The sequence below is a fragment of the Streptomyces gottesmaniae genome, assembly GCF_031845845.1.
Taxonomy (GTDB): Bacteria; Actinomycetota; Actinomycetes; order Streptomycetales; family Streptomycetaceae; genus Streptomyces; species Streptomyces akebiae.
On sequence record NZ_JAVRFJ010000035.1, the window covers coordinates 57,672 to 115,342 of the forward strand.

Consider the following 57,671-nt stretch of genomic DNA (forward strand, 5'->3'; position numbering starts at 1 on the left):
AGGCCCTGCGGGCCGGTGCCTCCGGGTTCCTCGTCAAGGACACGCGGCCGGCGGAACTCCTCGACGCCATCCGTACGGTGGCTGCCGGTGAGGCCCTCCTGTCCCCGGGCCCCACGGCCCGGCTGATCGCCCGGCTGCTCCGGGGCCCCACCGCGCCGACCGCCCTGCCCGACGGCGGCCCCGACCGTCTCTCCGACCGGGAGAAGGAGGTCCTCACGCTCGTGGCGCGCGGTCTCAACAACACCGAGATCGCCGACACCCTGGGCCTCAGCCCGCTGACCGCCAAGACCCACGTCAGCCGCATCATGGGCAAGCTGGGCGCCCGGGACCGCGCCCAGCTGGTGATCGTGGCGTACGAGTCGGGGATGGTGACCCCGGGAGCGATCTGAGCCCCCGCCGCGGTCCCGCCGCGGTCCCGCTCCGGTCCTGTCACGGTCCCGGCGCGGGCTTCCGACGCTGACTGGGACGTCAGAGCAGACCCGCCGCCGCCAGGTACTTGCCGACCTGCTCGGTCTCCGCCTCCGACAGGGGGACCTGGGGTTCCGCCGTGGCCGGGCAGGCGATGACGCCGCGCAGGTGCAGGGCGGCCTTGAAGGCGCCGAGCGCGGCGGAGCCGCCGCCCATGCGGGCCGGGTCCCCGGCGCCGACCATGGCGAAGAGGGCGCACAGGCGCTCCTGTTCGGCGCGGGCCCGGTCCAGGTCACCGGCACGGAAGAGACGGACGAGGCGGACGTAGCCGGCGGGATCGACGTTCGCCAGCCCCGGCACCGCACCGTCGGCGCCCAGGGCGAGCGCGGAGTCGACGAGGAGTTCGGAGCCGGTGAGCACACTGAAGCCGGTGACTGCGGCGTCGGTGCGGGCGCCCGTGACGACCCTGCGGAACGCGGCCAGGTCGCCGCTGGAGTCCTTCAGGCCGGCCAGGACCCCGTCCGCCGCCAGCTCCAGGACCACGTCGGCGGGCAGCCCGGAGTGGACGGCGACCGGGATGTCGTAGGCGAGGACCGGGACGGGGGAGCCCGCGGCGAGCAGCCGGTAGTGGCGGGAGATCTCCGCCGGGTGGGTGCGCGTGTAGAAGGGGGCGGTCGCCACGACGGCCTCCGCTCCGGCGGCGGTCACTGCCCGGACGTGGTCCAGGACGCGTGGCGTGGTCATGTCGATCACCCCGGCGAGGACGGGCAGTTGGCCGCCGACGTGGCCGACCACTGTCTCCACGACCCGGCGCCGCTGCGCGTCCGTCAGGAAGGCCGCCTCCGACGACGAACCGAGCACGAACAGCGCGTCCACCCCACCCGCCACGAGATGGTCGACCAGCCGGACCAGTGAGGGGACGTCCACCTCGCGCTCCGGTGTCAGGGGCGTGCAGACGGGCGGGATGACACCGGTCAGCGGGGTGGGGATGGTCATGACGGCTCCCTGGTGCTGGACATCGCTGGGCATCGCTACGCATCGCGTACGGAGTCCGGCGTGGGCGCGGCCGCCGCCTGGGCGACCAGGTCACGCGTCGACTCCGTCTCCTGCACAGGATGGTGGCAGCGGAAGCGGTGTCCGGGCGCCGACGCGGCCGCGAAGTCCGGCATGATCTCCGCGCAGACGTCGTCCGCCTTCCAGCAGCGGGTACGGAACGGGCAGCCGCTCGGCGGCCGGGTCGCCGACGGGACGGGGCCCACCAGGGGGATCGGGTCGATCGGGTCCAGCAGGCCGGGCGTCGCCGAGAACAGCGCGCGGGTGTACGGGTGCCGGGCGCGGCCGGTGACCAGGGCCGCCGGGGTCTCCTCCACGATCCGGCCCAGATACATGGTGATCACCCGGTCGCTCATCCGCCGTACGGTCTGGATGTCGTGCGAGACGAAGACCAGCGCCAGGCCGAGGCGTTCCCTGAGGTCGAGGAGCAGGTTGAGGATCTGGGCGCGGACCGAGACGTCCAGCGCGCTCGTCGGCTCGTCCGCCACCACCAGCTCGGGATCGAGCGCCAACGCCCGTGCGATCGCCACGCGTTGCCGCTGGCCGCCGGAGAGCTGGCCGGGCAGACCGTCCGCGAGCGCCGGGGGCAGACCGACCAGGGACATCAACTCCCGTACCCGGTCCTCCCGTTCGGCCGGGGTGCCGCGCCGGTGCACATCCAGCGGGTCCCGGAGGATCCGGCGGACCGTCAGCCGGCGGTTCAGGGCCGTCGACGGGTCCTGGAAGATCATGCCCGTGCCGCCGCCGACGGTCGCCCGGCGCTCGCCCGGCGCCATGGACCACAGGTCCCGCCCCCGGAACGCCACCGTGCCGGACGTCGGCCGGTCCACGCCCACCAGCAGCTTCGCCAGCGTCGACTTGCCGCACCCGGACTCGCCCACCACGCCCACCGTCTCACCGGGCGCGATCACCAGATCGGCACCGGTCAGGGCGTACACCCGGTCGCGGGTGAACACCCCGCCACTGCGCGCCCGGTGGACGACATGGGCCCCCGAGACCTCCACGAGCGCGGTCACCCGGTCACCTCCGTACCGTCCATCAGGTCCACCGCCGGGTGGTGGCAGGCCGCCGTGTGCGTGCGGGTGCCCAGCAGGGCGGGCGCCGTCGCACGGCAGACCTCGCTCGCCCGGGGGCAGCGGTCGGCGAAGCGGCAGCCGGCCGGGAAGTCGGCGGGGGAGGGCACGGCACCCCGGATCTGGGTCATCCGCTCGGCCGCCGACTCCAGGGACAGGACGCTGCCCAGCAGCCCGCGCGTGTAGGGGTGGGAGGGCCGCTCCACCAGGTCCGCCGTGACACCCGTCTCGACGATCTGCCCGCCGTACATCACCACCACCCGGTCGGTCACGTCCGCCACCAGGGCCAGGTCGTGCGAGACGAGGACCAGGGCGAAGCCGAGCTCCTCGCGCAGCCGCAGCAGCAGTTCGATGATCTGCGCCTGGACGGTCACGTCCAGCGCGGTGGTGGGCTCGTCGGCCACGATCAGCCGGGGCGCCCGGGACAGGGCCATCGCGATGAGGACGCGTTGGCGCTGGCCGCCGGAGAGTTCGTGCGGATAGCTGCGCAGGGTGCGGTCGGGGTCCAGGCCGACCAGGCGCAGCAGTTCGGGCGCCGTGCGCCTGCCGCCCCGGCGCACCACCTGCTTCAGCTGGGCGCGGATCGTCATCGCCGGGTTCAGGGAGGACAGGGCGTCCTGGTAGACCATCGCCATCTCGTGGCCGAGCAGCCGACGCCGCGCCCGCATCGGCTCGCCCACCAACTGCCGCTCGCCGAAGAGGACCTGGCCGCGCACGCGGGCGCCCCTCGGTTGCAGGCCCATCACCGTCAGCGCGGTCAGCGACTTGCCGCAGCCCGACTCGCCCACCAGGCCCAGGACCTCACCGGGGCGGACGTCGAAGCTGATGCCGTCGACGATGTCCACGCCCCGGTGCCGTGCGTCGAAGCCGATCGCCAGGTTCCGTACGGACAGCACCGGCCGGCCCTCGGGGAGGGGACGGGCCCGGGAGCGCAGACGTACGGCCGCCTCGGCCAGGCCGGGCAGCTCCTCCATGACCTCGCCGCCGCCCGAGTCCGGGTCGCCCGCCATGGGGCCCTCCAGGCGGCCCGCCCGCTCCCGTGACTCCACCGCTCCCGGCTCTCCCGGCTCCGCCTCCGCTCCCGGCTCCGTCTCCCGGGCGACCGGCGCTGCCCACGCGTCGGAGACGCCCTCGGAGAGGACGTTCAGGGAGAGCACCGTGACCAGCATCAGCAGACCGGGGAAGACGGTCGCCCACCAGCCGCCGGTCAGCACCATGTTCTTGCCGTCGGCGATGACACTGCCCCACGACGGGTCCGGCGGCCGTACCCCCGCGCCGATGAAGGAGAGCGACGCCTCGAAGACGATGGCCTCGGCGACCTGCACGGTGCAGAACACGAGCACCGGGGCGGCACAGTTGATCGCCACGTGCCGGATCACGATGTGCGGGGTGCGGGCCCCTATCACCCGCTCGGCGGTCACATAGTCCTCGCCGTACTGGTCGAGGACGTTGGCCCTGACGACCCGGGCGACCGGCGGGGTGAAAAGGAACGCGATCGCGCAGATCAGCACGGTGATCCCGCCGCCGAAGACGGCCACCAGGACGGCGGCCAGCGCGATGCCGGGGAACGCCATGACCACGTCCAGGCAGCGCATCAGGGTCTCGTCGACCGCCTTGCGCGAGGTCGCGGCCACGGCCCCGACGAGGGCCCCCACGACCAGCGCCAGCCCGGTGGCGCCGAGCCCGATCGCCAGCGACCAGCGGGCCCCGTACATCAGCCGGCTCAGGATGTCCCGGCCGAGGCTGTCCTGGCCCATCCAGTGGTCGGCGGAGGGTGCGCCGGTGCCGCCGACCAGGGCCTGCTGGTCGAGCGGGTCGTGCGGTGCGAGCCACGGGGCGAGGAGCGCGGTGAGGACCACGACCGCCAGGAAGCAGACCGCGATCCGGGTCAGCGGCGGCAGCCCGCGCCAGGGGCGTGGCCGGACACCGGGCCGGGAGAGGGCCTCGGTCAGGCGCCTGCGCGTGGTCACGATCAGACCGAACATCGGGCATCAGCTCCCGTCCGGGCGTCGGGACAGCGGCCCGCATCGCTCGATGGGCGTCAACTCGCCTCCCTGAGGCGGGGGTTCACCAGCAGATAGAGGACGTCGATGACGAGGTTCACGACCACGAAGCCGGCGGCCGTGGTCAGGACGACCCCCTGGACGACCGCCGGATCGCCGTTCTTCACGGCGTCGATCATCAGCTTGCCCATGCCCGGCAGCGAGAAGATCGTCTCGATGACGACCGCGCCGCCGAGCAGATAGCCGACGCGCAGCCCCAGCACGGTCAGCGGATTGATCAGCGCGTTCCGCAGGACGTTCCGGCCCACCACCACCCGGGGCGGCAGACCGCTCCCGATCGCCGTCCGCACGTAGTCCTTGTCCAGCTCCTCGACGACCGCGGTCCGCACGATCCGGGTGAGCTGCGCCGCCACCGGCAGCGACAGCGCGAGCGCCGGCAGGGTCATCGTCCTCAGCCACCCGGTGAGGGAGTCCGCCGGATTGACGTACCCGCCCGTCGGGAACCAGCCGAGGTCCACCGCCAGGTACTGGATCATCAGCAGCGCCAGCCAGAACCCGGGCGCGGCCACCCCGGTCAGCGACACCACCCGGATGAGCTGGTCCGGCAGCCGGTCCCGGTGGATCGCCGCCGTCACCCCGCCGAGCAGCGCCAGCACGACCGCGATGCCCAGCCCGAGGAAGGTCAGCTGGAGCGTGAGCGGCAGCGCGGTCGTCACCTGGTCGACCACGGGCGCCCGGGTGAGCGCGCTGATCCCCATGTCCCCGTGCAGCAGATCGCCGACGAAGCCGGCGTACCGGACCGGCAGGGGATCCAGCAGCCCGTTCTCCTCCCGGAACTCGTGCAGCTGTTCCGGCGTGGGATTGGCCCCCTGGAAGAACGCGGACGCCGGGTCGACGTCCGAGAACCGCATGACGACGAAGACGAACAGGACGATCCCGAGCAGCAGCGGGACGAGGAGGGCGATCCGCCGCAGCAGGATGCGCAGGACGGCGACCACGTTAGACCCACTTGGCCTGGAGCAGGTTGATCCCCGGATACGGCTGTGCCCTTATCCCCGACAGCCGCCTCGGGTTCCACGCGGTCATCAGCTCGTTGTGCACCACCGGATAGAGCACGGCCTGTTCGGCGACGACGTCGATGTAGTCCTGGACCATCGCCCTCTTCCGGTCGGCGTCCGGTTCCCGGGTCGCCCGGTCCATGTCCGTGAAGAGCGCCTTGGCCACCGGATCGCCGGCCCACCGCGCGTACCGCATCCACAGGTTCTGCGGGCCGTAGTTGTAACGCATGATCAGATCAGCGTCGAGGCCGAACTGGTTGGGGTTCGAGGCGGCGGCGACCACCTGGTAGTCCTGCTTCTGGTCCATCTTCGTGAAGACGGCGGTGGTCTCCTGCGGCGAGAGCGTCGTCTCGACCCCGATCGCGTCCCAGGACGCCTTGACGGTCGGCAGACAGTCCACGATCCAGCTGACGTTCACCGCCAGGATCTCGATCCGCAGCCCCTTCACCCCGGCCTCCGCGAGCAGGGCCTTCGCCCGGTCGGGGTCGTACGCGTACACGTTCTTGGCCGGCCGGTAGCTCGAATTGCCCTCGTCGAGGAAGGAACTCGCCGGTTTCCCGTGGCCCTTCAGCGCCACCTCGATCATCTTGTCCCGGTCGATCGCGTAGTGCAGCGCCTGCCGCACCCGCACGTCGTCGAAGGGCTTCCGCCCGGTGTTGAACATCAGGAAGAGGTTGTTCATCCCGGAGCCGCCCTGGACGGACATGCCGCCCTTCTCCAGCTGGCCGATGTTGGCGTACGGGATGTTGTCGGCGATCTGCGCGCCCGCGCTCGCCCCGGAGATCTTCGCCACGCGCGGGGCCGCGTCCACGATGGTCAGCCAGTTCATCTTCTTGAAGGCGGCCGGGCGGGGGCCGTTGTAGTCGCCGTACGCCTCGAACGTGGTGTTGGACTTCGGGTGGTGCGCGGTCTGCCGGTACGGCCCCGAACCGATCGCCTTGCCCTTGATGGCGTCCTCCCACGCGCCCGGCCGGGAGAAGACGTGCTTCGGCATGATCTTCGCCAGGGTCAGCCGCGCGATGCCGTCCGGGAAGGGAAACCTGAGCACCAGCTCGACGTTCCGCGCGTCGATCTTCCTGACCTCCTTCAGCCAGCTGGCGAAGAAGCCCTTGGCGAGGGTCTGGGTGCCGGGGTCGAGGATGCGGTCGTACACGAAGACGACGTCGTCGGCCGTGACCGGCCTGCCGTCGTGGAACGTGGCGCCGGGCCGCAGCTCGAACCTCCAGGACGTGCCGTCGACGTCGCCCGGCACGGCCGTCGCGAGCGCCGCGTACGGCTCGCGCGAGATGGGGTCCGTGTCGAGGAGGCCCTCGTAGATGTGGTTGTTGGCGGCCATGCAGAAGGCGGAGGCGGTCTGGGTCGGGTCCCAGCTGCCGTCGTTGCCGTAGCCGATGACGGCCGTCAGGGTGCTGTTCGCGCCGCCCGCGTCACCGGTGTCGTTGGTGGACTCCGGCCCGGCCGAACAGGCGGCCAGCGACGAGGAGACGGCGGCGGCCGCACCCAGCGCGCCGGAGTGCTTCAGGAGCGATCGGCGGCTCGGCGCCGGGGCGTCACGGATCACGTCGCGCACGGTTCCTCCAGGGAAGGAGAGGAGATACGACGTCCTACGTCCTACAGGGAGCAGCGTGACCTTAGGAGCGCCCGTGGGGGCGGTCAAGAGATCGCACACGAATGGCGTACGTGCCAAAGGTGCGCCCAATGGCGGATCAACCCCGGTGTGAAATAACGACAGTTGAGGGTCCGTTAGGAGAGGGTTTCCCAGGGTGATCACGGGGCGTTAACCTGACGTTCCCCTGGTCAGTCCACGCGGTTTCCGTCCGGAGGTGGGACGTCGGATGTCCGGCGAGCGTACGATGCGGCGCATGTCTCAGGAGAGCGGGAGCCGGCGCCGGCCCGAGCGACGGGTGAGCAGCCAGATCCAGCGCGAGGTCATGCAGCTGATCCTCGACCGCAGGCTCCAGGCGGGCGCCCCGCTGCCCACCGAGACGGAGCTGATGGAGGACCTCGGCGTCAGCCGCAACTCCGTCCGCGAGGCCCTCAAAGCCCTTCAGGCCCTCGACATAGTCGACATCCGGCACGGCTACGGCACCTACGTCGGCGAGGCCTCCCTCACCCCCCTCGTAGACGGCCTGACCTTCCGCACCCTGGCCCGGCCCGACGGCGACACCGCCGCGCTCGCCGAGATCCTCCAGATCCGCGAGATCCTGGAGGACGGCCTCGTACGACGGGTCGCCGGCACCGTCACGGACGACGAACTGGACGCCCTCGCGGCCGTCGTCGACCGGATGGAGGCGGCCGGGAAGGCGGGCGAACCCGTCGCCGAACTCGACCGCGACTTCCACGAACTCCTCTACGCCTCCCTCGGCAACGCCCTCGTCCCCCAGCTCCTCGGCGCCTTCTGGACCGTCTTCCTGCGGGTCGCGGGCGCCCGCGGCTGGACCGACGACCCCACCCCCGAGCTGACGGTCCGCCGCCACCGGGACATCGTGGCCGCCCTCCGCGCCCGCGACGTCGAGGGTGCCCAGCGGGCCATGTCCGATCACTTCAGAGGCATCGAGGCGAGGGCGGCGCAGGCCTCGCGGGGGGTGGGCTGAACCATGGGGAAGTCTCCGACCGAGCCGTGGGACCCCGCCGACGCCGGTGTGCTGCGGCTGCCCTCCGGGCGGCTGGTGCGCGGCCGGGGCCTGCGCCGACCGCTCCCGGACGGCAGCGTCCCCACCTACGCCGTGTACCTCCTCGGCAAGGAACCGCCCGAAGTCCCCTGGGAGTCCCGCTGGTTGCGCTGGCCCGACTTCCGGCTGCCCGGCGACCGGGCGGAGGCGGCCCGGGTGCTGCGCGACGTCTGGGAACGGGCGGCCGTCGACCGGGTCGAACTCGCGTGCGGCGGCGGGCGGGGCCGCACCGGCACCGCGCTGGCCTGTCTCGCGGTCCTCGACGGCGTACCACCGGACGAGGCCGTGGCCTACGTACGCCGGCACTACGACCGGCACGCGGTGGAGACGCCGTGGCAGCGGCGGTACGTACGGCGGTTCGGGGAGCGGGGAGACCGCACGCACCCGCCCGCATGAGGGTCGGCCGTGTCGCGCACGACCGGCCACGACCCCGGCCCCGTCACCCCTGCCCGTCCCATCCGCGGGGTGCTGCCCCTGGCCCCCGCTACGGGGTTTGCCGCCGAGGCGACAACAGGGGACGGGGTGCAGCCCTCAGGGATGGGACGGGTAGGGGCGACGGGGCCGGAAACCGGGCCGGCGGTCGCCCGGCGACGCGGGTCAGGGGCCGGTCCGCGCGGGGCCGTACAGCGCGTTCGGCGCGCCCGTCATCAGCGCCCAGTACCTGTCCCCGTACGACCAGTGCCACCACTCGGTGGGGTAGTTGACCAGCCCGGCCGTGGTGAGCGCCGCCGAGAGCGTGCGCCGGTTGCCGCGGGCGGCGTCGGAGATGTTGGGCGCGTCGGTGTAGCAGGCGTCGTCGCTCTCCTCGGGGCTGGCGTCCAGACGGGTGCCCATGTCGAGTTCCTCCCCGGCGGCCGTGCACAGGGTGAGGTCGACCGCGGCGCCGGCGACATGCGGCCCGATCTCCGGCGGGGAGAGCGAACGGCTGGTCTGGACGTGGAGGTACTCCTCCGACCAGTCGGGGTTGGCGAGGCGCAGCTCGGCGGCGTACCGCTCGAAGTACTCGATCTGCAGGGCCAGCGGCCGGTACCCCTCGGTGACCAGCAGCCGCAGCCCGTCCGGCAGCAGCCGGGCGGCGCGCGCGAGGCGCCAGGCGACGCCCTCACGGAGGTGCGCGTACGCCCCCTCGGGGTCGGCCTGCCGGGAGTCGACCACCACGAAGGGCAGTTCCCGCAGGTCGACGAGGGGCTCACCGCACTCCTGGACCGGAACACCGGCGACCTCGGGGTCGCTCATGAGGATGATCGAAGGCATGCGTCGTCTTCCACCGGGCGGGTGCGATGCGTCGGGGTGTGTGGCAGCACCCCGGGGAGGGACTTGATCCCCTGATGTCCCTCCCCGGGGGCTTCCCCCCTTGAGTGGTGGTTCGTGGCCGGGCTCCGGGCGTCCCCCCAGCCCGTCATGCGCGTGCGATTCCACTGTTGTCACGTTCCCACCGGTCCGTCCCCTGTGCGCTCCGGTGGGCCGACCGGCCGGGCGGTGGTCGCCCGGCCGATCCGTTGTTCCCCCGAGAACAACGAGAATGGCGCACTCCGCTGGAAGTTCTCTGCAAGTCCGCCGCAAGCGGGTTTCGGCCTGGCCGACCGTCCGGAACGCGCCTGTGTCACCCGTGCTCACGTATCCGCGTACCGGCGGTCCGCCGCTCGTCGCGGGCTCCGTCCTGGCGCTGCCGGTCACCCCGGCCTACCCCGCCTACGCGGCGGCGGTGCTCGCGGCCGCCCGGACGGCCGTGGTCCGCACCGAGGGCCGGCTCGGCTCGACGGGCTGGGACTCCCCTGGCCTGGCGCAGAGCCTGGTGGCCGCCGCCACCGCGTACCTCTGCCACCGGGCGGTGCGCCGGCGGGACGACGGAGGTCTCAACGGCGGCCGACCCGCCCCGGGCGAGATCTGGCACGCGTCGGCGCCGTTCCGGGAGTCCGCCGACGAACGGCCGCACTACTGCGGTCCCGCAGATCACCAGCCAGGACAAGGACCCCGCGCCGATCGCGTCCAGATCCCCCACGGCGGCTGGGGCTCCTCCTCCGGCAAGGCCCCCTGGGGCGACATCGGCCTGCCGCCCCGGCCGGTCCCCTACCGGAAGCGCACCGACGCCCGGCGGCCCGCTCGGCGTTCCGCTGTCCCGCGTCAGGGAGACCGCACCCACGGCCATGGCTCGTGCCGTTCGCGTGCCTCGCAGGCGTCGAACACCGCCATGGCCTCGGCCCGCAGCGCCTGGGCCCCGGCCCGATCCCCGAGCGCGGCCCGGACCACGGACAGATTGCGCAGGGCGCGGGCCCGGGGCAGGGGCAGGGCGAGGACGCCCCAGAGCGAGGCGGAGGCGGTCAGCAGCCCCTCCGCGTCCGTCAGCCGGTCGTCGGCCAGCGCGCACTCGCCGAGCGTGCGCAGCGTCAGGGCCTCGCCGAAGCGGTCCTCGTGGGTCCGGCAGACCTCCAGGATCTCGTGCAGTTCCGTCTCCGCCTCCCGGACGTGCCCCAGCCGCAGCCGGGCCTTGGCACGGGCCCGCAGGGCGTACGCCGCCATGTGCGGGTCGCCGAGGTCGCGCAGGATCTCCAGAGCCTCCTCGGCCACGCGCGCGGCCTCCTCGTACGCGCCGAGCGAGCGGTGCACCAGGCTGAGCGTGCGCAGCGCCAGCGCCTCGCCGCGTCGGCTGCCGAGCCGTCGGTAGGCCCGCAGTGACTCGTCGAGCAGCGGGAACGCGCCTTCCTGGTCGCCGAGTTCCAGGCGTACGGAACCGCCGTACCGGCAGGCGACCCCGACGCCGGTGTCGTCACCGACCCGCCGGAAGCCGTCGGCGGCGTCGGTCAACGCCCTTTCCGCCTCCCGGAGTTCGCCGACCTCGCGGCAGGCGCTGCCGAGGCCGGCGAGGGCCGCGGACCGGCCGCGTACGTCGCCGAGTTCGGTGCAGATGCGCTCGGCGGTGCGGAAGTACTCCTGGGACTCGGCGATGCGGTCCTGCTCGTAGCGGAGCTGCCCGAGGCCGATGATCAGCAGGGCCTCGCCCGAGCGGTCCTCGGCGCGGCGCGCCGCAGCGAGGGCGGCGTCGTGGCTGCGCCACCAGGCGTCGAAGCGGTTCTTGATGGCGAACGAGGAGGAGCACAGGGCCGCCGCCGCTTCGCAGGCGAGGGTGTGCAGGCCCATGGCCGCCGCCCGTTCGACCGCGGTGGTGAGGGCGTCGGCTTCCGCGTCGAACCAGGCGAAGGGGTCGGTGAGGGCGCGGTGGGTGGTGTGTGCGCCTACGGGGGAGGGGGATTCGGCCGGTTCGCGGTCGCCGGTCGCGGGGGGCCGGCCGCGCAGTTCCCCGCGTTCCTTCGAGGTGAACCCCTGCCTCAAGATCACCGCACCCGACGGGGACTTCTCCGTCACCCGGTCCATCAGCCACAGGCCCGCCGACAGGGCCCTGCCCACCGCCGCCGTGCGGTCGTCGGCGGGGTCCTCGGCCTCGGCGCGTTCGGCGGCGTAGACGCGGACCAGGTCGTGCAGGCGGTAGCGGGGCTGGCCCACCTGGTCCCGGCCCGGGCAGGTGATCAACTGGGCGTCCAGGAGGCGTTCGAGGGTCTCCTCGGCCTCGTCCTCCGAGGTGCCGGAGAGCGCGGCGACCGCCCACACGGCGACGTCGGCCGGGCCGAGCGTGGCGATACGGCGCAGGACGCGCCGGGAGCACTCGTCGAGGGCCTGGTAGCTGAGGCCGAGACCGGCCCGGACCTCCAGGTCGCCCACGGACAGCTCGTCGAGGCGTCGGTGTTCGTCGGCGAGGCGCTCGGCGAGCACGCTGGGCGTCCAGTGCCGTCGGGTGGCCAGTCGGGCGCCGGCGATCCGCAGGGCCAGCGGCAGTCCGCCGCACAGCTCGACGATCCGGCGGGCCGCGGCCCGTTCGCGCGGGTCGTCCGGGGTGCGATCGGGGCCGGTGACCCTGGTGAGCAGTTCGAGGCCGCGGGCGTCGTCCAGGACGTCCAGGTCGGTGCGCCGGGCCCCGACGAGCCCGCCGAGCCGGGCCCGTGAGGTCACCAGGACCCCGCAGCTGGCGCTGCCCGGCAGCAGCGGCCGCACCTGGGCCTCACCGCCCGCGTCGTCGAGGACCAGCAGGATCCGGCGCCCGGCGACCAGACTGCGGAACAGGTCGCCGCGCTCGGCCGTGTCCTCCGGCGGGTCGGCGCCCAGCGCCCGCAGCAGCCGGCCCAGGACCTCGGCGGGCGGTACGGGCTCGCTGAAGCCGTGCAGTTCGGCGTAGAGCTGACCGTCGGGGTAGTGGTCGGCGACCCGGTGCGCGGCCTGCACGGCGAGCGCGGACTTGCCGACTCCGGCGGCCCCCGAGACCACGACGACGGGCATCGCCTCCCGCACGCCGGTCAGCCCCTCGACGACCCGCGCCAGTTCCTTCTCCCGGCCGGTGAAGTCGCCGATGGCGGGCGGCAGGAGCGACACGGGCCGGGACGGGGCCGCCGCGCCGGGTCCCTGAGCCGCGGCGGGGGGCGTCGTGGCGGCGAGCAGGGCGGGGTCGGCCCGCAGGATGGCCTCGTACAGGCGGTTCAGCTCCGGGCCCGGGTCGAGCCCCAGCTCCTCGGCGAGCACGGCCCGCCCCTCCGCGTAGACGGCCAGCGCCTCGGCCTGCCGCCCGAGCCGGTAGAGGCCCAGCATCAGCTGCCCGCGCGGCCGCTCCCGCGCCGGATGCGCCCGCACCAGCGCGGTCAGCTCGGTGACCAGTTCCGCCTCGTGCCCGCCGGTCTCCAGCTCGGCGGCGATGCGTTCCTCCAGGGCCGCCTGCCGCGCCTCCTCCAGCCGCCCGGCCTCACCCCGCAGCGCCTCTCCGACCCCGCCGAGCGCCGGGCCGCGCCACAGCTCCAGCGCCTGACGCAGCAGCCGGGCGGCCTGCGTGTGGTCGCCCTCGGCGGCGGCCCGCCGTCCGTCGGCCGTGCGTGCCTCGAACTCCGCCAGATCGACCCGGCCGACCCCGGGCCGCATCACGTATCCCGGTGGCCTGGTCTCGATCGTCTCCGCCGCCTCGGGCGGCAGCGCCCGGCGCAGGGCCGACACATACGTCTGCACCAGCGCCCGCGCGGTGTCCGGGGGGTCGTCCCCCCAGATCACGTCCACCAGCGCGTCGGCGGGCACCACCTGCCCGGCCCGCAGCAGCAGTACGGCCAGCAGCGCGCGCGGTTTCGGGCCGCCCAGCCGCAGGGGTCTGTCACCGTGCCATGCCTCGACCGGGCCGAGCAGTCGGAATTCCAGCTCCACGGGTCCCCATCTTCCGTGCTGTCGGACCGCCGGGCCAGCGGTTGTTCACGCAACGTTCGACGCTCATGTACGGCGAGTGGTTTCCCATGACGCGTGATGCGCCGCTGAGTTGTCGGAAAACGGGGCAACCAAAGGGAATCTTAGGTGGACAACGCGGAGATTCCCCTCGCGCATGAGGACCACCTGTGACGATGCTGTGAGAACCGGCCCGCTGTCGTGCGGGCCGCACGGGGGCGCACGGGCGGTACGGCCCGGGGCGCGGTCGCGGGCCGCGGCATTCGTATACAGATCCGCCCGGGCTCAACGGTCAAGGCTCAACGCTTCTGTGCCGACTCGAAGTTGTGCGGGACAGACTCCGGCCGAGTTTAGACACAGAAGGTCATCGAAGAGATGCGAAGAGTGAAATTGGATGGGGTGGGGGAGCACCGTGAAGGCAGTTGGAGAAGGGCTCGGGGGACGGCACTCGGCGGGCGCGTCGAAGAGGCGGAGGAATCGGTGGAGGAATTGCGGCGGACGGCCGAAAGGGCGGGAATTGTTCTGTCGTCACCGGGCATCTCGGCGGCGGCCCTGCGGTGAGCGGTAACGGGAAGAAGCCGGCGATCGGCACCTACGCGGTCGACACCCGCACCGGGAAGGTCGGTCGCGTCATGGGTCACGAGGGGCCCTACGTACAGCTGCGGCCGGTCGGCGGGGGGAGGGAGTGGGACTGTGCCCCCGACGTCGTACGGGCCGCCACGACCATAGAACGACTGCGCGCCGCGACCGCCTACGAGAACGCCCGCAGCCGGGGCGAGGTCCCTTGAAGGGGTGACCGTGGACCGAGGTCCCGCCGAGGACCCGCCGTAGGCGAGAATGGGCGGCATGAGCCTGTTCCGCGACGACGGCGTCGTCCTGCGCACCCAGAAACCGGGTGAAGCGGACCGGATCATGCTGTGGTCTCCCGGGGGACGACCCCCGTACCCCCAGCAGGAGACCCCCGGGGGCGTGCGATGAGTCTTTTCCGCGACGACGGCGTCGTCCTGCGCACCCAGAAACTGGGTGAAGCGGACCGGATCATCACGCTGCTCACGCGGGGGCACGGGCGGGTGCGGGCCGTGGCGCGGGGGGTGCGGCGGACGAAGTCGAAGTTCGGGGCGCGGCTCGAACCCTTCTCCCACGTGGACGTGCAGTTCTTCGCGCGGGGCAGCGAGTTGATCGGACGCGGGCTGCCGCTGTGCACCCAGAGCGAGACCATCGCTCCGTACGGCGGCGGCATCGTGACCGACTACGCCCGCTACACCGCCGGGACGGCCATGCTGGAGACGGCGGAGCGGTTCACGGACCACGAGGGCGAGCCCGCCGTGCAGCAGTACCTGCTGCTCGTCGGTGGGCTGCGCACCCTCGCCCGCGGCGAGCACGCCCCGCACCTCGTCCTCGACGCCTTCCTCCTGCGCTCCCTCGCCGTCAACGGCTACGCCCCCACCTTCAGCGACTGCGCCAAGTGCGGCATGCCCGGACCGAACCGGTTCTTCTCCGTCGCCTCCGGGGGCTCCGTCTGCGTGGACTGCCGGGTGCCCGGCAGCGTCGTACCCTCGCCACAGACGCTGGAACTGCTCGCCGCGCTCCTTACGGGAGACTGGGAGACCGCGGACGCGACCGAGCCGCGGCACGTCCGGGAGGGCAGCGGACTGGTGTCCGCCTACCTGCACTGGCATCTGGAGCGCGGGCTGCGCTCCCTTCGGTACGTGGAGAAGTCGTAGGCACGACCGACCCACCAGCACCACAGAGGAGACGAGAAGCACATGGTGGTACGCGGGTTCCTCGGGCGTCAGCGCCGCGAGTACAAGGCGCCGACGCCGCACCCGTCCGGCGCCCGCGCGCCCAAGCTCCCCGGCGAGCTGGTCCCCGAGCACGTGGCGATCGTCATGGACGGCAACGGCCGCTGGGCCAAGGAGCGCGGGCTGCCGCGCACCGAGGGCCACAAGGTGGGTGCCGAGCGTGTGCTCGACGTGCTGCAGGGCTCCCTGGAGATCGGCGTCCGCAACATCTCCCTCTACGCCTTCTCCACCGAGAACTGGAAGCGTTCGCCCGACGAGGTCCGCTTCCTCATGAACTTCAACCGCGACTTCATCCGCAAGACCCGCGACCAGCTCGACGAACTCGGCATCCGGGTCCGCTGGGTGGGCCGGATGCCGAAGCTGTGGAAGTCGGTCGCCAAGGAACTCCAGGTCGCCCAGGAGCAGACCAAGGACAACGACCTGCTGACGCTGTACTTCTGCATGAACTACGGCGGCCGGGCCGAGATCGCCGACGCGGCCCAGGCCCTCGCCGAGGACATCCGCGCGGGCCGTCTCGACCCCTCCAAGGTCACCGAGAAGACGTTCGCGAAGTACCTCTACTACCCGGACATGCCGGACGTCGACCTCTTCCTGCGCCCCAGCGGCGAGCAGCGCACCTCCAACTACCTGCTCTGGCAGAGCGCGTACGCCGAGATGGTCTTCCAGGACGTGCTGTGGCCCGACTTCGACCGCCGTGACCTGTGGCGGGCCTGCCTGGAGTTCGCCTCCCGCGACCGCCGCTTCGGCGGCGCCATCCCGAACGAGGAACTGCTCGCGATGGAGGGCCGGACGGAGGGCTGACCGTTGGCGCAGGCCGAGGGGGAGAACGTCGAGCTGGTGTACCGGGCGGCGGTCGGTGACTTCCGCGAGGCGGTGCGCGTGTCCGCGCGCGCCTCGGCCGCCGGCCGGTGGGGGCAGGGGCTGCTGCTGTTCTCCGCCGGGGCGGGCCTGTTCGTCACGGTCGTGGCGCTCGCGCTGGGCGTCCCGCCCGACGCGCGGGCGTTCGTGATGCCGGGGGCGGCGGTCGGCGCCCTCGTCCTGCTGCCCCGGCTCCAGGCACGTCTCCTGCACCGGCGGGCGGCGGCCCTGGGGCTGCACCGCGCCGTGTTGGACCCGTGGGGCGTGACGGTCGCGCACGACCACGGCACGGAGCGCCCGGCCCGCTGGTCCCAGGTGTCCCGGTACGCGGAGACCCCGCACACCTTCGTTCTCCTCAGCGGCGCCCACGCGCCCCGCCTCACCGTGCTGCCGAAGCGCGGCCTGGCGACCCCCGCCGACGCCGACCGGCTCCGCGCCGTCCTCGCCCGCGAGGGCCTGACCCGGCTCTAGGACGGACCCTTCCGGGTCGGGGCTACGACGTCTTCGCCGCGCACTCCGCGCAGGTGCCGAAGATCTCCACCGTGTGGGCGACGTTCACGAAGCCGTGTTCCGCGGCGATCGCGTCGGCCCACTTCTCGACCGCCGGGCCCTCCACCTCCACGGCCTTGCCGCAGATCCGGCAGACCAGGTGGTGGTGGTGATCGCCGGTCGAGCAGCGGCGGTACACGGACTCGCCGTCGGAGGTGCGCAGGACATCGACCTCGCCCGCGTCGGCGAGGGACTGCAACGTGCGGTACACGGTGGTGAGCCCGACCGAGTCGCCCTTGTGCTTGAGCATGTCGTGGAGTTCCTGCGCGCTGCGGAACTCGTCGACCTCGTCCAGTGCCGCGGCCACGGCCGCCCGCTGCCGGGTGGAACGACCTCGTACAGGTCCGGCGGTCGTCACCGTTGCCTCCTCACGTAGCGGTCTTGCGGGGGCCATCATGCCAGCCCCCGCCGACCTCGTTCAGCCGCCGGTCACCCGGTGGACCCTTCGACGGGGCCCCGCGCGGCCGGGACGGTGTCCTTCGCGCCCCCCGTCCCGACGGCCTCCCGGGTCTTCGGGACCGCGCACTCCGCCGGGTCCGCGACGGTGGCCTCCAGGGCCCGCGCACGGCGTCTGGCCAGCGGGGTCGCCAGCGCGGTCAGCACCATGAACGCGGCGATGGCGAGTAGCACGATCGTCGCGCCGGGCGGCACGTCCTGGTAGTACGAGGTGACCGTGCCGCCGACCGTCACGGACACACCGAGGGCCACCGCGATCGCGAAGGTCGCCGCGAAACTGCGGGTGAGCTGCTGCGCGGCGGCGACGGGGACGACCATCAGCGCGGACACCAGCAGCAGCCCGACGACGCGCATGGCGACCGTCACGGTCACCGCCGCCGTGACCGCCGTCAGCAGGTTCAGCGCCCGCACCGGCAGGCCGGTGACCCGGGCGAACTCCTCGTCCTGGCTGACGGCGAACAGCTGCCGGCGCAGCGCCAGCGTCATCACGATCACGAACGCGGCGAGCACGCAGATCGCGGTGATGTCCTCCTGCGACACGGTCGACAGCGAGCCGAAGAGGAACGACATCAGATTGGCGTTGGTCCCGCCGGGCGCGAGGTTGATGAGCATCACACCGCCGGCCATGCCGCCGTAGAAGAGCATGGCGAGCGCGATGTCGCCGCGTGTCCTGCCGTACCAGCGGATCAGCTCCATCAGCACGGCGCCCACGACGGACACCAGCGTCGCCATCCACACCGGGGACCACGAGAGCATGAAGCCGAGGCCGACGCCGGTCATCGCGACATGGCCGATGCCGTCGCCCATGAGGGCCTGACGGCGCTGGACGAGGTAGATGCCGATCGCCGGCGCGGTGATGCCGACGAGGACGGCGGCGAGCAGGGCCCGCTGCATGAAGGCGTAGTCGAGGAATTCCATCGTGGGTGCCGTCTCAGCTCAGCAGGCCCGTACGGACGGGCTCGGCGCCCGGTGCCGCGTGCGGGTGGACGTGGTCGTGGCCGGGCAGCGCGTGCTGGCCGACCGCCTTCGGGGGCGGGCCGTCGTGGGTGACACAGCCGTCGCGGAGGACGACCGCGCGGTCGATCAGCGGCTCCAGCGGGCCGAGTTCATGGAGGACGAGCAGCACGGTCGTGCCCTTCGCGACCTGCTCGCGCAGCGTCGCGGCCAGCACCTCCTGGCTGGCCAGGTCGACGCCCGCCATGGGCTCGTCCATGATCAGCAGTTCGGGTTCGCAGGCGAGGGCGCGGGCGATCAGCACGCGCTGGTGCTGACCGCCGGAGAGGGCGTTCACCGAGTCCTTGGCGCGGTCCGCCATGCCGACCATGTCCAGGGCGTGCCGGACCGCCTCGCGGTCGGCCTTGCGGAGGATGCCGAGGCGGGTGCGGGAGAGCCGGCCCGAGGTCACGATCTCCGTCACCGTCGCCGGGACACCGCCCGCCGCCGTGGTGCGCTGCGGCACGTACCCGAGGCGCCGCCATTCGCGGAAGCGGCGACGGGGGGTCCCGAACAGCTCGATCTCGCCGTCACTGACCGGCACCTGCCCGATCACCGTGCGTACGGCGGTGGACTTCCCGGAGCCGTTGGCGCCGAGCAGCGCGACGACCTCACCGCGGTGCACGGTGAGGTCGATGCCGCGCAGCACGGTGCGCGAGCCCAGTTCGGCGCGGACGCCGCGCAACGAGATGACGGGCTCGGTCATGCCTGCTGCCTCCGGATGATCAACAAGGTCACTTGGCTCCCAGGGCCGCCTGGAGGGCCTTGAGGTTGGCTTCCTGGACCGCGAAGTAGTTCGTGCCGCGGGACTTGTCGGTGATGCCCTCGATCGGGTCGAGGACGTCGGTCTTGAGGTCCGCGTCGGCGGCGATGGTCTTCGCGGTCTTGTCGCTGACCAGTGTCTCGTAGAACACCGTGGTCACACCGTCGGCCTTCGCCATCTTCTCAAGTTCCTTGACCCGGGCGGCACTCGGCTCGGACTCGGGGTCGAGACCGGAGATGGCCTCCTCGGTGAGGCCGTAGCGCTCGGCGAGGTAGCCGAAGGCGGCGTGGGTGGTGATGAAGACCTTGGTGTCGGTGTTCTTCAGACCGTTCGTGAACTGGTCGTTCAGCGCCCCCAGCTTCTCGACCAGGGCCTCGGTGTTGGTCTTGTAGGTGTCCGCGTGGTCCGGGTCGGCCTTCTCGAAGGCGGCGCCGACACCCTTGGCGACCTCGGCGTACTTCACGGGGTCGAGCCAGATGTGCGGGTCCTTGCCGCCCTCTTCCTCGTGGTCGTGCTCGTCGTCGTGCTCGGCCGCGTGGCCGCCGACCTCGTTGCCGTGCTCCTCCATGCTGGTCAGCGTGGCGGCGTCGATCTTCGTCTCGTGGCCGGACTGCTCGACCGCCTCGTCGACGGAGGGCTGCAGGCCCTTGAGGTACAGCACGGCGTCCGACTCCTGGAGCGCGGCCGTCTGCTTGGCGCTGATCTCCAGGTCGTGCGGCTCCTGGCCCGGCTGGGTCAGACTGGTGACGTTCACGTGCTTCCCGCCGATCTGCTCGGCGAGGAAGGCCATCGGGTAGAACGACGCGACGACGTCGAACTTGTCGGTGTTGCCCGCGGCGGCGCTGTCGCCACCGCATGCGGTGAGAGTGGTGAGGCCGAGGGCGGCGGCCGCGGTCGCCGCCGCGGGTATCAGAAGTCGTCGTCGTACTACGTTCATGACAGTCATTTTCATCTTGTCTGGAAACGATTGTCAACAAGGCAGGTGGTAAGCCCTTGGTAAGGCCTTTGTCCGGCTCTCGACCGTCTCCTTCTCCGAACCGATTTGATCCGAGGGCACGCCCCGCCGGTAACCTGAAGCATTCGCTCTGAAGCGCGTCCGCTTCCTCCAGGAGCGCATCGCTTCGTCGCCCGTCGTCGTAATGAAGAGAGCACCGTGGCCGCCGACAAGATCGACACCATCGTCAGCCTGAGCAAGCGCCGTGGCTTCGTATTCCCGTGCAGCGAGATCTACGGCGGCCAGCGTGCCGCCTGGGACTACGGACCGCTGGGTGTCGAGCTCAAGGAGAACATCAAGCGTCAGTGGTGGCGCTACATGGTGACGTCGCGCGAGGACGTCGTCGGTATCGACTCGTCCGTCATCCTGGCCTCCGAGGTCTGGGTCGCCTCCGGTCACGTCGCCACCTTCTCCGACCCGCTCACTGAGTGCACCGCGTGCCACAAGCGCTACCGCGCGGACCACCTGGAAGAGGCGTACGAGGAGAAGAAGGGCCACGCCCCGGCGAACGGCCTGGCCGACATCAACTGCCCCAACTGTGGCAACAAGGGCCAGTTCACCGAGCCCAAGCAGTTCTCGGGTCTGCTCTCCACCCACCTCGGTCCCACCCAGGACACCGGCTCCATCGCCTACCTGCGCCCCGAGACCGCCCAGGGCATCTTCACCAACTTCGCCCAGGTGCAGACCACTTCGCGCCGCAAGCCGCCGTTCGGCATCGCGCAGATGGGCAAGTCCTTCCGCAACGAGATCACGCCCGGCAACTTCATCTTCCGCACCCGCGAGTTCGAGCAGATGGAGATGGAGTTCTTCGTCAAGCCGGGCGAGGACGAGAAGTGGCAGGAGTACTGGATGCAGGAGCGGTGGAACTGGTACACCGGCCTGGGTCTGCGCGAGGAGAACATGCGCTGGTTCGAGCACCCGCAGGAGAAGCTGTCCCACTACTCCAAGCGCACCGCCGACATCGAGTACCGCTTCCAGTTCGGCGGCAGCGAGTGGGGTGAGCTGGAGGGCGTCGCCAACCGCACCGACTACGACCTCGGCGCGCACTCCAAGGCCTCCGGCCAGGACCTGTCGTACTACGACCAGGAGGCGAGCGAGCGCTACACGCCGTACGTCATCGAGCCGGCGGCCGGTGTCGGCCGCACGATGCTGGCGTTCCTCCTCGACGCGTACACCGAGGACGAGGCGCCCAACGCCAAGGGCAAGCTGGAGAAGCGGACGGTGCTGCGCCTCGACCACCGTCTCGCCCCGGTGAAGGTGGCGGTCCTCCCGCTGTCCCGCAACCCCGACCTGTCCCCGAAGGCGAAGGGCCTCGCGTCGGCGCTGCGGCAGAACTGGAACATCGAGTTCGACGACGCGGGCGCGATCGGGCGCCGTTACCGCCGCCAGGACGAGATCGGTACGCCGTACTGCGTCACGGTGGACTTCGACACGCTCGACGACAACGCGGTGACCGTGCGCGAGCGCGACTCCATGAAGCAGGAGCGGGTGTCCCTGGACCAGATCGAGGGCTACCTCGCCGCTCGCCTCGTGGGCGCCTGAGCGTCCGTCCCGCTCGTGTGAGTGATCGGCCGCGGCTCGTCCGTGGCCGGTCGCCCGGTTCCCCGCGCCCCTTGGGGGCCTTCGGCCCCTCGGGGTGCGGGGAACCGGGCGTTCTCACAGGTCCAGGTCGGCGAAGAGGGCCGCGTGGTCCGAGGCCTGGTCGACCTTGGAGGTGACCGTGGCGAAGGACGCGAAGGTCCTCGGGGCCCATATGCCACGGCGCTCCACGCCCACGTGCGTGACCCGGTCCCACAACTCCGGGCTGAACATGAGGTAGTCGAGCTTCTGCTCGTCGCGCTTGCCGGTGCCGTGGGTGCCCGGGGGCTGGGTGCCGTAGCTGTCGTGGGTCATGGCCTCGCGCAGGCCCGCGTCGAGGAGGAGCCTGATGGGGGGACTCGCGAGGGAGTCGTTGAGGTCGCCGGCCACGACGACCCGTGAGGAGCGTGCGAGCGCCGCCTCGTAGATCTCCCTGACCCGCTCGGCCTGCGCCTTGCGGCGTCTGTCGTTCTCGGAGGCCCTGCCGAAGCCCTTGCTCTTGAAGTGGTTGCCGAGGATCCACAGCGGTTCGCCGGCGACCTCGATCTGGAACTCGGGGCAGTCCCGGCTGAACACCGGTCGGCCGTTCGCGCCGAGATCGAAGATGTGCGACCGCACGGACGTGATCGGGAACCGGCTGAGGATGCCGATGTCGATGCCGCGGCTGTCGTTGCCGTCGACGAGCAGGTTGAACGGATACGCGGTGCCTCCCACCGCGCCGCCCAGCACCTGGGAGTTGAAGCGGTCCAGGGTGAGCCGGTCCTCGACCTCGACCGTGAGCAGGATGTCCGCGTTCACCTCGGCCATCACCCGGGCGGTGTTCTCCACCGCCTCCCATCTGATGTCGTCCCGCAGCAGCTCGGCCCAACCCGACCACGCGGGGCGGCCCTTGGCGACGATCTTGATGGCGGGGCTGCCCGACTGGGGGACCGTGTAGAGCTTGGCGCCACCCCGGGGCTGGTTGACGAAGAACGGCCTGCGGTCGCCCGCCTGCCAGTCGTGCGCGTCGTGCCTCACGATCAGCTCGGCGATCCGCTCCTTGTCCGCGTCCTGGTAGATCTCCTTGTCGAGGAGGCCGACCAGTTCGTTGAAGTCGTCCAGGATCTCCTTGCGCCGTTCGTCGTCGTCGAGACCGAACACGGTCGGCCGGCGGAAGAGGTTCTCGGCGTTGAAGGTGGCGATACGGATGGTCATACGCCCTCCTGAGGGCTGCGCGGCCGATGACACGGCCGACAGCAGACACCTCGAATTCTCCGAGAGCGGATGAATGGTGTCCAACGGAGCGCCAGGGGGAACTTCCGTAGTTCCGAGGAAATTTCTCCTACGACCCACCAATCCGGACCCCCCGCCGGTTCCGAAGGAGAGGCACACGGCCCGCAGAGGGCGGGCCGCGCATCTTCACGGGGGCGTTCATGCGCAAGCAAGCGGTCATCGGCGTACTGACCATGGCGGTGGCGATCGGCACGGTCGGTGCCGTCGGAACCGGGGCACTGGGCGGATCCGGGGCCTCGGGCGGGTCGTCGGTGTCGAAGGGGGTCTCGGCGAGCGACTCCACCGGCACGGGGACCGGCACCGGGAGCGGGACCGGCATCGAGTCCAAGGGCGGGTTCCTCGGCGGCGGGGTGAAGGTGCCCGGCGGGCTGAAGGCCGTCGGTCTCACCGCCGACCAGCGGCTCGTGGTCTTCCGCGTCGACAAGCCCGGCGCCGCCGTCCCGCTCGGCAGGGTCCGCGGCCTCAAGGGCGACACCAGGCTCGTCGGCATCGACTACCGCGTCCAGAACAACAAGCTGTACGGCGTCGGCGACAAGGGTGGGGTCTACACCCTCCGCGAGGTGGGCGCCAAGGCCACCAAGGTCTCCCAGCTCACCGTCGCCCTCCAGGGCACGGCGTACGGCGTCGACTTCAACCCCGCCGCCAACCGCCTGCGGGTGATCAGCGACACCGGCCAGAACCTCCGCCACAACCTCGACGACCCCCAGGGCGCCCCGGCCGCCGGTACCACGGCCGTCGACGGCACCCTCACCAACCCGCCGGTCCCGCCCGCCACGGCCGGCGTCACCGCGCGCGGGGTGACCGGGGCGGCGTACACGAACAACGACCTCGACACCGCCACCGCGACCACCCTGTTCGACCTGGACACCGCCCAGGACCAGGTCTCCGTCCAGTCCCCGGCCAACGCGGGCAACCTCGCCCCCACGGGCAAGCTCGGCGTCGACGCCCCGCTGAACAGCGGATTCGACATCTACAGCTCGGCGGGAAGCGGGGTGAACGCCGGGTACGCGGTGACGGGGGCGCGGCTGTTCACCGTCAACCTGCTGACGGGGAAGGCGAGTTCGGCGGGAGCCTTCCCGAAGGGCCGCCAGGTCGTGGACCTGGCTATACCGCTGCGACAGGGCTGACGGACACGAGGGCCACGAGGGCAGGGAGAGAACGGAAGAACGGCTGACAGATGACACATGACAGCTGACAGATATTGAAATCTGTCAGCTGTCATGTCATCGTGGAGGCATGACGACGACACCGCAGACCCGCACCCTCGGATCCACCGGCCCCCAGGTCTCGGCCCTCGGCCTCGGCTGCATGGGCATGTCCGCGCTGTACGGCGACGCCGACCGGGCCGAGTCCGTCGCGACGATCCACGCGGCCCTCGAAGCCGGGGTCACCCTGCTGGACACGGGCGACTTCTACGGAATGGGCCACAACGAACTGCTCATCGGCGAAGCCCTGCGCGCCGCGCCCGCGGCCCACCGCGAGCAGGCGCTGATCAGCGTCAAGTTCGGAGCGCTGCGTGACCCGGACGAGGGTTGGTCCGGATACGACGGCCGCCCGGCGGCGGTGCGGAACTTCGCCGCGTACTCCCTCCAGCGCCTCGGCACCGACCACATCGACGTCTACCGGATCGCGCGCGTCGACCCCGACGTGCCGATCGAGGAGACGGTCGGCGCCATCGCGGAACTCGTCGAGAAGGGGTACGTCCGCCACATCGGCCTGAGCGAGGTGGGCGCGGAGACGATCCGTCGCGCCGCCGCCACGGCCCCGATCGCGGACCTCCAGATCGAGTACTCCCTCATCTCGCGCGGCATCGAGCGGGAGATCCTGCCGACCACGCGCGAACTGGGCATCGCGGTCACGGCGTACGGCGTCCTGTCCCGTGGGCTGATCTCCGGCCACTTCACCCGCGACCGGCAGCTGGCGCCGGGCGACTTCCGGGCCTTGTCACCCCGTTTCCAGGGCGAGAACCTCCGGCACAACCTGGACCTGGTCGAGGCCCTGCGGAAGATCGCCGAACAGAAGGGGGCGTCCGTCGCCCAGATCGCGATCGCCTGGGTGCTCTCGCGCGGGGAGGACATCGTCCCGCTCGTCGGGGCCCGCCGCCGGGACCGTCTCGCGGAGGCGCTGGGCGCGCTGGAGGTGACCCTGGACGCGGCCGACCTCGCGGCGATCGAGGACGCCGTGCCGGCCGACGCGGCGGCCGGCGAACGCTACCCCGCCGCCCAGATGGCACACCTCGACAGCGAGCACTGATCCGCCCGCCGGGTACGGTTCCCCCATGTCGCCGACCTCCGAGACCCTGACCGCCGAGCGCATCCTCGAAGCGACCGAGGAGGTCCTGCGCCGCCACGGGCCCGCCAAGGCCACCGTGGTCGACGTGGCCCGCGCGCTCGGCGTCAGCCACGGCAGCGTCTACCGCCACTTCCGGACGAAGGCGGTGCTGCGGGGGGCGGTGACCAAGCGCTGGCTGGACCGTACGACGGCCGACCTGACCGCCCTCGCCGCCGAGGACCACGGTCCGGAGGACCTGCTGCGCGCCTGGCTGGCCGCGCTCTTCGAGGCCAAGCGCCGCAAGGCGGGCGACGACCCGGAGCTGTTCGCCACGTACCAGGTCCTCACGGAGGAGAACGGCGAGGTCGTCGGCGCCCATATCGCCGACCTGACGGACCAGTTGACCCAGATCGTCCGCACCGGTGTGGACTCCGGGGAGTTCGCCGCCACCGACCCGGCCGCCACCGCCCGGGCCGTCTTCCACGCCACGGCCCGCTTCCACGACCCCGCCTACGCCCCCGCCTGGCGACAGCCGGACATCGAGGCCCAGTTCGAGGCGGTCGTGGAGCTGGTGGTGCGCGGCCTGCGCACCCGCTGACGCCGTCGTCCCGCCGGGGCGCCGTGCCCGCGTCGCGGGCTACGCCACGCAGAACTCGTTGCCCTCCGGGTCGCGCATCAGCCACCAGTGGCCCGCCGGGCCCCGGTCGAACTCCTCGACGCGGGTGGCGCCCAGGGTCTCCAGACGGGTGGCCAGGGCCTCCAGGCCGTCGGGGCCCGCGTGGACGTCGATGTGGAGGCGGTTCTTGACCGTCTTGGGTTCGGGGACGTCCTGGAAGAGGAGGCGGCGGCCCTTGCCGATGCCGGTGAAGGGGTCGTACGGGTCGTCGGGATGGCGGACGGCGGCGTATCCGCGGAAGACGCGGTGGCCGTTGTGCTCGGCCACGGCGGCCTCCGGGAGGTCGCCCGTGGAGAGGAGGTGCGTGATCAGGGTGCTCGGGTCCTCCACCTCGTAGCCGAGCGCCGCGGCCCAGAAGTCGGCCAGGGGCTGGGCGTCCCGCGTGTCGATGACCAGTTTCCAGTTCAGTGCGGCAGTCATGTAACCGGTTATATTGGTTACATGGGTTCGTCGTCCAGGGCATCGGCTCAGAAGGGGGTGTCGGGAGTGTCGGGCATCCGCCTCCGGTCGTACTCGGGGCACGTCTACCGGTTCGATCCGGGCGCCCTCTGCCTGGAGCTGCTCGTCACCGGCGGCCCCGGCGCCCTGATCCGTCACGAGGTGCTGCACACCCCCGAGGACCTGGCCCGCTGGGCCGATCAGTCCCGGCTCAGCCCCACACCCCCCGCCCTGCGCATCACGGACGACGACGTCGCGTACGCCCGGCGTCTGCGGGACGCACTGGCCCGCACGGTCGTCTCCCGGGTCTGCGGCGGCGGCCTCCCCGAGCTCGGCATAGCGCTGGCGGACGCCGCCGACCTCGACCTCGTCAACGAGGCGGCCGCCCGTCCGCCGCTCGCCCCCGCCATCGGCGCGGACGGCTCCCGCCGCTGGGCCGACGGACCGGCCACCGGCGCGCAGCTGTTGTCCACGGTCGCCCGCGACGCCGTCGACCTCCTCACCGGGCCGTACGCACAGCGGATCCGGATGTGCGCCGGCGACCGCTGCTACCTCCTCTACGTCGACACCTCGCGCCCCGGCCGCCGCCGCTGGTGCTCGATGGAGCACTGCGGCAACCGCCACAAGGTCCGGGCCCATCGGGTACGCCGCTCCGGTGCCGAACCGGTCGAGCAGTCGGGCGGTGACTGGCCGGGCAGCCGAGCAGAAGTCCCAGAGAAAGGGTGATCCCCATGTCCGCTCGATCCACCGGACTCACCAAGGACGCCGGATGGCAGGTCGGGGTCTCCCGCACCCTGCCCCAATCACCCGCCACCGTATGGGAGTTCATCAGCGGGCCGCGCGGTCTCGAGCTGTGGCTCGGGGCCGGGGCGCGGCTCACCGACGAGCCCGGCACCCCGTACGAGACCGACGAGGGGATCGCCGGCGAGGTGCGCGGCTACCGGCCCGGTGACCGCATCCGTGTGACGTACGGCGACACGACCGTCCAGGTCGCCGTCTCGGCGGCCGGCGGCGGCAGGTCCGTGCTCGTCTTCCACCAGGAGCGCATGGCGGGCCCCGAGGAGCGGGAACGTCAACGGGCGCACTGGCGGCGGGTGATGGAGCGGGTCGCCGAGGCGCTCGACGAGCGGGCCTGAGCGCCGGGGGCGGTCAGGGCTCCGTCGGGTCAACCGTCGCCTGATGGGCCTCGGCGAGGTGTTCCTCGGCCTTCAGCCACGGCAGGAACTGCGCGCCCTTGCGCCAGCCGCAGGTGTCGCAGCTGATGGTGCGCTGCACGCCCGAGCGTTGGACGCGCACCGTGTGCTGCCGTCCGTGCTGGTCCCAGCGGCTCACCCTGCTCGTGTTGATCTGCTCCATGACGTCTCCAGCCGACACCCTCACGGTTCCGCGTCCGTGAAGTCCGTGTGGTCGTGCGGTCCGTGCGGTCCGTTCGGTCGGTGAGGCCCGCGCGGTCCGTGAGGAGTGTGCGGCAAGACCAACATCAACGGGGAGGATCGCACGAGGAGTTGTCCCAGGCGTTACCTCACGTGTCGTTCCGGGCGCCGCGCGACCGGACCGACTCCACCCCCGCCGCGTCCCGAACCTCCGGCGCCTGAAGGAGCTTCGCTGTCCGGGCGGCGGTCTCGCGGGCCCAGGTGCCCGTGGTGAGGGCGCCCAGGACGAGCACGGCGAAGCCGCAGGCCGCGACGATCCACCAGGCGGGGCGGGCCGCCGCCACGAAGGAGTCGGCGTATGAGGAGGAGCCAATGCCCGCGGCCAGCACCGCGCCTATCACCGCGACGCCCAGCGTCTGCCCGATCTGGCGGCTGGTGGAGGCGACCGCGGCGGCGACACCGGCCTGGGCGCGTGGCATGCCGGAGACGGCCGTGTTGGTGATGGGCGCGTTGACGAAGCCGAAGCCGAGGCCGAAGAGGACGTAGCCGATGACGAGGGTGACGTTCTCGGTCTCTGCCTCGAACGCGGCGAACAGCACCCCGCTCGCGGTCATCGCGACTCCGGCGATCAGGAGGGGCAGACGCGGGCCCCGGCTGCCGACGAGCCGTCCGGCGACCGGCGCGCAGACGAAGCACAGCAGCGCCATCGGGAGCATCCACAGGCCGGCGTGCAGGGCGTCCAGGCCACGGACGTTCTGCAGGTACAGCGTCGACAGGAACAGGAAGCCGCCGAGCGCGGCGAACGCGCTGACCGCGGTCACCGTCGCCCCGCTGAACGGCGCCGAACGGAAGAAGCGCAGGTCGATGAGGGGTTCCGCGCGGCGGGGCTCGTAGCGCAGGAGGCCGAGGAGCGCGGCGAGCGCGACACCGCCGAGGGCGAGGGTCTCGGCGACCGGTGCGGCCGGCGCCTCGATGATCGCGTACGTGAGGGAGCCGAGCAGCGCGATGACCAGGAGCTGGCCGACGGGGTCGGGGCGGCGGGCCTTCGGGGCGCGGGACTCGGGGACGTACCGCCAGGTCAGCAGCAGCGCTGCCAGACCGACCGGCAGATTGATCCAGAAGATCGAGCGCCAGCCGACCGATTCCACGAGGAGCCCGCCGATGATCGGTCCGGCGGCCATCGAGATGCCCACCACCGCGCCCCAGATCCCGATCGCCCGCGCCCTCTCGCGCGGGTCCGTGAACGTGTTGGTGATGATCGACATCGCGACCGGGTTCAGCATCGAGCCGCCGACCGCCTGCACCATGCGGAAGGCGACCAGCGATTCGAGGTTCGGGGCGAGGGAACACAGCAGGGAGCCGATCGCGAAGACGACCAGGCCGGCCATGAACACCCGTTTGCGGCCGATCCGGTCCGCGGTGGAGCCGGCCAGCATCAGCAGCGCGGCCAGGACCAGCGTGTAGGCGTCGATGGTCCACTGCAGACCGGAGAGACTCGCGTCCAGGTCCCGCTGCATCGAGGGCAGGGCGACGTTCAGGACGGTGTTGTCCAGGCTCACGATCAGGAGGCTCGTGCAGCAGATCGCGAGCACCAGCAGACGGCGGCGACGGCTGAGCTCGGGCATGCGCTCCATCGTACGCCGAACTCAATAGTGCGCCTAACTAATGAATGGCGAGCATGCGTCCGGGTGCGTGACAATGGGGGAATGTCCACGCCCGTGTCCCTCGCTCCGGCCCCCCTGCGGATCGGTCCGCACACCGTCACCCCGCCCGTCGTCCTGGCCCCGATGGCCGGCATCACGAACGCGCCCTTCCGCACCCTGTGCAGGGAGTTCAGCGGCGGCAAGGGATTGTTCGTCAGCGAGATGATCACCACGCGGGCGCTGGTCGAGCGCAACGAGAAGACCATGCAGCTGATCCACTTCGACGCGACCGAGAAGCCGCGCTCGATCCAGCTGTACGGCGTCGACCCGGTCACCGTCGGCAAGGCCGTCCGCATGATCGCGGAGGAGGGCCTCGCCGACCACATCGACCTCAACTTCGGCTGCCCGGTCCCCAAGGTGACCCGCAAGGGTGGCGGCTCGGCCCTCCCGTACAAGCGGAACCTGCTGCGCGCGATCCTCCGCGAGGCCGTGAGCGGCGCCGGCGACCTCCCGGTCACCATGAAGATGCGCAAGGGCATCGACGACGACCACATCACCTACCTCGACGCCGGCCGGATCGCCGTCGAGGAGGGCGTCACCGCGATCGCCCTGCACGGCCGCACCGCCGCCCAGCACTACGGCGGCACGGCCGACTGGGACGCCATCGCCCGCCTCAAGGAACACGTCCCCGAGATCCCGGTCCTCGGCAACGGCGACATCTGGTCCGCCCAGGACGCGTTGCGCATGGTCCGCGAGACCGGCTGCGACGGGGTCGTCGTCGGGCGCGGCTGCCTGGGACGGCCGTGGCTCTTCGCGGACCTGGTGGCGGCCTTCGAGGGGCGCACGGAGGACATCGCGCGGCCCGCGCTCCGCGAGGTCGCCGACATCATGGTCCGGCACGCCACCCTCCTCGGCGAGTGGATCGGTGACGAGTCCAAGGGCGTCGTCGACTTCCGCAAGCACGTCGCCTGGTACCTCAAGGGCTTCGCGGTCGGCTCCGAGATGCGCAAGCGGTTGGCCATCACCTCCTCCCTCGCCGAACTCCGTGCCGGGCTCGACGAGTTGGATCTCGACCAGCCCTGGCCCACCGGCGCCGACGGCCCGCGCGGCCGCACCTCCGGCAACAACCGCGTCGTCCTGCCCGACGGCTGGCTCAAGGACCCGTACGACTGCGCGGGCGTGGGCGAGGAAGCCGAACTGGACACCTCCGGGGGCTAGTGCCGCGTCGGGTAACTGGACACCCCCGGGAGCCAGTTGCCCGCTTCTGTCGGTGTTCCGGCCGTTGTGCGGCCGGTTTCCGTCATCTCGGAATGAGTGGGGAAATGTCCGGGTAGCGCCTTTTGGTGTGCGGAGCGAACGAGACACCGAAGAAGCCGGCCAGGACCCCGTCGAAGCGCCCCTCGCGCACACCGCCGACCCGGCTGTGCGAACCCTCCCGGCCCCCCGCCCCGTACACCCCGCCCCCGTCCTCCGTCCCCCACTGCGCCCACCACGTCGCCTACGCCCTGACCGTCCTGGACCGGCTGGTCCCGGCCGGCACCCGCTGTGCGCTCATCGGCGCCCCGCTCAACTCCAACGTCGGCGACAGCGCGATCTGGCTCGGCCAGCGCGCCCTGCTCGACGCGCTCGGGGCCGAGGTGCGCTACGCCTGCGACCTGAGGTCGTACGACGCCGCGCAGCTGGCGTCCTGCCTCCCGGACGGCCCGATCATGCTGACGGGCGGAGGCACCCTCGGTGATCTGTGGGAGGACAGCCAACTCCTGCGCGAACAGGTCCTGCGCGACTTCCCCGACCGTCGGATCGTCCAACTGCCCCAGTCCGTGCGCTTCACGGACCACGCCAACCTCACCCGCGCCCGCCGCGTCTTCGACGCCCACCCCGACCTGACGCTGGTGCTGCGCGACCGGCACAGCCTGCGCCGCTGCCGCACCGTCTTCGAGGCCCCCTCACTGCTCGCCCCCGACCTGGCCTTCGCCGTGCCACCGGACGCGCTCACCGGCGGCACGGTCGCCCATGACGTGGTCTGGCTGGCCAGGGAGGACAAGGAATCGGCGAAGGGCCCACCCGCCGGACGGGGCACCGCACGCAAGGAGCGCGGCGGACCGTACGTCTTCGACTGGACCCGGGAGGGCGACGACACCGACTGGCGGCGGGCCAAGGAGGCGCTGTGGCGGAGCCGGGCCCGTGCCCTGTGCCGCGCCGGTTCGGGCGACCCGCCCGGTGCCGTCCCCGCCCTCCTCGCCGCCTACGACGGCCTCGCCCGCCTCCAACTGGCGCGCGGCTGCCGTCTGTTGACCGCCGGCCGGGTCGCCGTCACCGACCGCCTGCACGGCCACGTCCTGGCGCTCCTCCTGGGCCTGCCCCACGTCCTGGTCGCCGACCGCTACGGCAAGGCCCGCAGCTACTGGGACACCTGGACGACCCACCGCCCCCCGACCACGGAATGGGCCTGGACGGAGTTGGAGGCGAGGCGGACGGCAGGACGCCTGCTGGAGGCCGTCCAGGCCGCGTAGGTGCCGACGGAGCCGACGGAGCCGACGGAGCCGACGGGGAAGACCGCGTCAAGCCGTCAGTCGGAGCCTGGAAGGCAAGGGGCGCAGCCCCTGCCTTCCAGGGGCGTGGGGAACCGCGCGAGAAGCCCCACCGCACCCGCACTCGCACCCGCCCCGATCCCGCCCGCACCCGACGGCGCCCTACGCACCGCCCACCGCGGTCAACAACGCCAACGGCGCAGCCGCGGACCGCGACTCCCGTACACACGCGTGCGGATACGGCACCGGCGCCGGATGCGTGTCCCTGCCGTACCCGGCCAGCACCTCCGGCAGCCGGTGCCCGGCGGCCGACGCCGCGTCCACCATGCCGGAGGCCACCGCCCGCGCCTCGTCGTGCAGGCCGTACCGCGCCAGCCCCAACGTGATCAGCGCGTTGTCGTGCGGCCACACCGACCCCCGGTGGTACGACAGCGGGTGGTACGCCGGCTGCCCGGCGGCCAGCGTCCGCACCCCCCACCCGGAGAAGAAGTCCGGCTCCAGCAACCGCCGCCCGACCACCTTCCCGTACTCCTTGTCCAGCAGCCCCGACCACAGCAGATGCCCCGCGTCCGAGGCCAGGGCGTCGATCTGCCCGCCCTGCGCGTCCAGCGCCAGCGCGGGGAAGTCGTGTCCGGACATCCAGAAGTCCCGCTGGAACCGGTCGCGGAGGTCACCCGCGGCCTGCTCCAGGAGCGCCGCGTACACCTCGTCCTCCCACACCGTGCGGGCCAGTACGGCGGTGCGGCGCAGCGCGTCGTACGCGTAGCCCTGCGCCCCCGCCGCCATCACCGGCCCGGCGACGGGCCTGCTGCCGTCCGCGGAGCAGATCGCGCCGGGGGAGTCCTTCCAGTTCTGGTTGGCGAGGCCGCCCTGGTCGGCGCGGTAGACGAGATAGCCGCGCGAGGTGAGGCCGCCGTGGTCGAGCATCCAGCCGATCGCCGCCCGCGCGTGACGTTCGAGACGGCGGGCCAGGGTCACGTCCCCGGTCTGCTCGACATAGGTGCCGAGCAGGACGAGGAAGAGCGGGGTCGCGTCCACCGAGCCGTAGTAGCGGCCGTAGGGGACCTGCCCGAAGTGCGCCAGCTCACCGTGCCGCATCTCGTGCACGATCTTGCCGGGCTGGGCCACCGAGTCGACGCCGACCTCGGTCGCCTGGGCCGCGGCGAGCGCGAGCAGCGTGGCGGCGGCCGGCTCCGGCCGGTAGGGGAGCGTGAAGAGGGACGTCAGCAGGGCGTCCCGGCCGAGGAGGGTGAGGAACCAGGGCGCCCCGGCGGCGGGCACCCGGAGCGTCTCGCCGTCCGGGCCGGTCGCCGGGACCTGGAGCGCGGCGAGATCGGCGAGGCCGCGGGCACACGCCGCGGCCAGCTCCGGCCAGCCGGTGGGGAAGGCCACGCCCTCCACGAACTCGTCCTCCACGGCGCGCAGTTGTTCGTGCACGGCGGCCGGGGAACGCGGCACCCGCAGGGCCCGGCGGTCGCCGTGCGTCCGCGCCATCACCCGGCAGGTCAGCTCCGCCGAGCCGTGCGGCGCGACATCGAGGGCCCAGACGAGCCGCCGGGCCCCCGTCCCGGTCTCCTCCACACTGTCCGGGGCGGGCTCGGCCGTCACCGTCGTACAGGACCGCCACTCGCCGCGCCGATAGCTGAACTCCACCCCGTCGTCGAGGACTTCACGCTTCCTGATGACGCCGCTCTTGGCGTACGTACGGAAGTCGGAGCGCAGCTCGAACTGGTCGGTGAAGTCGGCGTCGACGGTGAGGGCGATCCGGACCGTCGACGCCACCGGCCGGTTGCTGGTGACGCGCAGCGTCTCCACGAACGCGCTGTCGGAGACGGCCTGTTCACGGAAGAGCGTGTACGCGGGCGGCTCCCGGCGGCCGCCCCGGGGCACGAGCACACAGCGCGCGACGTCGCCGTCCGCGACCGGTGTCAGCGTCTCGGGAACCGCGCCGTCGACGGTCAGCTGCCACCGGCTCAGATGCCGGGCGTCCCGGACGAACAACCCGTCCGGTGAACTGCCGCCCCGCACCCCGCTGATGTCGCCGCCGTCGCTCACGGCGGCGAACGTCCCGCCGCGCACGAGCAGGTGATGCCGGTCCGTCATCCCCGGTCCCCTCCCTGGTCACTCATGCCGAACTTGGCCTCGTTGGTGTCGTGGTGCCGTACGTGGTGCCGCTCCCGGCCGTGGTGCCGCTCCCGAGTGGGCGGGTGACCGTGGTCGTCCCGATGCAGCAGGTCGAGGGTGAGTGCGGCCGTCCAGCCGAAGCCGGCCGCACCGCACGCCTCACCGGTGTACGGGTCCACGTACTCGGCGAACCCGGACGCCGTCGCCGTCTCCAGCAACGCCCTCCGCAGCGCGTCGGCCCGCCCCGGCTCCCCGTGCAGCCTGAGCCCCCGCTCCAGCATCCAGTTGGTGTTGAACCAGGCCGGTCCGCGCCAGTAGCGGTGCGGATCGAAGGCCTCGCCGGTCAGGTCGTACGACGGGACGAGCAGGGTGGTGTCGCCGAGCCCGAAGTGCGGGCCGTGCATCGTGCGCACGAGGGCGGTGGCGATGTCACGGGGAAGATCCGGGAGCAGGAGGGGCACGAGGCCGGAGACGCCGCGCTCGGGGATGAGGGCGCCGGTCGTGACGTCCCGGCAGAAGAACATGCCCTCCGCCGGGTCCCACAGCCGATCCACCAGGGCCGCCGTCAGCCGTTCGGCGCGCGCGTGCCGGGCCGTCCCCGGCGCGCCCAACTCCTTCGCGATCCGGGCGAGGGCGTGCTCGGAGGCGATGAGCAGCGCGTTGAACGCCGGGTCCTCGACGGCGAACTCCGCCTGCCCGGCCCCGCTCCTCCCGTCCACCCGGTCCCCGCTTCTCCCGCCCACCCGATCCCGGTATCCGGCGTCCCGGTAGTCCGCCGCCAGTCGCACGTACCGCCCGTAGTCCAGATCCGTCGGCCGGTCCTCGGCCGCTCCGTGGTCGAGGTCGGCACGCCGGAAGGAGCGGGCCGGGGCCGGGGTGATCCGGGCGAGGGGCGCGTCCCAGGCGGGGCTGTTGTCCATGCCCTGCTCCCAGGGGTGGACGACCGAGGCCAGTCCGCCCCCGCCCAGGTCCCGGCGGTCCAGCAGATAGCGGTGCCAGGCGGCCAGTCCCGGATAGACCCGGGGCAGGAAGCCACGCGCCCGGGACAGCTCGGGATCGGCCTGGTGCACCAGCCACGCCGCCAGCGCGTGCACCGGCGGCTGCACGATGCCCGAGGTCTCGGGGGCGTGCGGGGCGCCGGCGGCGCGTCCCGCGGTCGAGGAGCGCCAGAAGTCGGGGCTCGGGAAGTAAGCGTCCAGCGGCACCGAGGGGTTGAAGACGATGTGCGGGATCCGCCCGTCCCCCCACCGCGCGGCGAGCAGCGTCTCCAGCTCGGTCTGGGCCCGCAGCGGCGACAGGTGCCGTAGGCCGATCGCGATGAACGCCGAGTCCCACGACCACTGGTGCGGATACAGCGTGCGCGACGGCACGGTCGACCGGCCGGTCCAGTTGGCTGCCAGCACCTCGGCCGCCGCACGGTGCGGCGAACCCGCCGGATCGTATACGTCGTGTCCGGCGCGAGCTCTCATGGCTGGACGACGGGCGGTGAGCTGGGTAGTGCGGTCCACGCAAGGCTCCCTGAGGGCAAGGTGCCGACCGGTTCGGCGGTAGCTACCGTAGGGTTACGTCTACTTAACACGCAAAACTCAATATGTAATGCAGAGTTGGTGAACGCAAGAGGGTGAGCGGGAACGGATTCTTCTGAGGCCGCGACAATGGCGGCACCGAGGACGACATGAGCGGAAGGGCCGTGAAGGTGGGCAGTCACGCCGGTGCAGGAGATCTGCTGGAGCTGGTCCGCAGCGGACGGGCCACCACCCGCGGCGCGCTCCAGCAGGCCACGGGCCTCTCCCGGGCGACCGTGGGCCAGCGCCTGGACCGGCTCTTCCGCGCGGGCTGGCTCCGCGAGGGCGCCGGCGGCCCCGTCGACTCGCCGCTGGGCGGCCGCCCCTCCATCACCCTGGAGTTCGACGACGAGCACGCGGTCGTCCTCGCCGCCGACCTCGACACCCGCCACGCCCGCGCCGCCGTCCTCTCCCTCACCGGCGAGATCCAGGCCGAGCACACCGGCACCCTGCTCATCGAGGAGGGCCCCGACGCCGTACTGGACGAGCTCGGGCGCTGGTTCGGCGAGTTGCTGGAGAAGGCGGGCCGTCCGGCCGACGCGGTCTGCGGCATCGGCCTCGCGGTCCCCGGCCCGGTCGACATCGACACCGGCCGTGTCGTCCAGCCGCCGATCATGCCCGGCTGGGACGGCTACGACATAAGGGGCCGGCTGGCCCGCGCCTTCGCCGACCACGCGTCCGGACCCGCCGGGACACCGGTCCTCGTCGACAACGACGCCAACCTCATGGCGTACGGCGAACAGCGCGCGGGCTACGCCGGCTGTTCGGCGTTCGCGCTGGTCAAGGTCTCCACGGGCATCGGCGCCGGGGTCGTGGTCGGCGGCTCGATATACCGGGGCATCGACGGCGGCGCCGGCGACATCGGCCACATCCGGGTGCCGCAGGGCGCCGAGGCGCTGTGCAAGTGCGGCTCGTACGGCTGTCTGGCGGCGGTGGCCAGCGGTGGCGCCGTGGCCCGACGGCTGGCGGAGGCGGGGGTTCCGGCGGCCTCCGGCTCGGATGTGCGGGATCTGCTGGTCGCCGGCCACCCGGGGGCGACGGCCCTGGCGCGGGAGGCGGGCCGGGTCGTCGGGGACGTCCTGGCGACGGTCGTGACCCTGCTGAACCCCGGTGTCCTGATGATCGCCGGCGATTTGGCCGGAACCCCGTTCCTCACGGGCGTCCGCGAGCTGCTCTACCAGCGCGCCCTGCCCCGCTCCACGGCCCATCTGGACGTGGTCGTCTCGCGGTTGGGGGACCGTGCGGGCCTGACCGGGGCGGGCGGGCTGGTCGTCGAGCACCTGTACGCACCTGAGCGGGCCGAGCAGCGGTTGCTGGCATTGGGGGTCTGACGGGGCCGCGGGGGTGCGGCGGAGCCCACGGGGGGTGTGACAGGGGTGTTTCCGTCCCGAGGACCGGTCCGCATGGTGAAATCCGTGGCTCTCGAACCGCGTGATTCTCGCCACCCCTGATAAGGGTTGCGCTCAGATGAGCGAATCATGAGCGGCTCTGCGACTTCAAGGGGTGGCACTGGGTGCCACCCCTTGATCGTTCATCGAGCGAACTCAGGCGTGCCGATTGCCGCTCATGTGAGCGAAATGGGGGGCGTGTAAGGCATGGACCCTTCAAGAGGTGAACACATCGGGGCCCTGTTCCTTGCCAAGCCTTGACTTTCGATCTCCTGGCGGACGGGTGGTTACAGGCGCATGACGCGCAAGTGGACGTACCCAGGTGCCTTCGATCTGGGTATGTTCCTGGCCGTCAGGGCAGCCACCGCGTCCTCAAGGAGTTGGGACCTGTGTCGGAAAACAAAGATCCCCACGTAGGCCACGTAGCTCAGAGCGTTGAGGGCGTGAAGTTTGTTTATGACTTCACCGAAGGCAACAAGGACCTCAAGGACCTTCTCGGCGGCAAGGGCGCGAACCTCGCCGAGATGACCAACCTCGGTCTTCCCGTGCCTCCCGGTTTCACCATCACCACCGAGGCCTGCAAGGTCTACCTCGACAGCGGCGACGCGCCCGCGGCACTCCGTGACGAGGTCACCGCCCACCTCGTCGCCCTCGAGGAGAAGATGGGCAAGAAGCTCGGTCAGGCCGACGACCCGCTCCTCGTCTCGGTCCGCTCGGGCGCCAAGTTCTCGATGCCCGGGATGATGGACACGGTCCTCAACATCGGGCTGTCGGACAAGTCGGTCCAGGGCCTGGCCAAGCAGGCCGGCGACGACCGCTTCGCCTGGGACTCCTACCGCCGGCTCATCCAGATGTTCGGCAAGACCGTCCTCGGCGTCGACGGCGACCTCTTCGAGGAGGCGCTGGAGGCGGCCAAGGCGGCCAAGAAGGTCGTCGTCGACACCGAGCTGGAGGCGGCCGACCTCAAGAAGCTCGTCACCAAGTTCAAGAAGATCGTCAAGACCGAGGCGGGCCGGGACTTCCCGCAGGACCCGCGCGAGCAGATGGACCTCGCCATCCACGCGGTCTTCGACTCCTGGAACACCGACCGCGCCAAGCTCTACCGCCGCCAGGAGCGCATCCCCGGCGACCTCGGCACGGCCGTCAACGTCTGTTCGATGGTCTTCGGCAACCTCGGCCCCGACTCCGGCACCGGCGTCGCCTTCACCCGCGACCCCGCCTCCGGCCACCAGGGCGTCTACGGCGACTACCTGCAGAACGCCCAGGGCGAGGACGTGGTCGCGGGCATCCGCAACACCGTCCCCCTGGCGGAGCTGGAGTCGATCGACAAGAAGTCGTACGACCAGCTGATGCAGATCATGGAGACCCTGGAGAACCACTACAAGGATCTCTGCGACATCGAGTTCACCATCGAGCGCGGCCAGCTGTGGATGCTGCAGACCCGCGTCGGCAAGCGCACCGCGGGCGCGGCCTTCCGGATCGCCACGCAGCTGGTGGACCAGGGCCTGATCGACGAGGCGGAGGCCCTCCAGCGGGTCACGGGCGCCCAGCTCGCCCAGCTGATGTTCCCCCGCTTCGACGACGAGGCGAAGGTCGCCCAGGTCGGCCGGGGCATCGCGGCCTCTCCGGGCGCGGCGGTCGGCAAGGCGGTCTTCGACTCGTACACGGCCGTGAAGTGGTCGCGCTCGGGCGAGAAGGTCATCCTGGTCCGCCGTGAGACCAACCCCGACGACCTCGACGGCATGATCGCGGCCGAGGGCATCCTGACCTCGCGCGGCGGCAAGACCTCCCACGCCGCCGTGGTCGCGCGCGGCATGGGCAAGACGTGCGTCTGCGGCGCCGAGGAGCTGGAGGTCGACACCAAGCGTCGCCGGATGACGGTGCCGGGCGGCCATGTGGTGGAGGAGGGCGACCTCATCTCCATCGACGGTTCGAGCGGCAAGGTGTACCTCGGTGAGGTGCCCGTCGTCCCCTCCCCGGTCGTGGAGTACTTCGAGGGCCGGATGCACGCGGGTGCCCAGGACGCCGACGAACTGGTCGAGGCGGTCCACCGCATCATGGCCTTCGCCGACCGCAAGCGCCGCCTCCGCGTCCGGGCCAACGCCGACAACGCCGAGGACGCGCTGCGCGCCCGCCGCTTCGGCGCCCAGGGCATCGGCCTGTGCCGCACCGAGCACATGTTCCTCGGCGACCGCCGTGAACTGGTCGAACGCCTGATCCTGGCCGACACGGAGGCGGAGCGCGAGGATTCCCTCAAGGCCCTGCTACCGCTGCAGAAGCAGGACTTCGTGGAGCTGTTCTCCGCGATGGACGGCCTCCCGGTGACGGTCCGTCTCCTCGACCCGCCGCTGCACGAGTTCCTCCCCGACATCACGGAGCTGTCGGTCCGGGTGGCCCTGGCGGAGTCCCGCCAGGAGCCCCACGAGAACGAGCTGCGACTGTTGCAGGCGGTCCACCGCCTGCACGAGCAGAACCCGATGCTGGGTCTGCGCGGTGTGCGTCTGGGCCTGGTCATCCCCGGCCTGTTCACCATGCAGGTCCGCGCGATCGCCGAGGCGGCGGCCGAGCGGAAGAACGCCAAGGGCGACCCGCGCGCCGAGATCATGATTCCGCTCGTCGGCACCGTCCAGGAGCTGGAGATCGTCCGCGAGGAGGCCGACGAGGTCATCGCGGAGGTCGAGGCCGCGACCGGCACCTCGCTCAAGCTCTCGATCGGCACGATGATCGAACTGCCGCGGGCCGCGCTGACCGCCGGGCAGATCGCCGAGGCGGCGGAGTTCTTCTCCTTCGGCACGAACGACCTGACCCAGACGGTGTGGGGCTTCAGCCGCGACGACGTCGAGGCGTCGTTCTTCACGGCCTACCTGGAGAAGGGCATCTTCGGGGTCAGCCCGTTCGAGACGATCGACAAGGACGGCGTGGGCTCCCTGGTGAAGCTGGCGGCGGAGGCGGGCCGGGCGACCCGCCCCGACCTCAAGCTCGGCGTCTGCGGCGAGCACGGCGGCGACCCGGAGTCCGTCCACTTCTTCCACGAGGTCGGCCTCGACTACGTCTCCTGCTCCCCCTTCCGCATCCCCGTGGCCCGCCTGGAGGCGGGGCGCGCGGCGTCGCAGTCCACCGGGAGCGACCACCGGTAACCTCCGGCCACCACCCCGGCCCCCGACCCCCTAGCCCCGGAACCGCTGCTTGTCCCCGACCGACCCTCACCGATGGGCGGCGGTTCCGGTCCACGAAGAGAAGGCGGCACCCCGTGCGGGGGGTGCCGCCTTCTGGGTTTTGGGGGGTTGTGCTTCTTGTGCTTCAAGACCACCTGAATCGGTGGTGGTGGGGTGGATCGATCGTTTCTGTGTGCAGTTGGGGCGTTACAGTCCGTGATTCACGGTGGTCGTCGGGCTGCCGGTGGACACGTAGGTGCGCATGAAGAGGGCGATGGTCGGGGTCGTGGCCGCGGGGCTGCTTCTCACGGGGGCGGGGGTCGCGCTCGTGGCGCAGGAGCGGGGGAGCATTCCGCTGCTGGATACGCGGGGCGTGGAGTTCACCGAGGGGCGTTACAAGTTCAATCCGCCGGGAACCAATCACGGCGCTTTCGAGTGGTCCGGGCTGCTGAGGGACGTCGACACCAGCGACGGACACAACGTGTATGTGCAGGTCAGGGTGGAGGGACATCGCTGGGCGCGTTACTACGGGAAGCAGCAGAGGGAGGTCAGGATGCATCACTCCAACTGGAGTGGTGCTCAGCAGTACACGAACGACGCGAAGATCCGCGCCTGCCGTGACCGTGGTTCGTTGCGCCCGGACAACTGCTCGCCGACCCTGAGCTTCCACTACGACCGCGACTGAGCCTTCCCGCACCCACAGCCCAGGCGATCCAGCCTGGGCTCCTGCACTTCCTAGGGGTACGAGATCAATACATCAGAAGTCCTTTCTGCCAAGGGGGTCGACCTGCTCTACGGGGAGACTCCCGCTGTCAGGCGCGCGGAGATCTCCCTGCGCCGAGGGGAGGTCGTGGCGATCACCGGGCAGAGCGGTTCCGGGAAGTCCTCCCTGCTGTACTGCCTGGCAGGGGTGTTGCCGGTGGCTCGTGGTGAAGTCCGTTTCGAGGGCCGGTGCCTCGCGGAGCTCGATGACGAGGAGCTCAGTCAGCTGCGCAGGGAGCGGTTCGGGTTCGTCTTCCAGTACGGCGAACTCCTGCCGGAGTTGACCGTGGAGGAGAACACCGCCCTTCCGCTGCGGCTCGCCGGGCGGCGCAAGAAGGAGGCGCTGGCTACTGCCGGAGAGGTATTGGGGCGTCTGGGCCTCGCGGATCTACGTGAGCGACGGCCCTCCCAGGTGTCCGGCGGACAGAGCCAACGGGTGGCGGTGGCACGGGCGTTGGTGCACCGGCCGGCGGTTGTGTTCGCCGACGAGCCCACCGGATCGCTCGACAGCTCCAACGCCACGGCCGTGCTGGAGGAGTTCCTTGGCCTCGCCCGGTCCCAGGGGACGGCTGTGGTGCTGGTGACGCATGACGCCGAGGTCGCCTCCCGCGCGGACAACCGCTTCACCATGTGCGACGGAGTCCTTTCGGCCGAGGTGCGGGAGGTGTCGTGAAGGAGCTCCTCTTGGGGCTTCGGCTGCTCCTGGGGGCCGGACGGGGGAGTCGTGTGCGCTTCCTCCTCATGGTCGCGGGCAGCGCGATCGGTGTGTGCTGTCTGGCTGTTGTGCTGGCTATTCCCGGGATTCTGGAAGCGCAGGACGGGCGCAAGGCGGCGCGTGTCCCGGAGTGCAAGCGGGAACCCAACGGGATGAAGTGTGTCGCGACGGAAGGTGACCCGTTCGAACTCACTCGGATGGACCCCTATGGCTCAGAGCCCCTCACTCGGGTCTTTGTGGCCCGGGGCACGAGGCGTATCGAGCCTCCGCCGGGCCTGAAAGAACTCCCTGCCCCGGGCGAGTTGTTCGTGTCCCCGCGGCTGCGCGAGGCGCTCCAACGGGAACCTGAGCTGGCCCAGCTTCTACCAGGTGACGACAACGGGACCATCGGTGCCCAGGGGTTGGCCCACCCCGACGAACTGTATGCGTACGTGGGCGTCGGCCGGGAGGAACTCGAAGACGGTGGCGACCGTGTGACGACTTTCGGCAGGAGCTACGCCGACCATCCCACCCTGGAACCCTCGACGCTCGACATCGTGCGCTTCACTCTCGCCGGCGTCGTGCTGTTGCCTCTGGCCGTGTTCCTCTCCGTGTGCGCCAGGCTCTCGGCGGCAGCGCGCGCCAGGCGACTGGCTGCTCTGAGACTGCTGGGCCTGAGCAGGAAGGGGACCCAGCGGGTCAACGCCGCCGAGACCGTCGCGGCCGCGTCACTCGGTGCCGCGCTCGGACTGGGCGCCTACTCGATCACGAACCAGCTCGTCTCGCACATCGGAGTGCCCGGCTTCAAGTGGTACCCCGGCGACGGGGCGCTGTCTCTCTCCACGATCTTGATCTGCGGCGTCGGCTGCCCGGCGCTCGCGTGGTACGTGGGCCGGGCCAGCGCGAGGAAGGCGGCGGCGAACCCACTGGCCGTTCGACGAAGCGCCGTGGAGAGGCCGCCCGCAAAGTGGGGGCTGCTTCCGCTGGTCCCGGGTATGGGCATCGTGATCGGGTACTGCGTGGCCGGATTGACGGACAACGCCCCCCGGGACACGGCACTCTCCTCGATCCTCATGCCCCTCGCCGTCGTTCTGGTCGGCATCGGGCTCGTGATGATGCTGCCGGTCTTCTCCCGGACCCTTGCGCAGAGGGTGGCCCGCGCCACCCACTCGGTCTCCCTCGGCCTGGCGATGCGACGCAACGAGGTGGAACCCGGGGGCGCGTTGCGGGTGGCCACCGGTCTGGTGATGTTGGTCTTCGCCGCATCGCTGGTGCAGGGCGTCCTGATCGAACTGGACCAGGTCTCCAAGAACACGTCCCCGATCCAGACGTACAACATCTCGCTCGCGGGTACGACGGCAGACCGGCAGCAGGCCTGGGAGGAGGTCGAGGGCGTCCGGGGACACGCGGTCGTCATGGAATCACGGTCGAGTCCCGAGTTCGGCCAGGTGGATCCGAGCCTGAATGTGGTGGTCGCCACGTGTGATCAACTCCGGAAGCTGGTGCGGGAGGTCCACGGTTGTGTGGACGGCCGCCCGATGCGGCTGTGGGACCCGAATCAAGTCGCGTTCGAGCAGAGCAAGCCGGGAACCCGCTTCCCCTTCGACCTGTGGCACGAAGGACATCGGCGCGTGATGCACGTGAAGGTGCCGCGAGAAGTCCTGCGGTACGCCGACGACTACGAACTCCCGGTCATCGACAGCGGCTCCGTCCTGCTCCCTCCATCCGCGATCCCCGCTGATCACCGCCCCGACGTCGCCACCCTCACTCTCCTCAGCAGCTCAGCCCCCGAAACCGTCCGCGCCGTCCTCGACGGCATCGGAGGCGTGGACCCCACCACGGAGGTCGGCACGCCGGGGGTGGTCGTCACGTCGCTGCAGCAGATCACCGTGGTGAAGAGCCTCCTGGGCATCGGCATGGTGCTGGGGCTGATCATCGGCGTGGCCGCCTACCTGGTCGCCGCCACCGACCGGGCCGTGGAGCGGAAGCCCCAGGTCACCGCGCTGTCGCTGCTCGGGGCGCGACCCCGTACGCTGCGGGCCGTGCAGGTCGCGCAGGTGGTCGTGCCGTTGGCCGTCGGCCTGGCCCTGGCCGTGGTGCTGGGCAAGCTCGCCGAGTCCAGCTACCTCGTGACCGGCGGCGGTGCCGTCTACTGGGACGGCGCCGGAATCCCCCTGCTGCTGGCCTGCGCGCTCGGCGCGGTCGCCGTGGCCGCGGTCGGCGCACTGCCGCTCGTCGGGCGCCGTATCGATCCGGAACTGATCCGGCGGGATTGAATCACCGGGGGCCGAACGGTCCGGGGAGCGGCAGGCGGCGCCACCGAGGGAGGCGCCGCCTGCCGCTGTGCTCGCTCCGGCCGGCCCCGTCACCGGGGCCCGGACCCCTCGATCACCACGCGCTCGTGACGGGCGCGTCGGGCTCGTGCCGCTGCCAGGCCTCGTTGAGGCGCGTCAGCCGGTGCGCCGCGGCGATTCCGCGCAGGGACGCGACCTTGCCGTCGGCGACTTCGAACGCCACCGCTCCCACGACCCTGTCCTCGACCACGGCGATGACGGCCGGGGAGCCGTTGACCAGCGCGATGTGCATCGCGGGGGAACCGCCCGCCAGTCGCCGCTTCGCCGCGGTCGGCCTGAAGCCGGCCCGCGCGAGGGACGCGATGCGCTCGGGCGTCCTGTACCGCAGGAGCCGCCTGGCCAGCCCTGCCCCGTCCGAGATCGCGGTCGCGTCGGCGGTGAGCAGTTCCACCAGCCGTTCGGTGCGCCCCGACGCGGCCGCGGCGAGGAACTCCTCGACGATCCTGCGCGCGGACGCCGGATCCACCGCGTCGCCGCCGCGGCGCTCGGCGGCGACGCGGCGCCGGGCCCGGTGCACATGCTGCTGGCTCGCGGACTCGCTGATGTCGAGGATCCCGGCGATCTCCGCGTGGGGGTACGAGAAGGCCTCGCGCAGGACGTAGGCGGCCCGCTCGACCGGGGAGAGGCGCTCCATGAGGGTCAGCACGGCCAGCGACACCGATTCGCGTTGCTCGAAGGTCTCGGCGGGGCCGAGCATGGGGTCGCCCTCCAGGAGCGGCTCGGGCAGCCAGTCTCCGACGGCGCGCTCATGGCGCGCCTGCGCCGAGCGGAGCCGGTCGAGGCAGAGATGGGTGACGACCTTGGTCAGCCACGCCTCCGGCACCTCGATGAGGTCCCGGTCCGCAGCCTGCCAGCGCAGGAACGCGTCCTGCACGGCGTCCTCGGCATCGGCCGCCGAGCCGAGCAGACGGTACGCGAGCGAGGCCAGCCGTGCCCGGCCGGCCTCGAATCGGTCGATGGCCGCGGTGTCCATGCACGGGAGCCTATGCGGCGCTCTTCCCAACAGGGCTTCCATATCCGGGTTTTCGCATGGGGGCTTTCGCGCCGGGGCCGTCACGCCGTGACGTTCGCACCGGCCGACTTCACGCCGGCCGACTTCGCACCGGCCGACTTCACGCCGACCGACTTCGCACCGGCCGACTTCACGCCGACCGACTTCGCACCGGCCGACTTCACGCCGGCCGACTTCACGCCGGCCGACTTCGCACTGGTGGTGTTCACTCTGGTGGTCTTCGGGTCGGTGGTGTGCGCGTCGGCGGTCTTCGGACCCGTGGCCTTCGTGCTCGCGGCCCGCACGCCACCCCCGTCGGGCACGGCGACCAGGCGGCGCCGGCGCTTCGGCATGCCGAAGGTCGGGTGGGCGATGCCCAGAGCGGCCCCCTTGAGCACACCCGCCTTGAGCCGTGCGGTCGTCCGACCGCCCAGGTACCAGGACCTCGACCTGACCTCCCCGTCCACCGCCTGGAAGATCGCGTCCCGCCGCCCGAGGCTGATGTGGTTGCCGTGGTACTTCAGCCCGACCGTCGGGACCTCGCGGCCCGTCAGGCGGGCGATGATCGCGGCGGTCGCCTGCATGTTGGTGTAGCCGGCCGAGGCGCAGGACATCGGCAGGGGCCGGCCGTTCTCGCCGATCGCGTAGGCACTGTCGCCGGCGGCGTAGACGTCCGGGTGCGACACCGAGCGCATGGTGCGGTCGACGACGATCTGGCCGGTCCCGGAGACCCGCAGGCCGGCGGCGGCCGCGATCGGGTGCACGGCGAACCCGGCCGACCAGACCGTCACGTCGGCCGGGAGGGACGTACCGTCGGCGGCGATCGCCCGTGCCGGCTCGACGGCCGCGACGGTGGTGTGCTCGTGGACGGTGACGCCGAGCCGGTCGAAGGCCCGGCGCAGGTGCCGGCGGGCCTTCGGGGACAGCCAGGCGCCCAGCTCACCTCGGGCGGCGAGCGCGACGGAGAGGTCGGGCCGGGACTCGGCCAACTCGGTGGCGGTCTCGATCCCGGTCAGTCCCTCACCGACGACCAGCACGGAGCCGCCCTCGCCCAGTGCGGTCAGCCGCTCACGCAACCGCAGCGCCGAGGCCCGACCGGCCACGTCGTAGGCGTACTCAGCCGCACCGGGCACGCCATGGTGGGACACCGAACTGCCGAGTGCGTAGAGGAGGGTGTCGTACGTGAGCTCGCGGACCCCGGCCTCGCCGTCCGCCGCGACCGCCCCGGTCTCGCCGGTCACGGTGACCGTCCTGCGCTCGGGGTCGATGCTGGTGACGCGCGCCACGCGCAACCTCACCCCGGTGCCGGCGAACACGTCGGCGAGCGGGCGTGTCGTGAGGTCCTGGCCGCTCGCGAGCTGGTGGAGCCGCATGCGCTCGACGAAGTCGGGCGCGGCGTTGACGACGGTGATCTCGGTGTCGGCGGGGGAGAGCCGACGAGCCAGGTTCCCGGTGGCGAAGGCTCCGGCGTATCCGGCGCCGAGGACGACGATGCGGTGCTTCATGACGATGCTCCTGTCTCGTTCGCGTGCCTCCTGAACGAGATGGCGCTCCGATTGCTGACAGCAGTCGGATGTGATGTGGGTCACTGGCGTGAGGCGGGGTGCCGAGCCTCCGAGACGGTCGGCGCGGGCCGTATTTCCCGTGCCTCTCCCCACGGGGTGTGGGTAGTGTCGCCGCCCGGCGGGGCCGAACGGCGGTCGCCGGGTACGAGGAGTGGTGCGTTCCGTGAGCGGGCAGCGAGAGACGACGACCCTGTGGCGGCCGACCGGGCCCGTAGAGCTGGGGTTGGTGCGGGAGGCGGAATGGCGGGCATGGCCTCCTCGGCTTCCCGAGCAGCCGATCTTCTATCCGGTGCTCGATGAGGAGTACGCCGTCAAGATCGCTCGGGACTGGAACGTGAAGCACGACGGCGCGGGGTACGTCACGCGGTTCGAGGTCGAGACGGAGTTCCTGCGGCGGTACCCCGTACGCCAGGCCGGCGGGAAGACCATCCTCGAACTCTGGGTCCCGGCGGAGGAGTTGGAGGAGCTCAACGCGCACATCGTGGGCGGGATCGAGGTCGTGCACGAGTTCCACTGAGGGGGCGGCGGGTCGTGCGCCCGGCCCGCCGCCCCTCCTCGGCGATCAGCTCCGCACGGCCGGCCTTCCCCGGGACGGGCGGGGGATGGGTACCGGCACGCTGCCCCGTTCGCCCGCGATCTCCCGCAGGACCCGTACTAGCTCGTCGTGGAGGGCGTCACCGATCTCGTGTGCCTGGGGTGTGTCGACGTGCAGCATGTTGACGTGGAGGCCGGCGGCGGTGCGGTGGAACCAGTGGCTGATGCCGTTGCCGCGGGCGGCCCAGACGTGCAACGTCGGTTTCCAGAGCGGGTGTTGGAGGCCGCCAGGGGTCCTGCGGAAGTCGATGTAGGAGAAGAAGTTCACCGGGAACGGCCAGTGGTGCTGCGCGAAGGTCTCCGGGGCCAGCAACTCCCACGCCCGTACGAAGGGGACGGCGGTGTGCCGCTGCAACTCGCCGTACGCGGCGCGAGCCCGCGCGATGGTGGTGGCGTGGTCCGTCCCGCCCTCGCCCACCCGGAACTCGATCGGCATCGTGTTCACGAACCAGCCGACGGAGTGCTGCCACGGATTCGGCGCCCCTCCGCGCGCCCTCCCGTCACCCCTTCCGTCCTCCCGTCCGTCCGCCCTTCCGTCCTCCCGTCCGTCCTCGCCTCGGCCCTCGTCCGTCCGTTCGCTGACGGGGAGCAGGCCCCGGTAGACCCCCGGTCCCCCGAAGCGGTGCTGGGCCGTCGCCGCGGCGGCCAGCATGGCGGTGAAGACGCTGCCGCCCGAGGCGCGGGCGCCCGCTGCCAAGGCGTCGGTGCGGTGCGGGTCGAGGAGGGGGAGGGCCCGGTTCACCAAGGGGTACAGGTGGCCCTCCGGTACGCCCAGGTCGAAGGGGAACCTGGGGAAGAAGCCGCCGTTGCCGCGGATGAAGTCCTTCCAGTAGCCCAGGCGTTCGTCGTCGGGGCGGAGTGAGGCGTAACGGCGCCGCTGGTCGTCACCGAAGGTCAAGTAGCTCGCCGCAGTGGGGAGTTCGGGTGTGCGGCCGGCCGAGAAGGCGGCGTACGAGGTCTGGAGTTCGTTCACGACGACGGGCATGGACAGGCCGTCGCACACGATGTGGTCGAAGCAGAGGTAGACCGTGGCGCCGTTCTCCCGGACCACCGCACCCATGAGGAACAACGGCCAGGAGAGCGTGTCGATGCTCTTGAACGTCTTGTCGAGGTGGGTATGCAGATCGTCCCCGCTGTGGAAGCGGCCGGCCTCTTCCGCCTCCAGGGCGATGGATTCGGGCGCCAGCGCCGTGCAGTTCAGGTCACCGGCCAGTCGCTGGAACTGGCTGCGCAGCACCTCGTGACGCCGTACGAGGAGCAGGAGCGCCGCTTCGAGGGCCGTGGTGTCCGGTCGGCCCGCGATCTCGAAGGTGACCGTGATCGAACTGGCGATCCCGTCGCTCGTACTCCGGGTCGCCTCGGACGAGGAGTGGTGCTTGTCCTGATTGTACGAGGCCGATTTGTGCGAGGCCGATGTGTGCGAGGTGCATGTGTGCGAGACGGATGCGTGCGAGGAGGGCTTGTGCGGTGAATACGGGGATGAGGGCGTGGCTGATTCGGCGGGGGAAAGCTGTGCTTCGTGGGGGGAGCGCCTCGTGTGCAGGGACCAGGAGATGAGGGTGCCGGGCTCGATGGTGACGTCGGAGAAGGGGATTTGCAGCACTCGGGGGCTTTCTGTTCATGACTTGTGGGGGGAAGTCGGGGGGAATTTTTTTCGGGGGAGTTCGATGGGGAGGAGGAAGGATGGGTGAGGATCGGGATCAAATGAGGTGCGACAGCAGGGAATTCACCGCAGCGTCGACGCCGTTCTCGGCTCGGACGAGGCCGGAGATCTCGTGCGCCCGCCGCTGCAGGTGGCGGTCCGTCACCGCCGTGGTGATCGCTTCCGCGAGCCCGGGTGCGGTGAGGGCGCGGGCGGTGAGGGGCGCGGGGGCGACGCCCAGTGCTCGCATCCGGGAGGACCAGTGGGTCTGGTCGCCCATGTGGGGGCAGAGGACCTGAGGACGGCCCGCGGCGAGGGCGGCTCCGATCGTCCCCGGGCCGCCGTGGTGGACGATCGCGGCCGTACGGGGGAAGAGCCAGTCGTGCGGGGCTTGTTCGATCATCAGGATGTTCGGTGACAGGGGGGCGGAGTTCCTGACCGGCGCACCGATGCCGCCCCAGCCGGTCGCGACGACGGCCCGTACGCCGGTGCGGCGGATCGCCTCGGTGACCAGCGCGTGGTTGCGGCGGGCCCGGGTGCCGGTCATGCTGCCGAAGCCGATGTAGACGGGGGGCGGACCCTCGTCGAGGAACCGGCTCAGCTCCCTGGGCGGCGTCCAGTCGGGGCGCGTGGGCAGATACCAGAATCCCGTGGTGCGTACGGCGTCGCCCCATGCTGGGTCGACCGGGGTGATGTGCCGGCTGAACGGCTGGAGCACCGGGCGCCGTCGGCCCTCGGGGTCCCGCAGCCACCGCCGGGCACCGTGTCGGCGGGGCGCCAGCCCCAGTTCGCGCGTCCGCCAGCGTTCCACCTCAGGGGACCGCTGGGCCGCCGTGACCAGGGCGTACGTGCTCCGGTTCAGGAAGCGCGGCACCCGGGGGAGCGGCATCAGCGGGCAGGGGAAGGCGTCGGTGGGGATCCAGCCCGGCTGGAGCGCCACGACGAAGGCGGGTACGCCGAGTATGTCGGCGACGTGCTGGACGGGGAACGCCGCCGAATGCACCACCGCCGCCACGTCGGCGTGGTCGTGCGCGATGGCCGCCACGTCCCGCAGCGGGGCGATCATCAGGTGTTTCAGCCGGGCGACGGTCCGCGCGGCCGCGATCTTCCCGCGCACCCCCATGAGGCCGCCGTCGATGATCTGTCGGGTCGCCGTCTCGTCGAGGATCCGCGTCGGGCCGTCGTCGATCGCGGCGAAATCGACGCCGTGCGCGGCCGCTTCGGGCGCGTATGCGGAAGGGGCCGCCAATAACGGCTGATGGCCGTGGCGACGTAGCGCCACGGCCAATGCGAGAAAGGGTTGTACATCCCCGCGGGTACCGCATGCCGCCAGAAGAACCTTGCGCGGACGGGCGCCGACTCCGAGGCTCTCCGGCCCCGATTCATTGGGCATGACCACGCGCTGAACCTAGCAGAAGCAAAATCGAACAAGTCTGGGGCGGCAGTGAGTTCGATATTTTCGACGAGTTCGACGAGTTCGACGAGTTCGGCGAGTTCGGCGAGTTCGGCGAGTTCGCGGAGCTCGGGGACTTGCCGAGGTCTTCCGCTGTTTTCTGTTTATGCGGTCCGGAAAGGGCCCGTCACCTCGTACGTGATCCCGCCCGATGAACTGCCGCTGGTCCCGCGCTGGCTGGAGAAGTAGAGACGGCGGCCGTCGGGGGAGAAGGCGGGCCCGGTGATCTCGGACGCGGACTGGCCCTCGACGCGGAGGAAGGGGGCGATGGTGTCGTTCGGGGTGATGAGGCAGATCTCCATGGAGCCGCCGTCCTCGGCGACGTAGAGGTCGCCCGAGGAGGTGCCCGTGACGTTGTCGACGCCGGTGAGCGGGGCCGTGCCGCCGGTGACCAGCGAGTCGTCGTAGGCGAGTTCGATGGTCTGCGCGGCCGCGTTGTACTGCCAGACGCGGTTGTCGCCCTTCGTCGTGAACCAGCAGGTGTCGTCGGCGTAGTAGCAGCCCTCGCCGCCGTTGAAGCGCTTGGCGCCGGACACCTGATTGCGGGTGGCGGTGGCGCCGGTGGGGTCCGGGACCCGGGACCAGGTCACCGGCCCGCTGGTGGCGGTACCGGCCACCAGGACCTCCAGCGTGCCCGACGACAGGTCGCCCCAGGTCGTGGGCCGGAAGCGGTAGAAGCAGCCGTCGGTGACGTCCTCGGTCATGTAGACGACACCCCGGGTGGGGTCGGCGGCCGCCGCCTCGTGCTTGAAACGGCCCATCGCGTCCCGGCGGACCGCCGCCTTGGTGCCCCACGGGTCCGTCTCGTAGACATAGCCCCGGTCCACCTCCTCGCAGGACAGCCAGGTGTTCCAGGGGGTCCGCCCGCCGGCGCAGTTCTGGCGGGTGCCGGACAGGATGCGGTACGCCGACGTCACCGCGCCCGTCGAGGAGAACCGCACCGCGCTCGCGCCCCCGGACGGATTGATCTCCGAGTTGGAGACGTAGATCCAGCCGGATCCGTTCGTGTAACAGGCGCCGCCGTCGGGGGCGTTGTGCCAGGTGTACGAGGTGCCGGGAACCGTCTGGCCGGAACGGGCGATCACCCGGCTCGTGAAGCCGCTCGGCAGCCGGATGCCGTTGGCGTCCGCCGAGCCGAGCGCCCCGTACGGGCCGGGACCGGGCTGGGCCGGCGCGGCGTACGCGGCGCCGCGCCACAGGGTGCCGCCGAAGACGGCCGACGTGCCGCCGAGTACGGCCGTGCGCAGGAGAGTACGACGTTCCACAGAACGCTCCAAGGGATGCCTTGACCGGCCCGCCGCACGGTCGGCGGCGGGGTCGCGCGCTGATGGAACTTAGGGGAGCAGTATTGACGGAACATGGACAATTCATGACGTCGTGACGGACGGGGTCCCGACAGGAGCGTGGGGAGGGCGTTCCCTCACGCCGGCAACGGCGGAGCCTCGCGGCGCCGTTGCCCGGGCCGCCCGCCGAACCCGTGGACCGGCCCCGGCGGCTCGGCCGAAGGCAGGCGGACGACCGCGTCCAGGCCGCCCGTGGCCGCCTCCCGCAACGTCACCTCACCACCACTGGCGTGGGCGAGCCGCTGGACGAGGGAGAGACCGAGCCCGGTGCCGCCCTTGGGCGCGCCGGGGGCGCGCCAGAAGCGGTCGAACGCGCGGGCGCACTGCTCGGGCGTCATACCGGGACCCTCGTCGGTGACATGCAGGTCGACCCAGCTGGGCCGGGCGTCGCGCAGCGCCCGGCGGGCGGGGACGAGGAGCCGTAGCTCCACGGTGACCGTGCTGCACGCGGGCGAGGCGCGCAGGGCGTTGGAGAGGAGGTTGTCGAGGATCTGCTCCACGGCTCCGGGAACGGCCGTCACCGGCCCCACCGCACCGGCGAAGAGGACCAGGGAGACACCCTCGCGTTCGAACAACGGCCGCCATGTACGGTGCCGTTCGGCGCAGATCGCCCCCAGGTCGACCGGGGCGGGGATGGCCGCCGACTCCTCCAGGCGGGCCATCGCCAGCAGGCCCTCGACCATCCGGGCCAGGCGGTCGGTCTCGGTGACGGCCGCGTCGAGGCTCGGCCGGGCGCGCCGGGCGATGTCCGGTTCCAGGTTCTCCAGCCGTAGCCGCAGGGCCGCCAACGGGGTCTTCAGCTGGTGCGAGGCCTCACCGGCGAACGCGCGCTGGGAGGCCAGCAGATGTTCGAGGCGGGCCGCGGTCGTGTTGAAGGCCGCCGCGAGACTCCGCACCTCCGGCGGGCCGGACGTGACGACCACACTGGTCGCCGTGCCCCCCTCGGCCAGCCGGTGGGTGGCCTCCTCCAACTGCCGGATGGGGCGCCCCGTCCAGCGCGCGAACGCGAACGCCACCGCGGCGACACCGGTGAGCACGGCGAGTCCGGCCAGCGCCAGCAGCAGCCAGACCGCGAACACGCGGGCGTGCACCATCGTGGTCGGCAGCGTGATGCGCACGGCACCCTGAGCCGACGCGCCCGTGTCCGTGGTTGAGGCCATGTGCGTGGCTGAGGCCATGTGCGTGGCCGGGCCCGTGGTCGCGACCGAGCCTGTGGTCGCGACCGAGCCTGTGGTCGCGACCGAGCCTGTGGTCGCGACCGAGGTGGTGTTCGAGGCTGAGGTGGCGTCCGAGATTGAGGCGGTACCGGAGTCCGAGTCGCTTCCCGAGCCCGAGTCGGGGGCCGTGCCTGAGTCGGGGGCCGTGCCCGAGTCCGGGTCCGTGCCTGAGTCCGGGTCCGTGCCCGAGTCCGGGTCCGCTGTCGCGTGGCCGACCGGAGCCGCCACGGACAGGTAGTGGACGCCTCCGGTCGTCGTCGTACGGACGTCCGTGGTGGCACGGCCCCGGAGAGCGGCGGAGATCTCGGGGAGGGAGGAGAGGGACTGTTTCTCCTCGTCGGACAGGGAGTGGGAGGAGGCCAGCAGTTCACCGTCCGCGTCGACGATGACGACCCTTCCGCCGATGCGCTCGGCGCAGTGCCTGGCCCGTTCGGCGAGTTCGTCCGGGCGGCGGGCGGCGAGCGAGAGCGCGGCGAACGCGGCCACCGACTCGGCCTCGTCGTTGGCCGAGTTGACGATCCGCTCGCGCTCGGCCCGGGAGTAGACGAAGCCCAGCGGGATCTCCAGCCCGAGCAGGACCAGGGCGGCGAGGCTGAGGTAACTCAGCAGCAGGCGTCGGGTCATGACGCCCTGGCCTCGGGGGTGCGATGCCTCCCCGACCCTGACCTCGATCCCGCTCCCGATCCTGATGCCGACCGCGACGCCGATCCCGACCTGGACTCCGGTCCGCGCCCAGGGCCGTGCACCTGTCCCGGCCCCGGAGCGCGTACGGCGAGCCGGAAGCCCACTCCGCGCAGCGTCTGGATCCATGCCGGGTCGCCCAACTTGCGTCGCAGCGTGGCGACATGGACGTCCAGTGTCTTGGTCGGGCCCTGGTAGTGGTCGTCCCAGACGCGGTTGAGGATCTGCTGCCGGGAGTAGACCGCTCCGGGGTCCTCGGTGAGCAACGCCAGCAGTTCGAACTCCTTCGGCGTCAGCGCGACCGGGACCTCGCCCACCCACACCTGCCGGGTCCGCCGGTCCACGACGAGCGGGCCGGGCGGCGGGGCCGAGCCGTCGTCGCCCGCAGCGGTGCCGGAGGGGTCACGGGGCTCGGGCTGGGCCTGCTCGTACATGGGCGGCTCGTAGGCCGGGGGCTCGTAGACCGGGCTGCCGTACGCCGGTGTGCCGTACGACGGGCCGCCCAGGGCGGAGACGTCGGGCGCAGGGCTCCCGAAGGCGGGCGTGCCGGGCGCCGGGGTGGCGTAGGTGGATGTCCCGTGCGCCGGCGTGTCGTACGCGGCCGACCAGTCGTACTCGCCTCCACCGCCTCCACCGGCCCCGGCGGCCGTCCGACGACCGGTGCCCCCGGCGCCTGCCCCGCTGCCGGCGCCTCCGGCGTCCCCGGCGCGCCCCGAGCCCTCGCCCCCGAAACGGTCGCCTGCCCGATAGCGGTCCTCCGCCCCGAAGTCAGCGGTGGCCCCGAAGTCAGCGGCGGCCCCGAAGTCAGCGGCGTCCCCGAGGTCACCGGCGGCCCCGAGGTCACCGGCGGCCCCGAGGTCACCGGCGGCCGCGAAGTCGCTTCCGGCCCCGAACCGATCCCCGACCCGGTCCCGGTCCCGGCCCCTGCTCCAGAAACCGTCCCCGGTCGCCGACTCCCGCTGAGCGGCGGACTCGGGTGCGGGCGCCGCCCAGTTGCCGTACGCCGGGCTCCCGGCCGCAGCCTCGAAATCGGCCGCACCCCCGTCCCCAGCCCCAGCCCTACCCCCGACCTCTGTCCCGGCCCCGACCCCGACCCCAGCGACGCCCTCGGCCGCGACGCCTGTCCCGACCGCCGTCCCGGACACCACGACCCCGGGGACCACCCCGCCCGTGACTCCGACGCCGGGGCGCTGATGGCGGCGCGACACCGCCCGTATCCGCGCGACCAGCTCCCGGATGCTGAATGGTTTCGCCAGGTAGTCGTCGGCACCGAGTTCGAGGCCCAGCACACGGTCGGCCTCCTCGCCGCGCGCGCTGAGGATGATGATGGGGACGTCGGAGGTCCGGCGGATCCCGCGGCAGACGTCGATGCCGTCCATGTCGGGCAGGCCGAGGTCCAGCAGGACGACGTCGCCGTGCGGACCTCTCAACCCGTCCGCGCCGTTCGCCACGTGGTGGACGGTCAGGCCGAAGTGCCGCAGCCCGTCGGCGAGCGGTTCGGCGATCGTCTCGTCGTCCTCGATGAGCAGCACTCGTACGCCCATGGCCGCCTGTCTCTCCAGAAAGTCGGGACAACACGAGAGCCGTGCTGTGGGGCGCCACGCTACAAGACAACGAACAGTTGTGTGCAGGGAATCCGGAGCATTGTGAAATGACCCTCAGAAACCGCTTGTATTCGGTCGTCCGACCTGCGGCGGAAGGGTGACTGGCTGAAATCTGTGGAAAACCTGGCTTCGCTTTAGTGTTCCCTTAACCTTTCTCTGGTCATCGCCCCTCTACTGTCGTCAAGGGCAGGTCCGTGCAGGTCAGGACAGGTCTGAACAGGTCAGAACCAGTACAGGGAGGCACGATGAAGGCGTTGCTGGATCGCGCCCGGTCGTTCAAACGGCGGGTTGACTTCGAGAGCGACGAATACCGGAAACTCGCCGTCGGGCAATTTCCCGAGGCGCTGTTCATCACCTGCTCGGACTCGCGGGTGATTCCCGCTCTGATCACCGGCGCGCGGCCCGGCGAGATATTCGAGCTGCGAAATGCGGGCAACATCGTGCCGCCGCACGACGCGTACGGGGCCGCCTCCGGTGAGGCCGCCACCATCGAGTACGCGCTGGAGGTGCTCGGCGTTCAGGACATCGTGGTGTGTGGTCATTCCCACTGCGGTGCGATGGGCGCGTTGAAGTACGGCGCCGACCTGTCCGGCCTGCCCAGGGTGGACGCGTGGCTCGACTACGCCAGGCCCGCCCTCGAACCGGTCCTCGGGCATGGCACCGGCGCAGACGGCGCGGGCGAGAACCGCACTGGCAAAGCAGGCTCCAGCAGGGACGGCTCCGGCAGGGACAGTGCCTCGTCCGAGGATCCCGCCCTGCGTGAGGTCGTCCAGCTCAACATCCGCAACCAGCTCGCCGTCCTGCGGGACTACCCGGTCGCCCGGCAGCAACTCGACGCCGGACGGCTCCGGTTGCACGGCTGGTACTACGAGATCGACACCGGCAAGGTCCACGAACTCGACGCGGACGGCGGCTTCCAGGTGCACGGCTCATGAGCGGCGCGCACGGCCGCCGGCACGCGGCGGGCGGTGGCGCCCGCCGGTCCCACCGGAACGGCCAGAGCGGTGGGCCGGGGTTACCCGGGTACATACCCGGCCCGCCCTCCTACGCCCCGGATTCGGCTCCGCACTCCGCCTCGACCACCGCGCCGCACTCCCTCTCGCACTCCGCGCCGAACTCCGCCCAGGGCAGCGGCGATGCCCCGGAGTGGAGCGGGGCCGAGGCCCTGGGCCGGGATCATCCGCCCCCCGGCTCCCAGGGGCCCCGCCCCGGGGCCTCGGCCGGTCGCATCGACTTCGGTACCGAGATCACCGCGTCCCTCGTCGTCTTCCTGGTCGCGCTGCCGCTCTGCATCGGCGTGGCCGTGGCCTCCGGGGTGCCGGCCGAACTGGGCATCATCTCCGGCGTGATCGGCGGCCTGGTGGTCGGCGCGGTGCGGGGCAGCACCCTCCAGGTCAGCGGCCCGGCGGCCGGGCTCGCGGCGCTCGTCGCGGAGACGGTCATGGAGTTCGGCGTCGCCATGCTCGGTGTGATCGTCCTCTTCTCCGGCATCCTCCAGATCGTGCTGGGTCTGGTGAAACTGGGCCGGATGTTCCAGGCGATCTCCCTCGCCGTCGTGCAGGGCATGCTCGCCGGCATCGGACTGCCGCTGATGTTCAGCCAGCTGTACCCGATGTCCGACTCCAAGGCGCCGGGCACCCCCCTGGAGAACATGGCGGGCGTCCCCGGACTGATCGCCGACACCGTGACGAACCCGCAGGCGCTGATCGCGGCCGGGCTCGGGATCGTCACGATCGTGCTGAGCTTCCTGTGGAAGCAGGTGCCGGGGCCGGTCAAGAAGATCCCGGCCGCGCTCGTGGCCGTCGGGATCGGCATCGCGGTCGCCTCGTTGCCCGGCGTCGAGGTGAAGACGCTCCAGGTCGGCAATCTGCTGGCGTCCGTGGACGTGCCGGGGCCGGACCAGCTGGCCGGGCTCGCCGACGTCGGGATCATCACGGCGATCCTCACCTTCACCGTGATCGCGTCGGCGGAGAGCCTGTTCACCGCCGCCGCCGTGGACCGGATGCACAACGGTCCGCGCACCCGCTACAACACCGAGCTCATCGCCCAGGGCGCGGGCAACACCGTGGCCGGCGTCCTCGGCGCGCTGCCCGTCACCGCGGTCGTCGCGCGCAGCTCGGCGAACGTGCAGGCCGGTGCCAAGACCCGCCTCTCCCGTACGCTGCACGGCCTCTGGCTGCTCGCCTTCGCGCTGCTGCTGCCGCAGGTGCTGGCGCTGATCCCGATCTCGGTGCTCGCGGGTGTCCTCGTGCACAGCGGGTGGAAGCTGTTCGCGCCGGAACAGTTCCCGAAGATGTGGCGGCAGGACCGGGGCGAGTTCGCGGTCATGACGCTGACGACGCTGGTCATCACGGCGACGGCGCTGCTCGAAGGGGTGCTGTTCGGGCTTGCGGCCGGTGTGGTGCTGGCCGCGCTGCGGATGTCGCAGACCGTCATCCGGCAGCACATCGAGGACGACACGGCGAAGGTCGTCATGGCGGGCAACGCGACGTTCCTACGGCTGCCGAAGCTGATCGACGCGCTGGAGGGCGCGGCCGCCGCCGGCAAGCCGCGCATCCGGCTGGACCTGCTCGGGGTGACCCACCTGGACCATGCCTGCCGCAGCCAGATCGAGGAGTTCGTGGCGCAGCAGCGGGGGGCCGGGCTGCGGGTGGAGCTGCTGATGCCGGACCTCACGAAGCTGCCCGCGGCGGCCGAGCCGCGGGCCGCGCAGCAGGAGCCCGCGTTCACGGAGGTGCCGGAGCCGGTGTCGACGGAGGTGTGGGACTACGCGACGGTCGGTACGGCGGCGGTGGGGGGTACGGGCCCGACGCCGGCCGGGACCGGGG

General features: G+C 71.6%; 46 protein-coding genes and 3 pseudogenes (2 of these 49 cut by a window edge). 24 read left to right on the forward strand and 25 right to left on the reverse strand.

The genetic code is table 11. The features are described from left to right. Nucleotides 1-389 carry the 3' portion of a response regulator gene (locus tag RM704_RS32500; RefSeq protein ID WP_033530077.1) on the forward strand. The gene continues 292 nt to the left of window position 1, outside the view, so only the last 389 of its 681 coding nucleotides appear in the window; its start codon lies off the left edge, out of view; it ends in the stop codon at nt 387-389. Nucleotides 390-468: 79 nt separating this feature from the next. Here RM704_RS32500 and RM704_RS32505 read toward each other — a convergent pair whose 3' ends face one another. From RM704_RS32505 to RM704_RS32525, 5 genes are read right to left on the reverse strand one after another with little or no spacing between them, the layout of a single operon-like run. Then, nucleotides 469-1,404 (reverse strand): dihydrodipicolinate synthase family protein, encoded by a 936-nt coding sequence (locus RM704_RS32505; RefSeq protein ID WP_033530125.1) that lies wholly within the window; start codon nt 1,402-1,404, stop codon nt 469-471. 35 nt (nt 1,405-1,439) lie between these two features. Beyond that, nucleotides 1,440-2,477, reverse strand: a complete 1,038-nt coding sequence (locus tag RM704_RS32510; RefSeq protein ID WP_033530078.1) for an oligopeptide/dipeptide ABC transporter ATP-binding protein — start codon at nt 2,475-2,477, stop codon at nt 1,440-1,442. Then, nucleotides 2,474-4,519, reverse strand: a complete 2,046-nt coding sequence (locus RM704_RS32515; RefSeq protein ID WP_033530079.1) for a dipeptide/oligopeptide/nickel ABC transporter permease/ATP-binding protein — start codon at nt 4,517-4,519, stop codon at nt 2,474-2,476. The genes RM704_RS32510 and RM704_RS32515 overlap by 4 nt, the downstream gene beginning before the upstream one ends. 56 nt (nt 4,520-4,575) lie before the next feature. Next, entirely contained in the window at nt 4,576-5,535 is a 960-nt protein-coding gene (locus RM704_RS32520) for an ABC transporter permease (RefSeq protein WP_033530080.1), read from the reverse strand. Nucleotide 5,536: 1 nt separating this feature from the next. Further along, a complete protein-coding gene (locus RM704_RS32525) occupies nt 5,537-7,165 on the reverse strand; it encodes an ABC transporter substrate-binding protein (protein WP_033530081.1) in 1,629 nt (542 codons plus the stop codon). Between the two features lie 283 nt (nt 7,166-7,448). Between RM704_RS32525 and RM704_RS32530 the strand changes: the two genes are divergently transcribed. Then, nucleotides 7,449-8,189 (forward strand): FadR/GntR family transcriptional regulator, encoded by a 741-nt coding sequence (locus tag RM704_RS32530; protein WP_192829777.1) that lies wholly within the window; start codon nt 7,449-7,451, stop codon nt 8,187-8,189. A 3-nt stretch (nt 8,190-8,192) separates the two neighbouring features. Next, entirely contained in the window at nt 8,193-8,663 is a 471-nt protein-coding gene (locus tag RM704_RS32535) for a protein-tyrosine phosphatase family protein (RefSeq protein ID WP_033530083.1), read from the forward strand. A 201-nt stretch (nt 8,664-8,864) separates the two neighbouring features. On the opposite strand, the gene RM704_RS32540 is transcribed toward RM704_RS32535, so the two are convergent. Together RM704_RS32540 and RM704_RS32545 are read right to left on the reverse strand one after the other, a co-directional pair. Then, nucleotides 8,865-9,521, reverse strand: a complete 657-nt coding sequence (locus RM704_RS32540) for a M15 family metallopeptidase (protein ID WP_033530084.1) — start codon at nt 9,519-9,521, stop codon at nt 8,865-8,867. Nucleotides 9,522-10,391: 870 nt separating this feature from the next. Further along, the gene (locus RM704_RS32545) at nt 10,392-13,499 is read right to left on the reverse strand and encodes an AfsR/SARP family transcriptional regulator (protein ID WP_033530085.1); all 3,108 of its coding nucleotides are present in this window, start codon (nt 13,497-13,499) and stop codon (nt 10,392-10,394) included. 572 nt (nt 13,500-14,071) lie between these two features. Between RM704_RS32545 and RM704_RS32550 the strand changes: the two genes are divergently transcribed. From RM704_RS32550 to RM704_RS32570, 5 genes are read left to right on the forward strand one after another with little or no spacing between them, the layout of a single operon-like run. Then, nucleotides 14,072-14,302, forward strand: coding sequence for a hypothetical protein (locus RM704_RS32550; RefSeq protein WP_033530086.1), 231 nt, complete (start codon nt 14,072-14,074; stop codon nt 14,300-14,302). Between the two features lie 58 nt (nt 14,303-14,360). Next, nucleotides 14,361-14,492 carry a hypothetical protein gene (locus RM704_RS32555; protein WP_311591679.1) on the forward strand — a complete coding sequence of 44 codons (132 nt, stop codon included), beginning with the start codon at nt 14,361-14,363 and terminating at the stop codon, nt 14,490-14,492. Next, on the forward strand, nt 14,489-15,238 hold the full coding sequence (recO, locus tag RM704_RS32560; protein ID WP_033530087.1) for a DNA repair protein RecO: 750 nt from the start codon (nt 14,489-14,491) through the stop codon (nt 15,236-15,238). The genes RM704_RS32555 and recO overlap by 4 nt, the downstream gene beginning before the upstream one ends. Nucleotides 15,239-15,280: 42 nt before the next feature. After that, complete coding sequence (locus RM704_RS32565; RefSeq protein WP_033530088.1) at nt 15,281-16,117, forward strand: isoprenyl transferase; 837 nt, start codon at nt 15,281-15,283, stop codon at nt 16,115-16,117. Between the two features lie 3 nt (nt 16,118-16,120). Further along, nucleotides 16,121-16,645 carry a YcxB family protein gene (locus RM704_RS32570; RefSeq protein WP_033530089.1) on the forward strand — a complete coding sequence of 175 codons (525 nt, stop codon included), beginning with the start codon at nt 16,121-16,123 and terminating at the stop codon, nt 16,643-16,645. Nucleotides 16,646-16,667: 22 nt separating this feature from the next. On the opposite strand, the gene RM704_RS32575 is transcribed toward RM704_RS32570, so the two are convergent. The 4 genes from RM704_RS32575 to RM704_RS32590 all read right to left on the reverse strand — a co-directional run bounded on the left by RM704_RS32575 (nt 16,668) and on the right by RM704_RS32590 (nt 19,872). Further along, the gene (locus RM704_RS32575; protein WP_033530090.1) at nt 16,668-17,081 is read right to left on the reverse strand and encodes a Fur family transcriptional regulator; all 414 of its coding nucleotides are present in this window, start codon (nt 17,079-17,081) and stop codon (nt 16,668-16,670) included. Between the two features lie 71 nt (nt 17,082-17,152). Continuing rightward, nucleotides 17,153-18,097 carry a metal ABC transporter permease gene (locus tag RM704_RS32580; protein WP_033530091.1) on the reverse strand — a complete coding sequence of 315 codons (945 nt, stop codon included), beginning with the start codon at nt 18,095-18,097 and terminating at the stop codon, nt 17,153-17,155. A 13-nt stretch (nt 18,098-18,110) separates the two neighbouring features. Then, a complete protein-coding gene (locus RM704_RS32585) occupies nt 18,111-18,878 on the reverse strand; it encodes a metal ABC transporter ATP-binding protein (protein WP_033530092.1) in 768 nt (255 codons plus the stop codon). A 28-nt stretch (nt 18,879-18,906) separates the two neighbouring features. Then, nucleotides 18,907-19,872 (reverse strand): metal ABC transporter substrate-binding protein, encoded by a 966-nt coding sequence (locus RM704_RS32590; protein WP_033530093.1) that lies wholly within the window; start codon nt 19,870-19,872, stop codon nt 18,907-18,909. 216 nt (nt 19,873-20,088) lie between these two features. Here RM704_RS32590 and RM704_RS32595 point away from each other — a divergent pair, with 216 nt between their 5' ends. Then, nucleotides 20,089-21,471: a glycine--tRNA ligase gene (locus RM704_RS32595; RefSeq protein WP_033530094.1), complete on the forward strand. Its 1,383-nt coding sequence runs from the start codon at nt 20,089-20,091 to the stop codon at nt 21,469-21,471. 114 nt (nt 21,472-21,585) lie between these two features. On the opposite strand, the gene RM704_RS32600 is transcribed toward RM704_RS32595, so the two are convergent. Beyond that, the gene (locus RM704_RS32600) at nt 21,586-22,701 is read right to left on the reverse strand and encodes an endonuclease/exonuclease/phosphatase family protein (protein ID WP_052146290.1); all 1,116 of its coding nucleotides are present in this window, start codon (nt 22,699-22,701) and stop codon (nt 21,586-21,588) included. A gap of 218 nt (nt 22,702-22,919) precedes the next feature. Here RM704_RS32600 and RM704_RS32605 point away from each other — a divergent pair, with 218 nt between their 5' ends. From RM704_RS32605 to RM704_RS32615, 3 genes are all read left to right on the forward strand, one after another. After that, the gene (locus tag RM704_RS32605; protein WP_033530095.1) at nt 22,920-23,906 is read left to right on the forward strand and encodes a DUF4394 domain-containing protein; all 987 of its coding nucleotides are present in this window, start codon (nt 22,920-22,922) and stop codon (nt 23,904-23,906) included. Nucleotides 23,907-24,015: 109 nt separating this feature from the next. Further along, nucleotides 24,016-25,032: an aldo/keto reductase gene (locus RM704_RS32610; protein WP_033530096.1), complete on the forward strand. Its 1,017-nt coding sequence runs from the start codon at nt 24,016-24,018 to the stop codon at nt 25,030-25,032. 25 nt (nt 25,033-25,057) lie between these two features. Then, nucleotides 25,058-25,648 (forward strand): TetR/AcrR family transcriptional regulator, encoded by a 591-nt coding sequence (locus tag RM704_RS32615; RefSeq protein ID WP_033530097.1) that lies wholly within the window; start codon nt 25,058-25,060, stop codon nt 25,646-25,648. 39 nt (nt 25,649-25,687) lie between these two features. Here RM704_RS32615 and RM704_RS32620 read toward each other — a convergent pair whose 3' ends face one another. Next, nucleotides 25,688-26,146, reverse strand: coding sequence for a VOC family protein (locus RM704_RS32620; RefSeq protein ID WP_033530098.1), 459 nt, complete (start codon nt 26,144-26,146; stop codon nt 25,688-25,690). A 21-nt stretch (nt 26,147-26,167) separates the two neighbouring features. Here RM704_RS32620 and RM704_RS32625 point away from each other — a divergent pair, with 21 nt between their 5' ends. Continuing rightward, nucleotides 26,168-26,890, forward strand: a complete 723-nt coding sequence (locus tag RM704_RS32625; RefSeq protein ID WP_192829774.1) for a CGNR zinc finger domain-containing protein — start codon at nt 26,168-26,170, stop codon at nt 26,888-26,890. Further along, nucleotides 26,887-27,300 carry an SRPBCC family protein gene (locus tag RM704_RS32630; protein WP_078937296.1) on the forward strand — a complete coding sequence of 138 codons (414 nt, stop codon included), beginning with the start codon at nt 26,887-26,889 and terminating at the stop codon, nt 27,298-27,300. The genes RM704_RS32625 and RM704_RS32630 overlap by 4 nt, the downstream gene beginning before the upstream one ends. A gap of 13 nt (nt 27,301-27,313) precedes the next feature. On the opposite strand, the gene RM704_RS32635 is transcribed toward RM704_RS32630, so the two are convergent. Then, on the reverse strand, nt 27,314-27,520 hold the full coding sequence (locus RM704_RS32635; protein ID WP_033530100.1) for a hypothetical protein: 207 nt from the start codon (nt 27,518-27,520) through the stop codon (nt 27,314-27,316). A gap of 166 nt (nt 27,521-27,686) precedes the next feature. Beyond that, on the reverse strand, nt 27,687-29,162 hold the full coding sequence (locus tag RM704_RS32640) for an MFS transporter (RefSeq protein ID WP_033530128.1): 1,476 nt from the start codon (nt 29,160-29,162) through the stop codon (nt 27,687-27,689). Nucleotides 29,163-29,243: 81 nt separating this feature from the next. Between RM704_RS32640 and dusB the strand changes: the two genes are divergently transcribed. Together dusB and RM704_RS32650 are read left to right on the forward strand one after the other, a co-directional pair. Next, nucleotides 29,244-30,398, forward strand: coding sequence for a tRNA dihydrouridine synthase DusB (dusB, locus tag RM704_RS32645; protein ID WP_033530101.1), 1,155 nt, complete (start codon nt 29,244-29,246; stop codon nt 30,396-30,398). Nucleotides 30,399-30,523: 125 nt separating this feature from the next. Further along, complete coding sequence (locus RM704_RS32650) at nt 30,524-31,693, forward strand: polysaccharide pyruvyl transferase family protein (protein ID WP_052146292.1); 1,170 nt, start codon at nt 30,524-30,526, stop codon at nt 31,691-31,693. 180 nt (nt 31,694-31,873) lie between these two features. On the opposite strand, the gene RM704_RS32655 is transcribed toward RM704_RS32650, so the two are convergent. After that, nucleotides 31,874-33,814, reverse strand: a complete 1,941-nt coding sequence (locus RM704_RS32655) for an amylo-alpha-1,6-glucosidase (protein ID WP_033530102.1) — start codon at nt 33,812-33,814, stop codon at nt 31,874-31,876. Further along, entirely contained in the window at nt 33,811-35,343 is a 1,533-nt protein-coding gene (locus RM704_RS32660; protein ID WP_033530103.1) for an MGH1-like glycoside hydrolase domain-containing protein, read from the reverse strand. Before RM704_RS32660 ends, RM704_RS32655 begins: the two co-directional genes overlap by 4 nt. Before the next feature lie 167 nt (nt 35,344-35,510). Here RM704_RS32660 and RM704_RS32665 point away from each other — a divergent pair, with 167 nt between their 5' ends. The 5 genes from RM704_RS32665 to RM704_RS32685 all read left to right on the forward strand — a co-directional run bounded on the left by RM704_RS32665 (nt 35,511) and on the right by RM704_RS32685 (nt 43,675). Further along, on the forward strand, nt 35,511-36,731 hold the full coding sequence (locus tag RM704_RS32665; RefSeq protein ID WP_192829775.1) for an ROK family protein: 1,221 nt from the start codon (nt 35,511-35,513) through the stop codon (nt 36,729-36,731). A gap of 446 nt (nt 36,732-37,177) precedes the next feature. After that, the gene (gene ppdK, locus RM704_RS32670) at nt 37,178-39,925 is read left to right on the forward strand and encodes a pyruvate, phosphate dikinase (RefSeq protein WP_052146293.1); all 2,748 of its coding nucleotides are present in this window, start codon (nt 37,178-37,180) and stop codon (nt 39,923-39,925) included. A gap of 280 nt (nt 39,926-40,205) precedes the next feature. Beyond that, nucleotides 40,206-40,628: a hypothetical protein gene (locus RM704_RS32675; protein ID WP_033530105.1), complete on the forward strand. Its 423-nt coding sequence runs from the start codon at nt 40,206-40,208 to the stop codon at nt 40,626-40,628. Nucleotides 40,629-40,730: 102 nt separating this feature from the next. Next, complete coding sequence (locus RM704_RS32680; protein ID WP_052146294.1) at nt 40,731-41,378, forward strand: ABC transporter ATP-binding protein; 648 nt, start codon at nt 40,731-40,733, stop codon at nt 41,376-41,378. Beyond that, complete coding sequence (locus tag RM704_RS32685) at nt 41,375-43,675, forward strand: FtsX-like permease family protein (RefSeq protein ID WP_033530107.1); 2,301 nt, start codon at nt 41,375-41,377, stop codon at nt 43,673-43,675. Before RM704_RS32680 ends, RM704_RS32685 begins: the two co-directional genes overlap by 4 nt. A gap of 112 nt (nt 43,676-43,787) precedes the next feature. Here the strand turns inward: RM704_RS32685 and RM704_RS32690 are convergent, their stop codons facing one another. Further along, complete coding sequence (locus RM704_RS32690; protein WP_033530108.1) at nt 43,788-44,726, reverse strand: sigma-70 family RNA polymerase sigma factor; 939 nt, start codon at nt 44,724-44,726, stop codon at nt 43,788-43,790. A gap of 308 nt (nt 44,727-45,034) precedes the next feature. Beyond that, nucleotides 45,035-46,249 (reverse strand): annotated as a pseudogene (locus RM704_RS32695) (NAD(P)/FAD-dependent oxidoreductase); the annotation flags it as partial. A 223-nt stretch (nt 46,250-46,472) separates the two neighbouring features. Between RM704_RS32695 and RM704_RS32700 the strand changes: the two are divergent. Then, the gene (locus tag RM704_RS32700) at nt 46,473-46,826 is read left to right on the forward strand and encodes a hypothetical protein (protein ID WP_033530132.1); all 354 of its coding nucleotides are present in this window, start codon (nt 46,473-46,475) and stop codon (nt 46,824-46,826) included. 45 nt (nt 46,827-46,871) lie between these two features. Here RM704_RS32700 and RM704_RS32705 read toward each other — a convergent pair whose 3' ends face one another. From RM704_RS32705 to RM704_RS32730, 6 genes and pseudogenes are all read right to left on the reverse strand, one after another. Further along, nucleotides 46,872-48,506: a condensation domain-containing protein gene (locus tag RM704_RS32705; RefSeq protein WP_033530109.1), complete on the reverse strand. Its 1,635-nt coding sequence runs from the start codon at nt 48,504-48,506 to the stop codon at nt 46,872-46,874. Nucleotides 48,507-48,603: 97 nt separating this feature from the next. Beyond that, nucleotides 48,604-49,938: a glycosyltransferase gene (locus RM704_RS32710; RefSeq protein ID WP_078937300.1), complete on the reverse strand. Its 1,335-nt coding sequence runs from the start codon at nt 49,936-49,938 to the stop codon at nt 48,604-48,606. Nucleotides 49,939-50,102: 164 nt separating this feature from the next. Next, the gene (locus tag RM704_RS32715) at nt 50,103-51,263 is read right to left on the reverse strand and encodes an alkaline phosphatase PhoX (RefSeq protein WP_033530111.1); all 1,161 of its coding nucleotides are present in this window, start codon (nt 51,261-51,263) and stop codon (nt 50,103-50,105) included. Nucleotides 51,264-51,418: 155 nt separating this feature from the next. Beyond that, entirely contained in the window at nt 51,419-53,182 is a 1,764-nt protein-coding gene (locus tag RM704_RS32720; protein ID WP_037658056.1) for an ATP-binding protein, read from the reverse strand. Beyond that, nucleotides 53,179-53,601 (reverse strand): annotated as a pseudogene (locus tag RM704_RS32725) (winged helix-turn-helix domain-containing protein); the annotation flags it as partial. The gene RM704_RS32720 and the pseudogene RM704_RS32725, both read right to left, overlap by 4 nt. Nucleotides 53,602-54,426: 825 nt before the next feature. Continuing rightward, a pseudogene (locus RM704_RS32730) lies at nt 54,427-54,783 on the reverse strand (response regulator transcription factor); the annotation flags it as partial. Nucleotides 54,784-55,088: 305 nt separating this feature from the next. Between RM704_RS32730 and RM704_RS32735 the strand changes: the two are divergent. Together RM704_RS32735 and RM704_RS32740 are read left to right on the forward strand one after the other, a co-directional pair. After that, the gene (locus RM704_RS32735; RefSeq protein WP_033530112.1) at nt 55,089-55,778 is read left to right on the forward strand and encodes a carbonic anhydrase; all 690 of its coding nucleotides are present in this window, start codon (nt 55,089-55,091) and stop codon (nt 55,776-55,778) included. Then, on the forward strand, nt 55,775-57,671 hold the 5' portion of the coding sequence (locus RM704_RS32740; protein ID WP_311591671.1) for a SulP family inorganic anion transporter. It continues 116 nt past the right edge of the window; the window shows 1,897 of its 2,013 coding nt (coding positions 1-1,897); the start codon lies at nt 55,775-55,777; its stop codon lies off the right edge, out of view. The genes RM704_RS32735 and RM704_RS32740 overlap by 4 nt, the downstream gene beginning before the upstream one ends.

Excerpts from the sequence above, each read along its gene's own strand:
- RM704_RS32710 (WP_078937300.1), bottom strand. The coding sequence starts at position 49,938 with ATGCCCAATGAATCGGGGCCGGAGAGCCTCGGAGTCGGCGCCCGTCCG.
- dusB (WP_033530101.1), top strand. The coding sequence starts at position 29,244 with ATGTCCACGCCCGTGTCCCTCGCTCCGGCCCCCCTGCGGATCGGTCCG.
- RM704_RS32635 (WP_033530100.1), bottom strand. The coding sequence starts at position 27,520 with ATGGAGCAGATCAACACGAGCAGGGTGAGCCGCTGGGACCAGCACGGA.
- RM704_RS32655 (WP_033530102.1), bottom strand. The coding sequence starts at position 33,814 with ATGACGGACCGGCATCACCTGCTCGTGCGCGGCGGGACGTTCGCCGCC.
- RM704_RS32625 (WP_192829774.1), top strand. The coding sequence starts at position 26,168 with ATGGGTTCGTCGTCCAGGGCATCGGCTCAGAAGGGGGTGTCGGGAGTG.
- RM704_RS32665 (WP_192829775.1), top strand. The coding sequence starts at position 35,511 with ATGAGCGGAAGGGCCGTGAAGGTGGGCAGTCACGCCGGTGCAGGAGAT.
- RM704_RS32720 (WP_037658056.1), bottom strand. The coding sequence starts at position 53,182 with ATGACCCGACGCCTGCTGCTGAGTTACCTCAGCCTCGCCGCCCTGGTC.
- RM704_RS32690 (WP_033530108.1), bottom strand. The coding sequence starts at position 44,726 with ATGGACACCGCGGCCATCGACCGATTCGAGGCCGGCCGGGCACGGCTG.
- RM704_RS32555 (WP_311591679.1), top strand. The coding sequence starts at position 14,361 with ATGAGCCTGTTCCGCGACGACGGCGTCGTCCTGCGCACCCAGAAACCG.
- RM704_RS32675 (WP_033530105.1), top strand. The coding sequence starts at position 40,206 with ATGAAGAGGGCGATGGTCGGGGTCGTGGCCGCGGGGCTGCTTCTCACG.
- RM704_RS32615 (WP_033530097.1), top strand. The coding sequence starts at position 25,058 with ATGTCGCCGACCTCCGAGACCCTGACCGCCGAGCGCATCCTCGAAGCG.
- RM704_RS32585 (WP_033530092.1), bottom strand. The coding sequence starts at position 18,878 with ATGACCGAGCCCGTCATCTCGTTGCGCGGCGTCCGCGCCGAACTGGGC.
- RM704_RS32620 (WP_033530098.1), bottom strand. The coding sequence starts at position 26,146 with ATGACTGCCGCACTGAACTGGAAACTGGTCATCGACACGCGGGACGCC.
- recO (WP_033530087.1), top strand. The coding sequence starts at position 14,489 with ATGAGTCTTTTCCGCGACGACGGCGTCGTCCTGCGCACCCAGAAACTG.
- RM704_RS32540 (WP_033530084.1), bottom strand. The coding sequence starts at position 9,521 with ATGCCTTCGATCATCCTCATGAGCGACCCCGAGGTCGCCGGTGTTCCG.
- RM704_RS32505 (WP_033530125.1), bottom strand. The coding sequence starts at position 1,404 with ATGACCATCCCCACCCCGCTGACCGGTGTCATCCCGCCCGTCTGCACG.
- RM704_RS32605 (WP_033530095.1), top strand. The coding sequence starts at position 22,920 with ATGCGCAAGCAAGCGGTCATCGGCGTACTGACCATGGCGGTGGCGATC.
- RM704_RS32565 (WP_033530088.1), top strand. The coding sequence starts at position 15,281 with ATGGTGGTACGCGGGTTCCTCGGGCGTCAGCGCCGCGAGTACAAGGCG.
- RM704_RS32535 (WP_033530083.1), top strand. The coding sequence starts at position 8,193 with ATGGGGAAGTCTCCGACCGAGCCGTGGGACCCCGCCGACGCCGGTGTG.
- RM704_RS32735 (WP_033530112.1), top strand. The coding sequence starts at position 55,089 with ATGAAGGCGTTGCTGGATCGCGCCCGGTCGTTCAAACGGCGGGTTGAC.
- RM704_RS32600 (WP_052146290.1), bottom strand. The coding sequence starts at position 22,701 with ATGACCATCCGTATCGCCACCTTCAACGCCGAGAACCTCTTCCGCCGG.
- RM704_RS32640 (WP_033530128.1), bottom strand. The coding sequence starts at position 29,162 with ATGCCCGAGCTCAGCCGTCGCCGCCGTCTGCTGGTGCTCGCGATCTGC.
- RM704_RS32610 (WP_033530096.1), top strand. The coding sequence starts at position 24,016 with ATGACGACGACACCGCAGACCCGCACCCTCGGATCCACCGGCCCCCAG.
- RM704_RS32580 (WP_033530091.1), bottom strand. The coding sequence starts at position 18,097 with ATGGAATTCCTCGACTACGCCTTCATGCAGCGGGCCCTGCTCGCCGCC.
- RM704_RS32515 (WP_033530079.1), bottom strand. The coding sequence starts at position 4,519 with ATGTTCGGTCTGATCGTGACCACGCGCAGGCGCCTGACCGAGGCCCTC.
- RM704_RS32530 (WP_192829777.1), top strand. The coding sequence starts at position 7,449 with ATGCGGCGCATGTCTCAGGAGAGCGGGAGCCGGCGCCGGCCCGAGCGA.
- RM704_RS32590 (WP_033530093.1), bottom strand. The coding sequence starts at position 19,872 with ATGAACGTAGTACGACGACGACTTCTGATACCCGCGGCGGCGACCGCG.